Below are 56048 nucleotides of genomic sequence, written 5' to 3' on the forward strand. Positions count from 1 at the left end.
CTCTCAAAGGCAGCAAGGCCCCTGGAGGCCGCGCCCAAAAATTGACGCGGGGTGGAGCAGCCCGGTAGCTCGTCAGGCTCATAACCTGAAGGTCGTAGGTTCAAATCCTACCCCCGCAACCAAAATTACTAAGCAATATCAAAGATCCAGCAGAAAGCCCCGAGCCTCACGGCCGGGGCTTTCTTGCGTTCGGGGACAAAATGGGGACAGTTGGCCCCAAGCCCCCACACCTCACGCCCACGATTCTCAACATGCAAGCATGCTGGATGGCGAGCATGCGAGCATGCTGGCCAGCTAGCGTGCCGTGGCGCGATAATGATCCCACATCGCGCAGAAGAGCTCACTGAGCTCCATATCCTGTTCAGCCGCATGCGCCCGGAAGGCCCGTCGGACCTCTGGCGCGAGCTTGACCTGGAGGGGGACCTTCTCCGCCCCGTTCGGCTTGTGAAGATTTCCCGTTGGTTCGGGCTTTGCTGGGGGAGCAGGGAGCGCGGACCGCCGCGTCGGCTTTTCGAGCTTCACCTTCATCGTCACGCAACCTCCCGCCGCGAAACGAGCGCCGTGAGTCTGTCTGCAATGTCCTGGGCGACCGCCTCAGCTTTCTCGTTGAGCGTTCTATGGGCACTTTCCGACGCCGCGAGACCAGCATTCATGGCGCGCTGATAGCCGATCCTGTCCGGGAGTTCGTGCTGCGCAACGTCGTACCCCGCCTGTGCGAGGAACCGTCGCGCATCTTCCATCGACGCGACACTCTCGCCGACACGCGCAAGGACGAAAACCAGCTTGTCGGCGGCGACACCCTTGCGCACCAGTTCATGGGCGAGCACGACCGCGGGGCGCAGATCATCCAGCGAGAGTCCGGTCGGGATGACGACCAGGTCGCATACGCGTGCGATATCCAGCGTGGTGGCGGTGGCATGTGGCGCTCCATCGATGACCACCAGGTCGAAGCGCTCCGCATCGGCCAGCGCAGGCTCCAGTCGTCCAAAGCTCTCGACGCGGATCAGGGGCGCAACGCCGTTCTTCTGCCGAATCCGCCCCCATTCGACGCACGTGCCCTGAGACACGTCCAGGTCGGCAATCTTCACATCCCAACCCTGCTGCGCAAATTCCCGTGCGACAAGCCGCGTCAAAGTGCTCTTGCCGACACCACCTTTCTGAGAAACGACCCCAATGATATGTGCCACAAATCAACCTCCCATATGGCATGCCAGCATGCGAACATGCTGGCATGCTCGCTAATCGACGGGGAATAATTCCACCTGCTCTGCTTGACCGACGATATGGGTCAGCCGTTTTCGAAAACCTTTGTTTTCGGCTTTTCCGATCAATGCCCGCGCCGTGATCGCGTGATAGTTCTTGAATTCTTCGCTTGCCTTCCATGTCTCATGCGGGTTGAGGATGTAGACGTTTGCCGTGCCCATCTTGGCTATTGCCAATGCGCCCTGTTCCGAGAGGTATTTGACCTTCTTGTAGATCGTCTTGCGATGCAGGCCGAGCTCTTCCTCTAGAATGGCCATGCTGCAAGCCAGAACATTGTCGTGCCCTGCGTTCTCGACCAGGAACACCCAGACACGCGCAGCTGTAGGGTCACCCTCCAGCAATCCCTTGATCCGGTTCCATCCCGGTTTGTAGACTTTGGTAAAATGCGGCTTCTTCTCAGAAGAATCGGATTTCGTTGTATAATCGACAGCCAGTTCCATGGGTTTTGCCCCAATTTTTATTGTTCGGAGATACGTTAACCTATCATGTCCTAAATTGGGAAATAAAAATTCCCAACGTGGAAATAAATTTCCGTTCCGGTAATCCAAACGCCACATATATGTGGCCTCTAGGGAGCCACATATATGTGGCCTCTAGGAGGCCACATTACATCCGCGGATTTCCTCGATTTTTTGCTTCTCTCTTCTTAGTCTTACATATGCACTGGACTTATCCACAGGCTTGAGCCGCGAGCAGCAGCCCCGATACTGCAAGCGACGCGGCGAGGAGTGCCTGTGGGTAAGTCCCGACCTCTTTTGAACGGTGACGCTTTCGCTGACCATTCCTTTGCCGGTCAAACACACGCCTCTGCGCTCCCACCACCTTCGTGCGGTCTTGCGCGGGTCCCCGTCCAAAAGAGGTTTGGAAGGCGGCATGGCTGCCCCGCACTGAAGAAAACCATCTGACCCGCCTACCGCCTGTGATGCCGCATAAGGGGTTTTGAAGGGGGTGTGGCGCGCTAGGAGCCTCCACAGTTCATTCGTCGAAGCCGGGAGGGGTAGGTGGGCGCTTCTGGCTCTCCGATGAACCAGAAGGCGGCTCAGGAGGTTTGGGGGGCATGACATCGGGCTTGGGCTCCGCCTCGGACAACGTGTCGCCCTTGCGTGCCCGCATCCGCGCCTGAAGCGCGGCAAGCTCTGCCTGATATTCGGGATCGTCCTTCAGGTCGGCGTCGTCCTCGTCCGGCTCGAACTCCGGCGTCAGGACGGGGCGCGGGGCGCGATGCACCCTGTCGCCAAGCTCACTCTTCTTCTGCGCCACCCACTCCTTCAGCTTCTCGTTGGCGTAGTAGGGCGGGTACAGGTTGGCCCGAATCGACAGCCCGTCCTGAAAGATCACACAGTCGTCGCGAAACTCAGGTCCCATCAGCTGCTGGGGCGAGGCCACCCAATCCTCACCGCCCCAGATGTCTTTCCGCCTTCCTAGGCGTTCGGCGACGTGTTCCGCCGTGCGGGTGTCATTCGGGCGGAAGAAGATCTGGCCACGGCAGTTGGCGATGAGGCTCCGCCACTTCGGGTACACCTCTTCGAGCTGTGCCAGGTCCTGCGCGAAAAGCCAGAGCCGGACGCGGTAGCTCCGCGTGATCGCCACCGCGTCCTCGATGATCCGCATGTAGCCCAACTGCGGCATCTCGTCGAAGACGAACATCATCGGCCAGTCGAGATATTCGGCTGGCAGGCTGTCATCCTCGGCATTGGCCGCGTCAATCATCTTGCGCACCCGGATCGCTTCGCTCAGGTGCTGGCCCAGCATCACCCGCAGCACGCTGCGCATGGCCGCCATCTTCTCGGGCGGCACGATCAGATAGACCGTGGCCGCGCTGCCGCGCGTCACCCCGCCATCCTCGCGCTGGTGCCAGCCCGGCGCGCGGCCGGTCTTTGCGGCGAAGGTGACGCTGATGTTGTCGCGGACGAGGATGTCCTCGACCGTCCAGCCCGGCGTCGTGGAGGAGGTGACATTGGCCACGTCGTCTGACCGCCAGATGGCGAGCTGCGTGCGCAGCGTCGTTGAGATCGAGGCGCGTAGCGCCTCCGACTGCGTCTCCAGGATATTGCCCAGCTCCTTCAGGCGCTCGTCGTCCGACCCTTGCAGGTCCTCGACCATCGCCTCGAAATCCGCCTTGCTCGGCGTCAGCAGGCGGCAGACCGCGCGCATGTTGCGCTGGCCTTCCGGCCGCGTGCGGATGACATAGAAGATCAGCCCCGTTAGCAGGTCGCGCGCGGCCTCGTCCCAGAACGGCTCCTTGCCTTGGGGAATGACCAGCAGTTCGGCCACAAGCCGTGCCTCGTCCCAGCCCGTCACCCGGTCGAGCGGGTTGTAGCAGTCGGAATCGGCCGCGCCGGGCGCCCATTTGAATACCTGCCCGTAGAGGCTGCGCCGCCATGCCGTGTGCTCGTAGTTCTCGCCCTTGGGGTCGAGCACCACCGTCGGCCCCTCGAAATCCAGCAGCACCGGCAGGATCAGCCGCTGGCCCTTGCCCGCGCCCGTGGGGGCGACCGTCAGCAGATGCCCTTCGCCCCGGAAATAGAGCGGGAACTCCAGGTCCGGGCGGTCCGGCACCGGCTGCTTGGCGATTTGCAGCGCGTCCATGGGGAAGGTCGCGTTGCTTGAGATGACGATGCCTGCTTCGGCGATCTGATCGAATGTGGCCCAGCGCTGCGCCTGGCCGACGTTGCGCAGCTTCTCGCGAGACTCTGCCGTCAGGAAATGCATGGACTGGCGGAGGATCTTCCGGGCTTCCTCGATATCGCCTTCGTTCAGCTTGTAATGCAGGCTCTCCCGAAACGCCTGGTCGATGGCGGGGTCGGTTACGAGGATCATGTACGCCTCGGCCCATTCCGGCCCGATCCCTTCCAGCCAGCGATCAAACTGGCGCTTGCGCTCAATCTCGCGCGGCGACGGTTCCTTCTCGCCCCCACCCCCGAAAAGCTTCTTCCACACCATCGCCGCTCCCTCGCCGAATGCTCCCCTGACAGTCCACCTGCCTGACGCCAAGCTACCACCGAATCGCCAGTGAATCCGACGGAAATGCTTGGCCGGACGAGGCTTTGAGCTTGGTTCTACGCGGCTTGGCTTTGGGCGGATGACGCGGGGCGGGGTTGCCCGTCCGGCACGGTGCCCGTGTGGGCAGCCAGTCGAAATGCCCCGCGCCCGACAGCGGGATGACGCATTGCCCTTGGGCACGTCGAGAGCGTCCGGTTGGGCTTCTCTCGCCCTTGTCCGATTCCGCGCTCCACGAGCCGTCCTCAGTTGTGGCTGACCTGGCAGGGACGCCGGTCGGCGCAACGGCGGTCGGTCAGTTTCTTCCCCTGCGGCCGAGGCCGCATTCCTCGCGGACGCTGGCGCTCCAACAAACAGCCCGCCCGCCGTCTTCCGGTTCCCTCCAGCCCGTTCGGGTGCGCCGCCCGTCTTGCCCCTGCCTCTCCGGTCGCCATCGGACGGCCGCGATGGGCGCGGTCGCAAAGACAAGGAGAGGAACCATGACCGCACAACGCATCGACGTCTACACCCAGGTCACCAACAACATCATCGCCGCCATCGAGGCGGGCGCGGGCGACTGGCAGATGCCCTGGCACCGCAGCGGCGAGGGCCTGAACCGCCCCGTCAACATCGACACCGCCAAAGCCTATCGCGGCATCAACGTCGTCAGCCTCTGGGCCTCCGCCCAAGCCCGCGGCTTCACCACCGGCACCTGGGGCACCTACCGCCAGTGGCAGGCCAATGGCTGTCAGGTCCGCAAGGGCGAGAAGTCGAGCCTCGTGGTCTTCTACAAGGAGTTCGACGTGGAAGAGCGGAACGACGACACCGGCGAGACCGAGCACGGCAAGCGCCTCATGGCTCGCGCGAGCTGGGTCTTCAACGCGTACCAGGTGGACGGCTACGAGGCGCCCGCGCTTCCCGAGCCCAAGGACCCCATCGCCACCGTGGCAACCGCCGACCGCTTCATCACCGCCACCGGCGCAATCATCCGTCACGGCGGAACCCGCGCCTTCTATCGTCCCTCCGACGACATTATCCAGATGCCCGAGCGCGAGCGCTTCCTCGGCACCGGAACCAGCACGGCGACCGAGAGCTACTACGCCACGCTCTTGCACGAGCTGACTCACTGGACGGGCGACACCCGCCGCTGCGACCGCCAATTCGGCAAGCGCTTCGGCGACGATGCCTACGCCATGGAAGAACTCGTGGCCGAGTTGGGCGCGGCCTTCCTCTGCGCCGACCTGGGCGTGACGCTCACCCCGCGTCCCGACCACGCCGCCTACATCGACAACTGGCTGAAGGTCCTGAAAGCCGACAAGAAGGCCATCTTCGCCGCCGCCAGCGCCGCCGCCAAGGCGACGGACTTCCTGGCTGGGCTGCAAGCCAACGACATCACCGAGGCCGCCGCTTAGGCGGCCTCATTTCACTTGTACTTTTCGCCCTGTTCCTGGCAGTGGGCGCGAAGGCGCTCGATCCACTTGTCGTACCACACCCACGTATTTCGATAATCGCCGTCGCGCCCGTACCCATGCGCCGGATTCTTCGCATCCAGCTCCTTCCAAAGCGCCGTGTGCGCCTGCTGATTGAACTTGGGGAAACCTTCCGCCTGAACCATTTCCCAGACCTGCTTCGCCGTATACCGGCGCTTGTCCACCTCCTTGAGCAGGACGCGATTAATCTCTCGGCCTTCGTCGGAATCTCCCTTCACGAATTCGACGGCGATGTCCGCGCTTGAGGCGCGGTTCCCCGCGATCGGTACGAAGGCGACGCGGTAGCGATAGGCCGGGTCCGCGTATTCTGCTTCGCTCAGTCCGTGTTCGAACGCGTCGATGAAGGTTTCGATATGGCCCGGCAGACTCGTGCCCTTCTTAAGCGCCGCGCGCTGATCCGCGGCGAAGGTGACGAATTGCAGTGCAATGGGGAGCCGCCGCTCCAACCCGTACTGCGACCCGAACAGGCTTTTGATCGCCTCGTTGAAGTTCAGGCAGCACGCCTGCAACTTTGCGCTCACGGCGTCGTCGATCCGGTTCGTAGACCGATGCTCGATCTCATGTCGCAGCTCCAAGACGAAATCGAGGTTTTTTACTGCGCCGCTCGGAATTGGGCAGCGAGCGTGCCGCAGGCACTTCCCCAGCTCCCAATAGCAATCCGCCCCCTGCTTTGTTTTTTTGATTGTCCCGTCGGCGTTTCGATAGCGATAGTCGATCCCTTCGCGCCGAAACCATGCGTGCAGGAGATAGGTCCAGGCGATGATGCTGGTGACGATGAACAGCTCCGCCCGAAAGGTTAAACCCGCACCGTTGAAGGTATGCACGGCAGCGATCATCGCTTCCCGCGCCTTGATCAGCAATTCGTCCCCACGCAAGCTGAGGCCCGTTTCCGTATCGACTTCCGGCCAGTTGATCAGGAACTCATCCAGCTCGTCGGCAGAGGCGGTTTTTATCGCCTTGAACTTCGCACCTGTGCGGATTTCAGCGATGCGCGCATGATTGATCGAGCGCGTCGGGCGGGTGAAGTAAGCAAGGATGTCCTGGTCATTGTATCCGCCGCGACCCAGCATCGCCTTAATCAGGGCGATTTCCCACTTCTCAAGTGTATTCCCTCGTTTTCTCGCCGGCATGGATTTCCTGACGACCACAAGACTTCGTTGCAAGCTGTTCAGCTTGAGAGACTGTATCGGGATTTTCCGGCGGGGAAAGCCTTCCCCTGCCTGCGACCGTCAATGACGTTCTCCGTCACCCCTTCGAGCGGGGAGACCCCCGCAACGCCCCCAGAGCCGCCACACCGGGACCCGCGCTGACGCTGCCCGATGCGGCGGCAGCGGACGGCCCCTTGGGCCGAAGGTGATCCTGTGATCGCGCCTGGGCGCGATACCCTCTGTTTCCAGCTTGTGCCGACTGCACCGGCCAAGCCGACATCGGCCATGTCTCTCACCTTGCGCACATCCCAAGGTCGCCGTCCGGCCTGCCCGCTCCATTCGGGCGGCTGAAGCCGCCCTCCCGCGTTGGCCGGATGCCCCCTGCGGGGCGGCTCCCCCGGGAGCCCGGCGCGGTCGGCGCGACGCCGCCAGCGCAACGGCGGTCCTCATGCTCACTGGTTCTCCTGTCGTCGCTCGCCGCTGGGCAGAGGGTAATGCGCGGGGCGTGGGTGTCCTTCGCAGACCCGAACAACTTGACGGAGGACAAGACGACATGACCCGATTTCCCCAACTCAAACGGCTGGAGCGCGCCGAGACCCATTTGCAGGGTGTCAGCGCCTTGGCCGGTGGCCATGGCGTGGAAGCGCTGTGGTTCGACGAAACCCGCCGCGACGACCCGCGCGCGGTGCCCGACGCGCTCTATGTGAACATGGGCGACAGCTACGCGCCGACCATCGTCTATGACGTGGCCAGCGGCGAATACCTGTTCACCAGCTGGGGAGATGTGGTGGAGGCGGCAGATGCCGCCCGCGAGGCTGAAGCGGCAAGCGCCGCCGAGGCCGAAACGTTGGAGGGCTGACCCATGGCCAGCCTGACCAACATCACACCAGACCATCGCAGCGCCTTCGAGGCGCTGACCAGCGGCGCGTTTTCCAACTTCGCCCTGTTCTCCTGCTTCGCGGACGGCCAGCCCGCCGCCGCCATCTGCGCGGTGACCGAGCAGGCGGGCGAATACCTCATCCGCCCGCTCTTCGTGTCGGTGACCGACACGATGCGCCTGACCGACCATGACGGACGGGAGGCCGCGCAATGATGCCGCTTCTCACGGATTGCCAGCGCGCGCGCATGCTGGCCAATGGCCGCGCCAATGCCGAGCGCATGGCGGATGACGGCAACACCCAGGACTTCTGGCCTGTGGTGAAGCTGTTCTGCCCGTGGGGAGCCGCGACGTGGCTTCTCTCGGAGATCGACCCCGAGGACGAGGATATCGCCTTCGGCCTGTGTGACCTTGGCTTCGGATGCCCTGAACTGGGCAGCGTCCGTCTGTCGGAGCTTGCCGCCATCCGTGGTCCCGCTGGGCTGACCATCGAGCGCGACCTTCACTTTAAGGCCACCAAGAGCCTGACGGCCTACGCCGCCGAGGCGAACGAACACGGGCGCATCAGCGCCTGACAACCCGCGCCCGCGTCATGGCGCGGGCGCTCACCCCATCAAAAGGAACCGAACCCATGACCATCGAAACCATCCCCTTCTCGAAACTCGCCCCGACCGAGGGCGCGAACCCCCGCCGCAGCATGGACGCCGCCGCCATCGAGGGGCTTGCCGCCTCGATCAAGGCCGACGGCCTGTTGCAGAACCTTGTGGTGCGCCGCGACGGGCGGAAGTTCCGCATCGTCTCGGGCGAACGGCGCTGGCGCGCGCTCGCCCTGTTGGTCGAGCGCGGCGACATCGGCAAGGACTATCCCGTGCCCGTCGAGGTGCGCGCCGATCTGACCGAGGCCGACGCTTTGCGTCTGGCCACCGTCGAAAACATCCAGCGCGAGCAGCTTGCTCCGATGGACGAGGCCGAGGCGTTCGCCACCCTGTTGGGCGCGGGTGCCAGCCTTGAGGACGTGGCTGCGAAAGCGGGCGTGTCGGTGCTGACCGTCAAGCGCCGCGTGGCGCTGGCGAGCCTCACCGACGAGGTGAAGGCGCTTGTGCGGGAAGGGGAGATTTCCCTTGCCGCCGCCGAGGCGCTGACGCTGGGCAGTGCCGAGCAGCAACGCGCCGTCATCGAGCGGCTTGAAAGCGGCTATCGCTACGATGCCGACGACATCCGCGACTGGCTGACGGGCGAGAAGCCCGCCCTGTCCTTGGCGATCTTTCCGCTGGAACGCTATGAAGGCACGACCACGTCCGACCTGTTCGCGGACGAGGACGCGACCGTCTTCGACGATGCCGAGCAGTTCCTTCGGCTCCAGACCGAGGCCGTCGAGGCGCTGGCCGCGCATCACCGCGAGGCGGGTGCAGCCTTCGTGGACATCCTGACCGAGAACTACGCCGCTTGGTGGCAGTATCGGGAGGCCGATGCCGAGCGGGGCGAGACGGGCGGGGTGGTGATCCACTTCAAGCCGTCAGGCCGTGTCGAGGTGCGGGAAGGGCTCGCGCGCCGCGAGGTGCGCCCGAGCGTGGCGGAAGAGACCGCCGACCATCCCGCCGCGCCCAAGGAGAAGCCCGAATATACGGGCGCGGTCATCCGCATGGTCGCCGCCCACAAGTCGCTCGCCGTCATGGCAGGGCTTCTGGCCAACCCCCGCAAGGCGCGGGAGGTGGCGGTGGTGACGATGCTTAATGCCTGTGACTGGACGGCGCGGGCGCGTCTCGATGCCCATCCTGCGCTCGCCTACTTCGCGGGCGAGGATGCGCAGCCCGACACCTACGCCAAGGTGGAAGGGGCGGCGCAGGTGGTGATGGAGGCGCTCGACATCGCCGCTACGCTCACCAGCCGCTATCCCGCGCCCGAACGCGGGGCATGGGAGACGCTCTTGCGTCCCCAGAAGGAGCCGCTGGCGCTCTACGAGGCCGTGACCGCCCTCGATGATGCCACGCTCGATGCGCTGCATCTGCTTCTGACCACGCTGACCTTCGGTCAGGGCAACATGGACGCGCTCGATGATGGCGCGAGCCTGTTCAATCGCGTGGCCAGCGATCTCGGGGTGTCGATGCGGGATCATTGGCGCCCCGATGAGGCGTTCATCACCCGCCGCCGCAAGGATCAGCTGGAGGCCATCGCCAAGGAGACGGGCGCGGTGACCCGCCTCGGGGCGCTCAAGGACTACAACAAGACGCAGCTGGCCGCTGCCCTTGCCCGTCACTTCGAGCGCTGCGCCGCCGATGACAAGCTGATCGCCGCCGACCTGAAAGCCCGCGCCAATGCGTGGCTGCCCGAGGCCATGCGCTTCGGCGGGGTCGAGGGGGAGAGCGGCGACATGGCCGAGGCCGAGGAAGTGACCGAGGTCGAGGCCGATGACGCGATTGGCGACGGTTTCCCCACGCCCGCCGTCGCCGAGGATGTGCAGCCCGCCCACGCGGCCTGACCCGTCCAGCGAAGCCCGCCCGCCACGGGCGGGCTTCGTCCTTTCCTCAATTCGCCAATTCTTCATCCGACAGGTGTCCCATGCCCACCATCCTTGGCGCGCTCGCGCTCTTCGTCCTCGCCGCCTACATCGCCCACGTCACGGGCAATCCCGAGAACTTCCTCTGGACGATCGTCGCCGTGCCCTTCGTCCTGCCCGTCACGGCCATCGTGCTCTGGATCATCGGCAAGTTGCTGGCCGCGTTCCGTGGCCCGCCGCCGTCACCCTGACGGTCAGGAGCCATGGCCATGCCGATCATCGTGACCCTCGCGCTCATCATCCTCGCCGCTTTCGTCAGCACCCGAACCGGCAGCGCCGACGCCTTCATCGCGGTGCTGGTCGTCGTCCCGCTGGCAGCCTTGGGGCTGTTCTACGTCCTGCTCATCCTCGGTTGGATTTTCAGAGCGATCCGAAGCGGGTCGAGCCCCCGCTGACTGAAGATCCCGTGCGCCGCATCGAGGACGGTGCGGCCATGCACCGACCCACAGCGCCGCCTCGCTCCCGTCAGGGGGCGGGGCGGTTTCTCATTGCGCAGGGGACGCGATTTGGCCGGAGGCCGAGAGAGGACGGAGGCCGATTGGCCGCGTGTCGGGTGAAGGGGGCCGAGGTCGCCAGCGCGTCTTGCCTCTGTTTGGCGCGGATCAGCCGCCCTTCTGCGTCCTTTCCTCTCATGGCCACATCTGAGCCCGTCGCCCGTCCCCGCAACGGCGCGCGGTCGGTTTCTTCCCCTGACCTGCGGTCATTCCTCGCGAAACAAGAAACAGCCCGCTTGCCGTCTCCCACTGCGTTCCGCCCTGCGGGTGCGGGTCCGTGCTTCGACGGTCTCTCTCATGGGCCATGGAAAGGTCGCGATGGGCGCGACCGCCAGAACCAAACAAAGGAGACTTTCATCATGGCAACCATCGGCACCTTCACCAGGACCGACAGCGGCTTCACCGGCACCATCCAGACCCTCGGCGTCAAGGCCACCAAGGTCGCGATCACCAGCGTCGAGAAAACCGCAGACGCCGCCCCCGACTTCCGCGTCAAGGCGGGCGCTGTCGAGATCGGCGCGGCCTGGCACCGCACCTCCAAGGGCGGCAACGAGTACATCTCGGTCAAGCTGGACGACCCGAGCTTCGCCGCCCCGATCTACGCCAACCTGGTCGAGCAGGACAAAGGCTTCGCCCTCATCTGGAGCCGCTGACCGCAGGCGACGCCGCCCGCCACACGGCGGGCGGCCCTGCCTCCCCCGATAGTTTGACGATTTAATGAATGGACGATTTTGACATGATCACTTTGACCGACATCCATCTGCAACGCCTGCACGCCGAGGCCAAACGCCTCGCCGAAGACGCCGACCGCCGCCTCGCCACCGCCTTGGACAGCGACGATCCCGACGACTGGGATGCGTGGAAAGAAGCTGACGGCATCGCCACGGGCTTCAAGCTCGCCCTTCAGGAGGTCGCCCGCGAGGCGGCCGATCCCGAGCCGACGCCGCCCGCGCCCGCTCTCAGTTACGACGACTGGCGCGATGCCTATCGCCCTGTCCGCAACACCATCCGCAAGGATGCGCCCTTCGACGGGTGCATGTTCGAGACCTTCGGCCCCGAACTCGATGCCGTTCGTGCGGCCGATCCGGCTTGCGTCTGGACGCTCGTCAGCAGCGATGACGACGACGGCCTCTGCCTTCTGTCCGGCTTCCACTTCGTCAACCGCCTTGGCTACCTCATCACCGAGCGCCCATGGAAGGGCGCGGAGTCAGTGGAAATCGCCCTTGATTGAACAGGCCGGGAGACCGCCGTCCGCAACCGGGCGGCGGTCTCCCTTGGGCCTCACGGGAACGCAAACGAGAAGCGCGTATCCGTGGCGTATGGATCGCGGCAGGGGGCGTCGATCACGGCGTCCCGGCAGACGATGCCCGTCACGCTCTCTGCTCCGATCCGCCCATGATAGCTCTGGAACTCCGGCGCGCGGTTGGACGGGTTCTCGCGTATGTCAGTCTCGCGAAACGCAATGGTTTCGCCGTCGATCCGACCCTCGATGGCATAGCGCGACCCGGACGACCATAAGGACTCGCCACTGAACAGATTGTCGTTGGGGTCGAATGTCTCGAAGGTGATCGTGAACTCGCTGACTGTTCGTTTTCCGCAGGGCAATCTTGCACAGCCCCATCTGTCCGGCTCGTCATAGCGCGCCTGAACCGCTGCTCCGGCAGCCAGTGCGTCACGCAGGATCACAATGCCCGCGGCCCGTCTGGCGCGACGCTCTGCGATGACCTCTTCGGGGTAGAAGGCAACCTGCACAAGGCCCTGCGCGCAGTCCGAGAAACCGCCCAGCGCCGTCTCCCTTCCATCCAGCGCCAGCCGATAGACACAATTCAGGACGGCATCGCCACGCTGGATGTCCTCGACATTCTCGAAGATCATCATGCCATTGGTGATGATGCCGTTGATCCGTTGAACCGATGACAGCGTCAGCCAGGTCAGCTGACCTGTAAAGCGATCATTCGCATCAAGGACAACATCGACGACCTCGAAGGGCCAGACCGAGCCGCCCTGGCTCGACTCACCGCGAAACTCGCCTCGCCCGAGAAGATGGCGCAATCGCGCGGAGTCGCGGTCGATGGCGGCCTGCTGAGCTTCACGAGCCGAGCGCTGTCGCGCTTCGGCCTCGGCGATCACTGCGCGATGCTCGTGGCTGTCGCGCAGAACCGTCCGCCCGGAAAAGCTGCTGCGCGGCGCGCCCGAGCCCTCGAAAGGGCTGCCCTGAAAATCAAAGGAATATTCCCATTCCCCGCGATAGAGTCGCGCGGAGGCAAAGCCGAAAAGCTCGACCACATGGCCCTCGGGCAGGACCGGCGCCAGCACGGTGACGTCGTCGATCTGAGACACGAAGCCGAAGGTCGCCTGTTGCAGACGCGCGGTGGCGCGAATGCGCATCCGGATATCGGGATCGACGATGCTGCCGACATTCTGCGTGGCCTGGATGGTCAGGGACTCAACCGACCAGATTGCCGGGATCTCGAAGCTCAGCCCCTCGGCGACCTGCGCCTCGGTGGGTGCCTCTTGCGCCTGACCCTTTATTGGCCCGACAACCACAAGGGCAAGAGCCAACAAAATTCCTGAAATCGTCGCCTTCATCCGTCCTCCTTTCGTGCAAGATCGCGGTTCTGGATCATGGCCTTACCCCGGCACGACACAGGTTCAGCCGCGCCTCCGCATCGAGGCGCATGCCCTCAGCGGCAAGCCGACCGTTCGGAACGGTGTCGAGGCGCTCCGCTTCCCGCACGCGCGCGCGGTATTCGGCATCGCAACTTGGCGCGGCGGGGCGGTCTGAACGACCGGAAGGGGCGCAGACCGCCAGCGCGCGCGTGAGCTCGGCCCGCGAGCCCGCCAGTGCCAGTGAAAAGGCCGGTAAATCCCCGGCAGTGACCCGCAGGCGCTGTCCGGCTTGCAGCGCATCCAGAAAATCCGAATGCCCCGGAAGATCGAGGGGTGTAACGTGCTGGAGATAACCTCCCAAGGTGACCGGGCTCATGGAGAAGGTGGCGTCGATCCGTCCTTCGACCGACAGGTTCACCTGCAGGGGGGCATCGACCAGCCCCGCGTCATCGACAAACAAGAACCATTCCGCGCCCGGGGGCGGGTTGTCTGCCTTGCAGCGCAGACCAAAGCACCGCGCCGCGTCCCCGTCGGCGCTGCATGCGGCGGTTCCCCAGCCAAGCACATCATCGGAGACCGCGAACCAGTCCCCTGCCAATGCTGGGGTTGTACTCCAAATCAGGACGGCAAGTAACACGAGCGATCCACCATTTGATGTCGCGCGCGCCATCTGCGGCCCCTCAGTAGGTGTCGCCGCCCGTCGCGGCGTAATAGGCATCCATCAGGTCATCGTCGCCGATGCGGTCGAAGGCATAAGCTGACCCGTTCCAGCGCCAGATGGCCGGTCCTTGCAGTCCGGCAAAAAGCAGGGTCACCGGCTCGCTCCCATCCTCGATCCAGGCGACATCGATCGCCATAACATCGGCGACGGTCACATATCCGTTGGGGCTGGAATGGAGCACGCGGATGTTGCACTCGCCCTGAGCATTGCAGGTCTTGTCCGTCACCAGCTGGACGATGACCCAAAGGTGGCCGAGCCCGAGCTCTGGCGATCCGAGCAGGACCTTGGCATTAAGGCCGGGGGCAGGCGCTCCGGCCGCGACCGCGCGGATATCCGCATCGGGCAGTGTGCCGACCAGCAATGTCTCGTCGCCTGCGACGAATTCGAAGCTGTGCACGATGAGAGCGTCCGCAGAGGCAGATCCAGTGGTGCCCAGAAGCAGTCCAGCTAGCGCCGCGATCATCGCGGCACTCATTCCCCGTCGTGAATGGCTCATAAGTTCCTCAATTCCGATTCTGTGCTCCCGTAATGGCGTCCGTATAGGCGTCCATCAGTGCTTCATCGCCGAGCTGGTCGAATGCATAGGCTGATCCGTTCCACCGCCAGATTGCCGTTTCTTGGGCTCCCTCTACGGCTTCCGACAGAAAGATCAGAGCGGGTGGTTCGTTGCCGTCATCGATCCACGCGACGTCTGACGCCATCACTTCGGCTACAGTCACATATCCAGCAGGGCCGGAATGAAGGATTCGGATACTGCATCCTTGACTATTACATGTGTTTGTGGTCGCGAGTATCACGACGAGCCATTGATGACCCAAGCCGAACTCCGGCGTGGCCAAAAGAACCTTCGGATATCCTATCCTCTCGTACATTGGCGCTCCGGCCGCGACCGCGCGGATATCCGCATCGGGCAGTTTTCCGATCAGTAAGGACTCGTCGCCTTCAAGGAAATCGAAGCTGCGAACCACCGGCGTCGTCGCATGCGCAAGTGTTGCGACGAGCAAGCCTGCCAGTAAGAGTGCGGAGGAGCCGATCCTACGAAGTCTCATCACGTTTACCGCAGGTAGGCTGGCCAGTATCGGCCAGAGCGGTCGTGCCAGTATCGGTATCCGTTGCCGTCGCGGTAGAACGTGTAACAAGTCCGCACGCCCGAATTGCTGTTGGTCGTGCAGAGCACGCCGTCATTGGCAATCTGATAGGTGCCCCGCGCGCTCATACGGCTATCGTCATACCGATAGGTGCCATCCCGCGAGAACATGAACGTTCCTGTTCCCTGACTCCATGCCCGCCCAACAAAGGTGCTACGCACCTGATCAGCCGTCAGACGGTTGCCGTTATCGGCCGCTGCTGTCTGGCAGGCCATCAGGCCCAGCATGAAAAGCGCGGCGAAGACCGCGCCGCAGCGTGACAAGCTCGGGAACATCATTGTTTACCTCGGTAGCGCGGCTTTGATGCGGTCGAGGATCGTCAGCGACTCCCGCATGGCTCCGGTGTCGTTCTGTTGATGGGCGCGGTCGTGCAAGGCGCGGCCCCTTTCGAGTTGCCGGGTAAGGTCGGCTTTCCTGTCGGCGGGCAACGAGGCGGCGGCCAGCCGGGACGCCACGTCCGGGTATTCCGCCGTACCCCGGCAGGCAAGTGCGCTGGACGCCCCCGCCACGGTGAACATAAGCCCTCCTAAGAGAAGTGCGGCAGGCCGCAGGAAAGGTTTGTGTTGGTTGGTCATGGGTGCCCCCGGCTTCCGTAAAGTTTGTTCATGCGAACAGGCGCACGACTACGACCCGTGCGACGGGTCGCCCGAATATTTTCATAAGGGCTGCTACCGGCTGGTGTCACCGGCAATGTTGGAAGGCATGGAAAAATCGGAAAATGCGCCGAATAGGTGATCCTTCTCAAGAGCTTGATCGGGAGTCCCGGTCTGGCTAGAAAGGAGGGAAAGAGCCGCGTGAGGGGACGGCATGGGGGACAAGTTCGCCAGTTTTGCAGAATGGTGGAAGCTGTTCGATGCTTTGTGCATCGAGCGTGGCCATGTCGATAACGACCGGATTGCCAGCGAATACTGTAACCTGACCAAGAAGAAGGCGGACGGCGCTTACGAAAGCGCGCTGAAAAGCCTGAACAACTGGCGCAGGGGGTTACACACCCCCAGCCGCCGTAACTTCCGCATCCTGACCTTGCTGCTTCAAGTGGAGGACATGGACGATGCGCTGCCTTACTGGCACCGGCTTTATGAAGATGCCCAGCGGCGCAAGCCTTCCACCGAACCGGACAACGGCGACGCGAACGGACACACGGGAACCCCCGAAAGGATAGCACCGCCTCATCCTGTTGCGGCTTCCCGCCGCGTCCGTCATTGGCAGATTGCCGGTATCGTCGCCCTTGTGTTGTTGGCCGCTGGCGGCGGCATGATCGGATTGAGCGGTTGGCAGGTGTCGGAAAGCTCGGCCATCCAAAGGAAGCGGCCCGAACCCGGCCCGCGTGTGATCGACATGACTGACCAGCGCATTTACTGGCGTGAGCTTTCCGAGGTGAGGGTAGGCGAGTCGGTTGTGATCCACGCCAAGCGTGGACGCTGCGGGGAGCAGCCACCATCGTGGGAAGAGGTGTTCGAGTATCTGCCGGAACTCGCCACGGGCATTTGGTCAGATGGAGGGGTAGGCTACCGCGTCAGCCGCTCATGTGGCGGAGCGACACCCGCAAGAGCGGTCGTGTTCACGGCCACGCGCCCCGGAGAACATCGGTTCATGCTTTACGAAGACCCCATCACGATCCGGGTGGAAGAATAGGAGCGCTCTCCACGGACATTGCGGCGAGCCTTTTTCGCCGTCCCATGCTTGGCATGGGAGGCGGGTGCGATCGCGGCTATCATCGGGTAGATTCCCTATTTCCGGCTTCAAGTTGTTTCCGGTCGTCTATCGAGCAGAGGAGCAAGCCAAGCATCAAATTTCGCGCGGCTGTCTCCCAAGACGCCGACCGCCCCGTCCTGAACACGCTCCGCAATGATGCGCCCTTCGGCGGGCTGATGTTCGAGACCTTCGGCCCCGAACTCGATGCCATCGCCGTCGCCGACCCGGCTTGCGTCTGGACGCTCGTAAGCACCGACGACGATGACGGCCTCTGCCTTCTGTCCGGCTTCCACTTCGTCAACCGCCTTGGCTACCTCATCACCGAGCGCCCATGGGAGGGCGACGGTCAGCTCGACATCCGCCTCGACTGACGGCTGCTTCCGCCCCCCGTCGCTTCGGCGGCGGGGGCTTTTCGTGTGTCCGATCGGTGGCTCTTCGGCGGAGGGCGCAGGCATCCAGTCCCGATCCCTTCCGGTCGGTTGCCCGTCCTTTGGAGGTTCCGCATCCCTGGCAGTCGGCGCCTTGCCGTCCATGACCGGCCCGCGCCAGCGGGTCGGTGCCCCGCCCGTGTTGGTCAGGACGGCGGCGGCTCATGCCGCCCGCCCTTTCGGTCGCGTCCGTCAGGACGCGCAACCAACGACCGAAAGGAGATCATCATGGGACTGGATATGTACGCCTTCACCACCGCCGAGCCAATCACGGCCGAGGTGGACTTCACCACCGAGACCGCCACCGAACTCGCCTACTGGCGCAAGCACCCCAACCTGCATGGCTGGATGGAACAGCTTTATCGCGCCAAGGGCGGCTCGGACGCCGACTTCAACTGCGTGAACGTCGCTCTCGACGCCGACGACCTCGATCGGCTGGAGCGTGACATCCGCAATCAGGCGCTGCCACACACCGAGGGATTCTTCTTCGGCACAACTCGCCCCGACGAGATCGACCTCGACCTCGCCTTCATTGAGAAGGCGCGCGCGGCCATCGCCGAAGGGAAGACGGTGTTCTACACATCCTGGTGGTAAGCGCCGCTCGAAACGAGGCCGCCCTCGCCAAGGGTGGCCTCGACCGCGTTTTCCGCCAGTATCCCCTCGACGGACGCGGGGTCGGCTGGCGCGCGTCATGCGGTCAGACGTGGGCGGCTCCCATCGGGCTCCGCTGGCGCGACGCTGCTTCTGACGAGCGGCGGCGGCGAGGCGCGACGTGGCGAACTGGCCCCGGCACAGGCGTCGGTCGGCCGACATGGTCTTATGAAGGCGAAGGTCACCCCGGCGGCTGACATCCTCACGGTCAGCGGGTCGGCGGTCAGGCATGCAGGGCGGGCTTGCCACCTTCCGAGGCACACGACCGATGCGGGCCTTCCAACTGGGCAAACTGGCGTCGGCGGCGTCCGCCGCAACGGCGCTGCCCGACTTTCTTCCCCGGCGCCGCTGGCGCCTTCCTCGCGGTCGCTGCGCTCCAAGAAAGACGGGCCTCGCCGTCTGCCGCTGCGCTTCGCCCTTCGGGTGCGGCTGGCCGCCCTTGCCGACGCCTCACGTTGCCCATGGAAGGCCGCGGTCGCGGCCACAGTAACGGAAGGAGGCAAATCATGAACACCCTGCACACCATCGACACCGACTACGAGCTGACCTGGGACGAGTTCCTGATCACCGTGGAGGACCTGCACCTTATCGAGACCGGCGCCGACCTGGCCGACGACGACTACGCCACGGTGCTCGCCGCCTTCGAGCGCGGCCTCAGCCCGAACGGCTGCGTCATGAGCATCATCGACGCCCGCCGGCCGTTCGACGCGCGCGAGCACTGGTTCCACGCCGCCTGACCGACGGCGGCCCGAGCGAACCCCGTCGGTGCGACCCGGCGGGGTTTTCGCATGCCTGTCCGCCGGCAGTGTTCGGGCGGCCGAGACGACGCTGACGCGCCTCCGTCCGCCCGCTGGCGCTGTGCCGGGTTTCGGCGGCGACATTGTGTTGGTGGCCGTTGGCAGGTGTTGTGGCTTGTGGAAAAGGGCGATTGCGGTTAGTATCGCGTTGTCCATCACTGGCATTAAGTGTCTGACCTGTCAGTCCGAATTCACTCCACCCTGTGGACCGACCCCATAAGCGGGGGAGGGTTTTCGTGTCACAGGGGGGAGGCAAGATGGATGTTGTGTTACAAAAACTCCTGCGTCGAGGATGCCGCCCCGACACCGGCCGCGGCTTCGCCGTCCGGCCTGACGGGAGTTTCTTCCACCCAACAGCGCCCGCATTCGACCCCCTGACGGGGTCTCAAGCGACACTCATCTTGCTCTGCGAGGCGACCGGGACAGGGAGCATCTGAGCCATGGCACGGCCAACCCTCGATCCCCAGCGCAAGCGCTCTGAGACCCTCAACCTTCGGCTCTCTCCGACCGAGATGTACGACCTGCGGCGCCGCGCGGCCGAGGCCGGCGTCACGCTCGCCGACTATGCCCGCGCCACCCTGACAGGGCGGCGGCCGAAGCCGAAGCCGGTCAAGGACCGGGTCATGGCGGCGCTGCTCTACGAGCTGTCGTCCATCGCCACGAACCTCTCCCAGCTTGAGGACGCCACCGGCGAGGCGACTTACGCGCAATGGGCGCGTTATGTCGGCGGCGAGCTGGTCGAGCGGGTGACCGACCGCCACGAGATGACACCCCTCATCGAGGTGCACCTGGAGGCGATCAACGGCGCCGGGCACATGGTCAACGCCATGGCGCGGCGCGCCAACATGGGCAAGCCGCTGGACGCGGCTCAGGTCGAGGAGACCCTCTCCATCCTCCGCCGCGTTCTGGAGCCGATCCACCGGGCGGTAAAGCAGTCGCCTAAGGCGGGCAGCCGAGCGCCCGATCCGGAAGAGGGGCCGGATGCGCTTTAAGGTGCCCGCCCGTCAGCCCGAAAGCTTCCGGGCCTCCGCCCTCTACCTCGCTGGGCGGGTTAAGGGATTGTCCCCCGAACGGGTGGAGTTTGTCGAGCGGCGCAACCTGCACACCGACGATCCGCGCTCGGCGGCGGCCGTCATGGATGCCACCGCCCAGAAGTCGGCGCGATGCCGCCAGCCAGCCTACCATTTCATCGTTACCTTCGACCCCGACGACGCGGCGGCAGGCAAGGTGACGCCGGAGCTGAAGCGCCGCGTGGCGCAGCAGGTCATCGAGCGGATGGGGCTCACCGAGCACCAGCTCCTCGTCTATTCCCACACCGACACCGACCACCCCCACCTGCATTTTCTGGTCAACCGGGTGCACCCGACGAAGCACATCGCCTACGACCGGCATCAGGACGGGCGGCGGCTGACCGGCATCGTGCAGGAACTCGCGCGCGAACACGGGCTCAACATCCTGCGCAACCGCGAGTACGAGCGCCAGCTCGGCCGCGAGGTGTTGGAAGATTTCGGCCCGGCCCCGACCGATGCCGAATACTGGCGCGCCCGGCGCGAGGAACGCGAGGCGCAGCGCCCCTTCGAGAAGGCTGCCGTCACCGACCTGCGCCGCCGTCTGAAGGACGACTTCATCCGCGCCCGCGATTGGGATGACCTGGCCGAACGGCTTGCGGCAAAGGGCATCACCATGGAGCGCAAGGGGCAGGGCCTGGTGCTCACCGACGGCGAGCGCTTCGCCAAGCTCTCCGACATGGGCAAGGGCGTCCGCTTCCATGTCCTGGAGGAGCGTTATGGCGAGAGCTTCGACGACCACATGGCCCGCCGCGCCGCCCGCGTCGCCGAGCGGGAGCGGGGCAAGGAGAATCGCGCCCCCGACACCAGCGGCATGGCCCCGGCCGAACGGCGGACGGTGGAGGGGATGTTCGACGAGGAGCCCGATCGCGGTTCGGCCGAGGCCGCCGTGCGGCGCTTCGACCATGCGGACATGGAGTTCCGCTACTGGAGCCAGATCGAGGCGTCCTACCGCTCGGCCGCCGGCAAGGTGCGCTATGCCGAACGCCAGCAAGCCTTCAACGAGAAGCAGGTGCACCGGGACGAGGCGTGGCTTGGAAAGCGTAGCCGTAGCCTCGACGAGATTCTGGTCAAGGTCTACCGGGACGCCGCCAAGGCCCGCGCGATATGGGATGACCTGGAGGAGAAGTTCGGCATCCGCGACGCCGAGCGGATGATCGAGAAGGACCCGTTCATCCTCGGCGCGGTGCGGGGCATCCGGTTGGGCGACACCCGCACGGCCGACCGGCGGGAGGCGAAGCGCTACTTCCGCTACATCGTCGAGCGCCGCCAGCGCTGGCGCGACGCCAAGAACCGGCTGGAGCATACCCGCGCCGAGATCGAACGGGCGCGGCAGCGGGTGAAGCTCGCCGTGCGCGAATACGAGCTTCTCCAGCATGTCGCAGGCTCACCGCAGATGCTGCGGGAGACCATGCTGGAGAAGATCAAGGCGCGGGCACGCGCGCTGTCGCGGGTGACGGAGAGAGCGATCGAGCGCAGCCGTCTCGCCGACGATCGGCGCGAGCAGTTGCACCGCGCCTGGCGCGTGGCGAAGGAAAAGCGCCTTGAAAGGGAGCGCAAGCGCGAGCGAGGCCGGGCGTTCGGGCTCGACCTCGATCTCTTCGACAAATACTGATCGTTGGTGTTCGCGGCGTTTCGGCGAATGCTTTGAAAACCGATACAGGCGATGTCGATAACAGAGGGGGAGCCGCGTATGCTCAGCAAGAAGAAGCCCGCCGCCGCGAACACGGCAGTTCAGCTCAAGGTTCGGATCGAGGGCATCGAGCCGGAAATCTGGCGCCGCATCATTGTTCCGGCCACGCTGACGTTGCGGGAGCTTCATGCCGTCCTGCAAGGTGCCATCGGCTGGCAGGACTACCACCTGCACATGTTCGAGATCGGCGGAAAGCGGTTCGAGGTGCCGGAGAACGACAAAGTCGGGCCGGAGGACGGTTATGCGGACGAGCGGAAGCAAACGCTGGCGAAAATCCTCACGAAGAAAATGGAGTTTCTCTACGTCTACGATTTCGGCGATGATTGGAGGCATCTGGTCACGGTCGAGGATATCGCCGCTCCCGCCTCTGTGCGCCATTTCTCGCCGCGCTGCATCGCCGGAGAGCGCGCCTGTCCGCCGGAGGACTGCGGCGGCGTCTATCGCTATCCTGAATTTCTGGACGCTCTGGCCGACCCCGATCACCCCGAACATCGGGAGATGGTGGATTGGGCGGGCGGTTTCGAGCCGGAGGTATTCAGCTTGTCGCAGGCAAATGCGCTGATCGGCGCGATCTGCGCGCTGTACGGGGAGCGGGGCTGGGGCTTCCGTCAGCCATAGCCTTCCGAGGAATGACGTAAACCGTTGGCCGCGGCACGCGTTCCGTGATCGATTACTCGTAGGCGAACATCTGCTGGAGCAGGTCGGCGACTTCGCGGCAACGGGGCTCCGGCAGGCGCCCGAGGTGCTTGACAAGGCGCGCCTTGTCCACCGTCCGTATCTGGTCGAGGACGACCTGTCCCTTCTTCCGTTGGAAGGTGACGTCGACGCGGGTCGGGTAGTCCCGCCGCGCGGAGGTCATGGGGGCGATGATGACCGTGCGGATGTGCCGGTTCATCTCGTCCGGCGAGATAACCAGGCAAGGCCGGGTCTTTTGGATCTCCGAGCCCAGCGTCGGGTCGAGGTTCACCAGATACACATCATAGCGTCGGACATCGGCTACCACTCCCATTCCTCCTTGTCCCAGTCATGCTCCATCGTGTCGGGGACGAGCGGGGCGTCGTCCTTGGTCGCGGCCATCCTCGCGAACGCGCCGTCCCAGCCATCTCTGGTGCGGCGGGCGGGCGCCAGCACGACGATGCCGTGCTCGACGCGCATCTCGATCTGGTCGCCGAAGCCGCATTCCTTGATGACCGAGCTGGGAATCCGCACGCCCTTGGAATTGCCGATTGGGATCAGGTTCACTTTCATGGCCAAGTCCTCCTATGTAATCACAATGTAATTACTGCACTTGGGAATGTCAATGGTTTGCCCTGTCCGGCAGCGACGGGGGAAGCCCGTCGCCGGTCCAGAACGGGATAGCGTTCCGGCGATCGTGCCAGCCGATGGCGAAGCCGATCTGTGCCTCCCCGGCGGTGGTCACCACCGTGGCGATGCAGCGCCGGTAATCCCCGATGGCGCCGCGCCGCAGTTCCGTTGCGTCATAGAGGCCGAGAACGGTTTGGCCGCTCTGAGCGTCGAGCGCCTCTCGCACCTGATCGAGCGAACGCGCTTCGTCGCATCGCGGCAACTCCATCGCGTTTCCATGCGCGTCGCGATGAAGGAACGCAGCGAGCGGAATGGCCCAGACCGTGGCGACAAGCAGGCCAAGGAAGGCATACCCGCCGATATCGTGATTGAACGGTTTCATCCTTTCGTCCTTTCGTTATTTCATCATGTCAGCGGAGATGAGCGCACCGGGGTCATCCTCGGCCGCTTCCATCCGCCACGGCGACCAGCGGCCCTTGAAGGCGCGTTCCTCGAAGTAGCGGAGCTTCTGCGCCAGGATCGGCCGGCAGCCCTGCACGAAAAGCAGCTGACAGCTTTCCGGCAGCAGCATGATCTCGGACGGCGCCAGAAGCGGACGGCCGATCTCGCTCTGGTGCTCGCTGTAGGTCGAAGCGAAGGTGAGGAACGGCAGCCGCCCGCTCTTGCCGCCACTGGTGACGGGGATCGTGCGCTTGCCCAGCATGGCGGAGAGGAGCTGCGCCGTGTCGCTGTCCTGCACGTTGAAGGCTTGCCGCACTGCGCAGTTGGCGATCATCGATCGCCATTTGCGGTAGGTGCTCTGGAGCTGGTCGAGGTCCTGGACGAACAGCCACAGATGCGCGCCGTAGCCCGCGAGGTAGCCGATGCCGTCCTCGATCGGGCGCATCGAGCCGAGCGTCGGCAGCTCGTCCAGCAGGAAGAGTACCGGATGCCGAGGCACACGCTTGTTGCGGGTCATGGCCGCCGTGGTCAGCCCGACCATGAGCCGCAGGAACGGCTGGTAGACCGTCGCATATTCCGGCGGGACGATCAGGAAGATCGACATGACGCCGTTCTTCAGGTCTTCGAGCCGGAAGGTCGAATGGTTGGTGATCGTCGCGAGCTGCGGGCTGTCGAACACCGCCGTGCGCGTCTGGGCCGTCGAGACGACGGCCGACCGCTCCTTGGCCTCCTTCTGCGAGAAGCCGTCGGCGATGCGCTGGACAATGGGGTGCTTGCTGTCGCCCATGCAGGCGAGCACAGCGTCGAACTTCTCGCGCGAGCGCATCAGGAGGACGCGGAGTTCGCGCAGGTTGCGCCGGTGGGGCGGCATGTCGAGCGCGATGTGGAGCAGCAGGCCGGTGACCAGCACGCGGGCCTCTTGCTCCCAGTGGTTCGGCTCGTGGCCTTCGGGAGCGACGATCATCTCGGCGATCAGCCGCGCGTCGTCCACATCGTTGACCGTGCCCGCGCGGATGAACTCGACGGCGTTGTAGGAGGCGCTCTCGATGCCGGGATCGAAGGGCGCGAAGGCATGTACCGGCCCGAGCGCACCGCGATGCCGCGCGGTGATGCGGTAGTTCTCGCCCTTGATGTCGGTCACCACCACCGAGCCCGGATGATCGAGCAAGTTGGGGATGACGACGCCGATCCCCTTGCCCGAGCGCGTCGGCGCAAACGTGAGCAAGTGGCCCGGCCGCTCGAAACGGATGAAGCGCCCGCCCTTCTTGCCCAGGATCACGCCGCGCGAGCGCAGCCCGGCGCGGCGGATGTCGCCCGTCGTCGCAAAAGCTGCCGAGCCGTGGGCATCGGACGGCTTGCGCGAGAGACGATAGGCGAAGAAGAGGATCGCCGCGAAGGCGGCGGCTCCCGTCGTGCCCAGTACCACCAGCCGGTCGGCGCCGATGGTCAGATTGTCGATGATGGTCCAGATGAGCGCTGCGATGAGCAGGCAGATTGGCAGCTCGATGAGGACAAGCCTGACGAGACGCCACAGAAGACATAAATGCCCCATGGTGCATTCCCTTGGTAGTTGACTTTGCCAAGGGTTTATGGGGCGGCGAAAAATTACATTGGCTGACGTGTGGTAATTCGTATCGTTTGAGACAATAATGGAAGTGTTGCCGACCCCGTTCGTCGCATTCCCAGTTGACGACTTTGCCAATGAGGGGTCGGCAACGCCTTCCTGATACAGATATTGGCATCGAGGTTTTGCAGGAAAACCTGTCAACCTTCACAGCTTGTATTTTCGGAAGAAATACCTATATAGCGATTTCGTTATTTCTTTATCCGCGCCGCTGTTTCACTAGATCGTATCCCTCCTTCAGCAAATCCAGCATCGAAACGCCGTGCATGGCCGCATAGGCCTTGAACTCGCGGTGGAACTCTGGGCTGACCTTGAAGTTGAGCGGCTTCATTGCACCCGCCTCGGCGCGATCGAGGTTATGCACGACCTGAACCGGGGCGGGCGGCAGGCCCTTGCTCGTCCTCTGGGGCGGCAGAATCTTCGTCATCTCAGGCGGCCTCCCTGTTGCTGCTCGCCTGCATCAGCTCGGCGATCTCCTGGGCGATGGCTTCGGCCCGCTCGTTGAGGGACGGGAAGCGCGTTTCTGTTGGGGCGCGACCTTCGTCGCTGGCGCGACGGAACCCGGTCTTCTCGGGCAGGACGTTGGCCAAAGAACGGTATCCCGCCTGACGCACATAGGCGCTGGCCTCGGCCAATTCGCCCTCGCTGTCGCCGACGCGGCAGAAGGCCACGACGATCTTCTCGGCCGGTATTCCTTTCCGGGTCAGCTCATGCGCCAGCAGGACGGTCGGTTCGAGGTCGTCCAGGGCAAGCCCGGTGGGCAGCACGACGAGCGTGCTGGCTTCGGCGATCTGAAGCGTGCCCATGGTGGCGTGCGGCGGCCCGTCGAGGATCATCAGGTCGTATCCGGCTGCCGCCTTCACGGCCTGGCCGACGGTGCCGAAGCGCTCGACCGCGACCACTGGCTCGACGCTGCGCTGAAGGCGACGCGCCTGCCAACTGAAGCTCGTGCCTTGCTGGATATCGAGGTCCGCGATCTTCACGTTCCAACCCGCAAGGGCGTATTCGCGGGCGATGAGCCGCGCCAGCGTGCTTTTGCCGACGCCACCTTTCTGAGAGACGATTCCAATGAAGAGAGTCATGTTCGATCTTTCTCGTTGTTGTTTTTGTTGAAAGGACGATTTGATGAAATCATGACATATGGAAATCGTTATTTCACGCATTTTTGTCTAAGCGCATAAGTATTGGTAAAATACAATGTTTGGAGGAGTCGCGCATTCGGCCGACCGTCATCGCCTTCCTTGACCAGATACGCCATGTGGAGGACGTGGCGTCCCTCGAAGCTGCCTTCTCGAAGGCGCTCTGGGACCTCGGATTCCGGGAATGGGCCTACCAGGTCATACGCACCGACGCGCTACCGGACGAGAAGCCGCTTATCCTCACGACCTTCTCCGATGCCTGGTACAACCACTACATCGACAACGGCTATCACCGCATCGATCCGGTGATCCAGAATGGACCGTTGCAGGTCGCCCCCTTTACCTGGAGCGCCATGTCATTCGGCATCGAGCCGTCGCCGGAACAACGGCGCCTGTTCGCAGAAGCCGCCGAGTTCGGAGTTGGGGAAGGCGTGGGCATCCCCATCCACGGCGCGCGCGGCGCGTTGGCGATGGCGTCCATGGTTTCTGACCATGGCGCGCCCGGTCTCGACCGATTGATGTCAACCGTTGGGCAGGATGTGCATCTGCTCTCGCTGGCTTTCCACAATCATGCCCGCGAGCTGCTCGCGCTCGGCCGCATGGGGCGCACCACCGTCAGCCTGACGCCGCGCGAGCGGGAATGCCTGCTCTGGAACGCGGCCGGCAAGTCGGCATGGCAGACCGCGCAGATACTCGGGATATCGGAACGCACAGTCTATTTCCACCTTGCCAACGTCCGCGCCAAGATGGGCGTAGCGAACGTCTATCACGCCGTGATGAAAGCGATCATGGAAGGCATGATCTCCCCCTGATAGCGCTTTACTCGCCAGTAACCTGTGGAGGTTGACAGGATGGCAGGCGCGTCTTTCTCTGGCTCAATGCTCCCAAACAAATTGGGAGGAAAGTCATTGCTTCACGTCATTTCAAATGAGAACGCGCACCTGCACTGGGATGCGCTTGCATCCATGCACCAGCTTCGCCGCGCGGTCTTCAGCGAGCGGCTTGGTTGGAGTGTCACCGTCGTCAACGGGTTGGAGCTCGACCAGTTCGACCTGCCAGAGGCGCATTACCTTGTTCACTACGCCCCCGACGGCCGCGTGAACGCCTGTACCCGGCTTCTGCCGACGACAGGACCTTATTTGCTGGCCGACGTGTTCCCGGAGTTGGTCGATGGCGAGATGCCGCGCGCGCACGACATCTGGGAGAGCACCCGCTTCTGTGCCGACCAGGCCACGGCGCCGGGCAACATCGCGGCCGTGCTCATGGCCGGGATGCTGGAGTTCGGCCTGTTCACCGGGCTCCGCGCCTATGTGTCGGTGTCCGACATCCGCATGGAGCCGATCATGCGCCATGCCGGATGGAATCCCGTCCGCCTGGGCGGAACGATGGAGACTGGCACAGATACCGCGGCTGCCGAATGGCTGGAGGTATCGCCCGAATGCCTTTCGCGAGTCCGCCACCGCGCAGGCGCGGCGGGTCCTACCATCGCGAACCTGGACGAGATCGATCAGGGAAGGGTAGCGGCATGACATGTGACACCGAATGGCCGGCCTCGCCGCCACAGGCCGGTGAACTGGGCTCCCGCATCGAAGCCGACAGGTTGGCTTGGTGCATCCGGTATCTGGCCGATGAGGCGCGGCGGAGTGGTTTTGAGGATACGGCCGCCGCGCTGGAGGCTGTGAAGATACCGTAGCGAGAACGGCGCCGTCTACCGAATAACTAATGCTGAACCACATAAATTCGGAGAACAATCAGGATGCAGTCATTATGGCAATCAAAATATCTACATCACACCCTCAGCTTAAGCATGGATTTACATTACCAGAAGTAATACTTATTGTCGCTGTTATGGCGATAATGACGACTATGGCGTTTCCAGACATCGTCTCATTCTTTCGAAGGCAGAGTATCGAGCAAGAACGGCTCGCACTTCGAGAGATACAGAAGGCAATGTATGCTTATGCAAATGATAACCTGGTTCTACCGGATGCCAACAATTGGTACGAGGAGCTTGCGGCCTACACCAATTTATCGCCACAGGGGATACTGAAGGACAGTTGGAATCAAGATAGAGTCTATACCGTCGCCTCACACGCCAAGGTTTATCGAGAAGGCACGGTAGAATTTTTCTACGCTACCGTTGTTTCTGGTGGAGAAGGCCGACAAATAGAAACTGCTGAATGGAATGATTTGGATGGTTACGTCTCATTCCAAGCTGCGGGGGATGACATCGCCATAAGATTTACAGACCAAGAAATGAAACAGAAGCGATACGACGAGACTATCACCCGTATGGAGCGGATTATAGCCGCGCTCGACCGGTACGCCCAAGCGCAATATAACAATGCCGTCTTGTCTAACGAGGTCAACTACGACACCAAGGTCTTCTACCCGCCGTCCAACGTGGATGTTGTGCCCGCCAACGGGTACGGCGCATCCGTGGTGGCGGATACAAACGCCATTGTGGGTGGTACCGTCAACGGAGGGGATGTGGACTCCATGAAAGGCTTGATGCGCCTTCTTGGGCTGCCGGAGGACCACTGCTGTAGTGCGTTATCGCCCGCCTCAGAACCTGAAGCCTTTCATTATGCTGCGAACCCTCAGCGTCAAGAAATTCAATGGTCCGAGAGGGAAGAAGGCGGCCGTCGCATTCGGTACATATCGAGCGTAAGGTGTCTAGGAGGGTCTAACATGCCACCATTTGTGCCACCAAAAATTTCGCTCAGTCGGCTATGCTGATTCCGGAACCAACATATATCGAAGCTCATTTCAAAGCCCTGACTCAGGATTGATAATGAAAAATGGCCCCGCTCTGCGGGGCCATTATCAGTTAAGAATATTCGCAAAATATCGGACGGTTACCGTATTGCCTTCGCCGGCGTATTGGAAGCGACCTTCCTCGGCGCCGGGAACCCCATCGATATCCCTATCAGCACGCTCGGCCTCACCTCTCGGCACACTCTCAAGCTCAAAAACGATGTAGGCTTGGTCAGCAAGCGTGTACTCGTCGCCTTGATATCTGTAATACACTGGTCCACCGCCACCAAACTGGTGCTCGGCGGTCGGGTAAGAAGGCAAGAGGTTTTCAAACCCACTGGCGTAGGGGGGCTCCAGTACCGCTCTGTTTATCAGTGCATTGAATGGGTTGTCGCTGTCATTAGTTGCCTGATGCGGCCAAACACCATGCTTCCCGAAGAACTGACCATTTGCAGTCTCCATCTGCTTTAGGTGGGAAGAGAGTTTCGTGCCACCTGCGCGTGTAAGCAAATCCCACCCCACAGATGCAATAATCATTGTTATTAGAATGGCTATTACTGCTACAATAAGAATTGTTTGATCTATTGTATAGCCAAGGGTCGATTTGGCGCGCTTAAGAAAATAATTCATCGAAAATGCCTCCGAGGTTTTTATAAATTATGGATGTTATAAAGTCAGTTATCAACGGTATTTGCTACGAGGTTTGTGTTGCCCAAAGACTGTCAAAGGTATCACATCATCTATACGCTTCCGCAAAGTGGTGCGGGCTCTTTCAGGTTTTTCACTATGTCGCAAGCGACAAATTGAGTTCAAACGATATTGGCATGCTTCTGGCGCAATTCATTGTGGCCTCTATCATTTCAGGCATACTAACATATGTTCTTTTTTTGAGATTCATTCTTAATGAATTAGAGGACTTGGCCGAGGCATTTCAGCAAAACACAAGTTTTTCTTACATTCCTGTGTTCTCTTGCATCGGCTTTCTTATGTCATCGCCAGCTCTGTCATGCTTGACGATGATGATAGTCATACGATTCTTGAATTTCTAGTCTAGATCAATTTGAAGGTCCAAGAGGTTTGGTCGAATAGGGAGATCATCGAGACTTGCATGTCGAAATGGGATCGATGCAAATTCGACCGTTTTCGCAACACTTCCGAAGTCGATGATGATATTTTGTAATTCTGTTGCGAATACATGTTGCCAAATTGTGGGAGTAAACCTGGCGTTTGATCTACGGCTATGCCCGCGTCTCGAAAGCTGAAGGCCAGGACACGGCCGCACAGGTTGCTGTGCTGAAGGCGGCGGGAGCCGAGACAATTTTCGAGGACGCTGCGTCCGGAGGGCGCTTTGACCGCCCAGCTCTTCAGAAACTGCTGGATACCGTCGGACAGGGCGACATTGTCATCGTCTGGAAACTCGACCGTCTCTCCCGTTCCCTCATGGACCTTCTCCGCATCATGGATCGGCTCGAAAAGGCCGGTGCCGGGTTCCGTTCGCTCACTGAGGCCATCGACACCACGACGCCGGCAGGCCGCATGATGATGCAGATGCTCGGCAGCGTGGCGGAGTTCGAGCGGGAGATGATCCGCGAGCGTACCCGCGCGGGATTGGCCCATGCGAAGGCGCAGGGACAGCGGCTCGGCCGCCGCCGCTCCATCAACAGGGATCAGCGCCGCAAGGCGATCCGTTGGATCGCTGAGGGGCAAACGCAGGCGGAGATCGCGAGGACGTTCGGCGTTCACCGTTCGACGATATCGCGGCTTCTCGCATCCGGCCTCGATAACAAAGATTGACAATCCCTGTGGCTCGACCGATCCTGATCCGGTCAGGGGAGGGCCTTGCATGAACGTGTCGCTCACGCCACAGCTCGAAGAGTTCGTCCGACGCAAGGTGGAGTCCGGTCTCTACAACAACGCCAGCGAAGTCATTCGCGAGGGGTTGCGCCTGATGATCGAGCGCGACGCGGCAAAGGAGCGGAACAAGGCCGACGATGCTTCTCCGCGGGAAACGAATACCGAGGGGCGGGAATGACCGATCTGAATTTCAAGGGTAAGGAATTTGTCTACAACCACCATCTGGCCGTGCCCTTCCGCCCGCTCGTGCCGCACGCGGACAAGGGTATCGGACCGGTTTCGTTCGACGGCAACCTGATCATCCATGGCGACAATCTGCACGCCCTGAAGGCGCTGCTGCCGCTCTACGCGGGCAAGGTGGACTGCATCTTCATCGACCCTCCTTACAATACCGGCAACGAGGGCTGGGCCTACAACGATAACGTCAACGGCCCGATGATCAGGGAGTGGCTGGAAGCCAATCCTATCGGCATTGAAGACGGTCTGCGCCATGACAAATGGTGCGCCATGATGTGGCCGCGGCTGCGCTTGCTCTTCGAGCTTCTCGCAGAAAATGGCAGCTTGTGGATCACATTGGATGACAATGAAGCGCAACGTGCGAAGTTGATGCTCGACGAAATTTTTGGAGAGGCCGGGTTTGACGCCAACATAATCTGGCAAAAGAAATATACTGTAGCTGCTGATCATACGGGTATCGCCCCGATGCATGATCACTTGTTGGTTTACTCAAAATCTGAGTGGGTTCGTAACAAGCTGGAGCGAACCGAAGGCAAAGATGCCGCATACCGGTTTGAGGACGAGAAAGGTGTCTTTCGGGTAAGTGACTATACCTGCAACAAGAATGCCGATGAGCGTCCGAACCTTTACTATCCAATTACGAATCCAAGCACGGGCGAGGAATGTTGGCCCAACCGAACGCGCGTATGGGGTTATGGTCCGGAAGCGCATGCTGAAAACGAAGCGAATGGGCTCGTATGGTGGGGAGCCGATGGCAAATCCAGCACGCCAGCGTTCAAGCGCTACCGTCATCTTTTGAAAGATGGCGGCAAAATTGTGCCTGGCACGCTATGGGATTGGGAATTTGCCGGTCATACCGACCTTGCGAGAAAAGAGCTCCTCCAGATTCTTCCAGACATAGAATCGCGTGACGCAACAATCACGCCCAAGCCGACCAGCCTGATTGGCCGCGTCTTAGAAGTTGCGACGCACGAAAACTCTTTGATCCTCGATAGCTTCGCCGGTTCCGCATCCACAGCTCATGCGACATTGGCTGCCAATGAACGCGACAGTGGCAATCGCCGCTTCATTCTTGTGGAAATGGAAGACTATGCCGACCGTCTGACGGCAGAGCGCGTCCGGCGCGTCATCAACGGCTATGACTTCAAGGGCACGCAAAAGACAGAACTTCTGCGAGAGCGGCTGAACTGGCGTGTGCTCAGCAACAATGCCGAGCTGGTGCGTAAGGTCGAAGCTATCGAGAATCTGCACGGCCACGAATACGACCGGATCAAGAAGGAAGTGAAGGACGGCGAGCTGATCGTCACCGGTGAGAAAACCGTGACCGAGCGTGCCGAGGGCCTCGGCGGCACCTTCACCTATTGCACCCTTGGCGACCCCGTGGAGCTGGACAAGGTTCTGAGCGGCGAGACGCTGCCGCCCTACGCCGGACTTGGCGCGGCGCTGTTCCATATGGCGACCAACCAGGCGCTCGACCCCGTCGCCGTGCGCGAGGAAGACTTCTACCTTGGGGCGACCGAAGGCCAGCATGTCTGGCTGATCTACAAGCCCGATCTGGAATGGCTGAAGTCGCCGGAGGCCGCGCTGACCCTGTCGCGCGCCAAGGCGTTTGCCGCCACCGACGCGGACAAGCGGCACCTGGTCTTCGCCCCGGCCCGCTATGTCAGCCAGAAGATGCTGGCCGAGCAGAACATCCCTGTGGAGTTCGTGCCGCTGCCCTTCGCCCTCTACCGAATCGACCGGAGCTGAGCGCCATGTTCCGCCAGCTCGACTATCAGGACCGTGTGCTGAACACGCTCGACGCCTATCTCGACCTTCTGAAGGCGAAGAAGAAAGAGGCGGACGAGGTCGCAGAGCTTGCGGCGCTGAAGCCGCACCTGAAGCTTCCGATCCCAGACTTCGCCAAGGAGGCGTGGGAGGCGCTCAAGGCCGACGGCAAGTTGCCCGCCTCGCGCGCCGCCATCCCGTTCTCCGAACGGCTGGACGGATGCAATCGGCCGGTGCCCAATGTTGTCCTGAAAGTGCCGACCGGCGGCGGCAAGACCTGGCTTGCCGTGACCGGCGTGTCGCGGATCATGGGCCGCTATCTCGACCGCAATACCGGCTTCGTTCTGTGGATCGTGCCGAACGAAGCGATCTACACCCAGACCCTCAAGCGGCTGAAGGACCGCCAGCACCCTTACCGGCAGGCACTCGACCGCGCCGCCGCTGGCCGGGTGCGGATCTTGGAGAAGACGGACCGCCTCGATGCCCGCGACGTGGAAACGAACCTCTGCGTCATGCTCCTGATGCTCCAATCCTCGAACCGCGAGAACCAGGACTCGCTGAAGATGTTCCAGGACCGGGGCGACGTGCACGGTTTCTTCCCGGCCGAAGGCGAGCAGCAGGCCCACAAGGCTGCGCTCGACCGCACGCCGAACCTGTCCGCCTATACCGGCATGTTCCCGATGGTGAAGGACTCGCTCGGGAATGCGCTGCGGATCATCCGGCCTGTCGTCGTGCTGGACGAAGGGCACCGCGCGATTTCCGACCTCGCCTTCCGCACGCTCTACGGCTTCAACCCGTGCTTCGTGCTGGAGCTGACGGCGACGCCGCAGGACGTGCAGCCCAAGGGCGGAAAGACTCCCAAGCCGGGCCGCTATGCCAACGTCCTTGTCGAGGTGACGGGGCGCGAGCTGGATCGCGAGGGAATGATCAAGATGCCCCTCAACCTCGATCCGAGGCAGGGAAACGACTGGAAGGCGACGCTCAACGCGGCGCTCGCCAAGCTCAACGCGCTGGACGCAGATGCGCGCAAGCTCCGGTCGGAGACCAACCGCTACATCCGCCCGATCATGCTGATCCAGGTCGAGCGCACCGGCGCGGATCAGCGCGAAAGCGGCCATATCCATGCCGAGGACGTGAAGGACTGGCTTCTGACGGCTGGCTTCGACGCAGCCGAGATCGCCATCAAGACGGCGCAGCAGAACGACCTGAACGACCCCGAGAACCAGGACCTTCTGGCACCCACCAACCGGGTGCGCGTCATCATCACCAAGCAGGCGCTTCAGGAAGGCTGGGATTGCCCCTTCGCCTATGTGCTCTGCGGCCTTGCCGCGAGCACCAACCTGAAGGCCATGACCCAGCTCGTCGGTCGCATCCTGCGTCAGCCTCACGCCATGAAGACCGGAATCGAGACGCTCGACGAATGCCACGTCATCACCCATCACGCCGCCACCGCCGATGTAGTGGGCGCCATCAAGGAAGGGCTGGAGCAGGACGGGCTTGGCGACCTGGTCCTTCAGGTTGCGCAGGGCGAGGGCAATGGTAGTGGCAAGGTGAGCCGGAAGATCGACCGCCGCCCGGCCTTCGCCAAGACGGACATCTATCTGCCCAAGGTCATGATCGTGGAGGAAGGCGCAGCGCGGGAGCTGGACTACGAGACGGACGTCCTGTCCGCCATCGACTGGCGCGGCTTTGATCCCAAGGCCATCGTGGCGCGCATTCCCGAGAACGCGCAGGCAGCTGAAAGCCAGCTTCAGCGCATCCGGCTTGCCGATGACGGCGACGAGTTGTTCGTCGGGGAGACCGTCGCGGAGAATTCCGAAACTCTCGCCTTCGACCCTGCCCATGCGGTGCGCATGGTGTCCGACATCGTGCCAAACCCCTTCGTCGGCCGCGAGATAGTTGGTCGGCTCCTGGACGGGCTGCGGGCGCGGGGCTTCGACGACGGGAAGATGGGCACGCTGGCAAGCCTGATCGTCGAAGAGCTGCGCAAGGGACTCGATGCCGCGCGCCATGCCCGCGCCGAAGCGCTCTTCAAAGCCGAAGTTGCCGCCGGGCGCATCCAGTTCCGCCTTCGTCTCGATGGACGGAATTGGCGGATGCCGTTCAGCGTGGAGACCACCGAGCCGGAGAACGCCCGCCAGCTTCTCAGCAAGACAGGCGGGCCGCTGGAGAAGAGCCTGTTTGCCCCCGTGTACGAGGCCGAGTTAAACACCGATGAACGCGACGTGGCCGTCTATCTCGACGGCGAAAGGGCGCTGGCGTGGTGGCACCGGAACGTCGCCCGGACCCAATACGGCATTCAGGGGTGGCGGAAGGCCAAAATCTACCCGGACTTCATCTTCGCTGTTAAGGGCGAGGGAAGCGCCAAGCGCATCACCGTGCTCGAAACCAAGGGCGACCAGCTCGACAATCTCGACACGGCCTACAAGCGGGAAGTCCTGACTTTTCTCTCGGACAACTTCGAATGGGATGACTACGTCCCGGCCGGCGAGCTGGAGCTTGTGAAGAACGACGGCGAGACGGTCGAGGGCACGCTGATCCTGATGAGCGAGTGGAAGGCCAAGCTGCCCGCAAATCTGAAGGTGAACGATGGCTGATCCCTTCACCATCCGCATTTTTGTGCCCGACGGCGATCCGGAAGGCGTTCGCCTGATCGACCGCATGAACTGGACCGGGTTGGGCCTTGTCTTCCCGCGCGCCAAGTGGCTGGAGGTTCGCCAGCGGCAGGAGCTGCAACGTACCGGCATCTACATCCTCGTCGGTTACAGCACCCAGGACGACGATCTTCCCACCCTTTACATCGGTCAGGCCGACGGCGTGCGCGGGCGGATCGAGTCCCACTACACCGGCAAGGACTTCTGGGATTGGGGGGCGGTGTTCGTATCCAACAGCGGCGGGCTCAATCGCGCCCATGTTACCTGGCTGGAATACGCGCTGGTCAAGCGGGCCAACGAGGCGAAGCGCTGCCATCTCGACAATGGCAACTCTCCGCAGGAACCGGCCCTGAGCGAAGCCGAGAAAGCCGATACACGTGCCTTCCTGAAGGAAATTCTTCAAATTCTCCCGCTCGTGGGGCTCCGGGCCTTCGAGATACCGAAGGCCGTCGCGGTGCCGCAGGCCGTTGACCCGACCGTCGTGCCGCAGCCCAAGAGCGCGAAGCCCGACACCATCATCGTGCCCGCACAGAAGGAGGGCTTCGAGAAGGTCTTCCTTGGCGAGGATTGTTGGTACGCCGTCCGCATCTCGGGCGGGATGCTCGACAAGATCAAATACATCGCAGGCTACCAGACGCAGCCAGTCTCGGCCATCACCCACTACGCGCCGGTTTCCCGGATCGAACCCTATGGTGAAGGCGGCAAGTACAAGCTGGTATTCTCCGAACCGGCAAAGGCTATCGGCCCGATCCCTTACGCCGACGCTCCGCAGGGGGCGATGCAGGGGCCGCGGTACACCACTTTTGCCAAGCTGCAAACAGCGAAGAAGCTGACTGACTTGGTTCAGAGGGCTGACCAATGACCACACAGGAGTACAACGTCGAAGTCAAAGACGACTTCATCGAGCGGCAAGCCAAGGCTCAGCCGATCCAAGCGTTGTCGGAACTTTTGTGGAACTCGCTCGACGCGGATGCAACCGAAGTATCCGTTGAGCTTGAGTATGACGCTCTCGGTGGCCTGTCCAAGATTTACGTCCGCGACAACGGCCATGGCCTGCCGCGCGATGAAGCGCCCGACCTGTTCCGGAGCCTTGGCGGCTCATGGAAGCGAACCGCCATGCAAACCAAAAAACTCAAGCGTATGCTTCATGGACAGGAGGGGCGAGGGCGCTTCAAGTCATTCGCGCTCGCCCAGACCGTTGATTGGACGGTGGTATATGACAAGGCTGGAACACCAAAGAGATTCGAAATCACCATACTCGAACGAGAAATCTCGCGCGTCCGCATATCGGACGAGACGGATATGCCCGGCGCAAAATCCGGCGTGATCGTCACTCTGTCGGAGTTAAAGCGCCAGTTCACGTCGCTCAAGCCCGAGAATGCCATCCAAGACCTCGCGGAAGTCTTCGCCATATACCTTAAGGACTACCGCGATGTCGCCATCGAGTACTGTGGCGAAAAAATAGATCCGGCCTTGGCGATCCGCGAGCAATGGACATTCGAGCTAGCACCTTACGTCGATGAGAATGGGGTCGAGCATCCAGTTTCCCTCGAAATTATCGAATGGCGTCGGGCGACACGGCGCGCGCTTTATCTCTGCAACGCCAAAGGCTTTCCTCTGTCGCAAGTCGATAGCCGATTCCACGTCGGTGATTTTCACTTCTCTGCTTACCTCAAATCCACGGCCATCGAAGAGCTGCATCAGAACGGACAACTCGACTTGGCCGAAATGCTGCCAACGCTACAAATCAGCGTCGATGAGGCGAAGCGCAAGATCAAGGAGTTGTTCCGCGAACGCGCAGCCGCCCGGGCGAAAGTCGTGGTTGATGAATGGAAAGAGAAGAATCTTTACCCGTTTGAGGGCGAACCGGCATCGCACCTTGAACAAGCCGAGCGCAGCATCTTCGACATTGTGGCGGTGACCGTGCAGGAAGCTTCTCCCGACTTTGGCGATGCCTCTCCGAAGCAGACGGCTCTTCATCTTCGCCTACTTCGCAACGCCATCGAAAAGAGTCCTGCTGAGCTTCAGCGCATTCTCGACGAAGTCCTGAAGCTCCCTAAGCGTAAGCAAAAAGAATTAGCGGAACTGCTTGATGAAACCGATCTGTCCGGTGTCATCAGCGCTGCAAAGTTGGTCGCAGACAGGCTCAAGTTTATTGACGCTCTTCGGTTCATCCTTTTCGACTACGATGCCAAGAAGAAGCTGAAGGAGCGGTCGCAGCTCCACAAAATCCTTGAGCAGAATACCTGGGTGTTCGGCGAGGAGTATCATCTCTGGGCAAGCGACAAGGAGCTCACAAACGTCCTCAAGGCGCACAAGGCGAAACTAGACCCCGACATCGTCATCGACGAACCTGTCAGTGTAATCGGAAAAAGCCGGGGAATCGTTGACCTCATGCTCTCTCGCTCACAGCGGCGGCACCGCGCGAACGATATTGAGCACCTGGTTATTGAGCTGAAAGCCCCAAAGGTCGTCCTGAGCGCGAAAGACATGAACCAGATCGAGGGTTACGCCCTTGCCGTCGAGAAAGACGCGCGATTCAATGGCGTCCAAGGCTTGAAATGGCACTTCTGGCTTGTGTCGGACGAATACAACGAGGAGGTGGCTGCGCGCATTGAGGGCGGGCCTGATCCTCAGCGTCGCCTGATTTCAAGGCGCGCCCGCGTCTCCGTTGGCATTAAGACTTGGTCCGAGATCATCGAGGAGAACCTTGCGCGACTGCAATTCATCAAAGACGCGCTCGAACACCGGGTCGATGATGGGCAAGCGCTTGCTTATCTCCAAGAGAAGCATCGGGAATTGCTCGAAGGAGTGATCATCGAGGAAGCTGAAGAGAGCAGCGACAACGCTGCCTGAAAGAAACCCCGCCTTCCGGCGGGGTTTCAGTCGTCGATCAAGGCCGTGTCAGGCCGCGGGCTTCAACGGCTTGGGAGCCAGACGCTGGCCCTCCAGCCACTTGTTGAATTCGGCGCGGTCGATATAGACCCGGCCACCGATCTTCAGCAGCGCGGGCTTCAATCCATTCGTCTCCGCATGGAATATCCACCAGCGCAGCGTGGCTTCCGTGATGAACGGCGCTTCCGCCGCTACCTGCTTCACGGTCGCCAGGTCCCTGTAGTCAACCATGGGTTACCTCATGGTTCGGGGCCTATAAAGGAGCAGGAACCTTCCTTATGACCGAACTTCCGCCCCGGTTCAATTCCTTCGCAGGTCGCGTGCCGTCCGCCGCGCCCTCGAAGATGTCCTCGCCGAGGCTCTCCACGAGCCCTTTGACGTGGCTTTCGGACAGGTGCGCGTAGCGGCGCACCATCTGAAGCGTGCGGTGACCAAGCACCTCCGCAATCTCCACCAGGCTCGCGCCCTTCATGGCCAGATAGCTTGCCGTCGAGTGCCGCAGGTCATGGAAGCGGAAATCCACCAGCCCCGCCTTGTCGCGGGCGTTTTCCCAGGCGGTGCGGATGTCGATGGGCAGCACCCCATCCGCGCGCGGGAACAGCCAACGCGTCTTTGGCGCATGGGGCAGGGCGGCATAAAGGGCTTCGGCCTTCGCCACCTGTCCGGTCAGCAGGTCGCGCAGATGGCGGGCGAGAGGAGCGGCCCGCGTGTCCCCGTTCTTCGTGTCCCGAAAGATCGCCGAGCCACGCTGGAGGTCTACATCGGCCAGCGTCAGGCCGAGGATTTCGCTCTTCCGCGCGCCGGTCGAAAGCGCGAACACCACGATGTTGAACAGCTGATCGTTGTCGCTCGCCTTGCAGGCGTCGAGCAGGACGGCGCGTTCCGCGTCGCTCAGAAACCGCGTGCGCTCATCCCGAATGTTGGTGATCGGCGTCACCCCCTCCATGGGGTTCTGGGTCGCCCAGCCCCACGCCTTGGCGTGCTTCATCAGCAGCGCCAGCGTGTCCCGGTAGTGCTTGATCGTCTTGCGGCTCTTCGGCTTACCAGCCGGTTCGCCTTCATCGCTCTTGCGCCGCGTGTCCCCGGCAGCGGCCAGCTTCTCAAGCTCCGCTTCGATCAGATCGGCCGTGATGTAGGTCAGCCCATAGGCGCCGAGCGCCTTCTCCCAATGGGCGAGATAGGTCACCGCCGCCCGTTGCGTGCTTTCCGCCCGGTGCGGCAGCACCCGCTTCTTGTAGCGCTCGATCACGTCGGCCAGCGTCTTGCCCTTCGCGGCAGGGACGACGTTCTGGACTTCGCCGCGCCGGATGGCCGCTTCCGTCTGTTGCGCCCACAACTTCGCGTCCGTCAGGCGCTTGAAGGTCTTCTGCTTCTCGGGGAGCCCGCGCACCCGCACGCGGACGCGATAATAGGTATCGCCGTTGTCGCTGCGGACACGCTTTTCGATGGTGGGCATGGCGGGGCCTCGGGGACGCGCGGGGACAAATTGGGGACACATGCTCCCATCAGCATGCCCCATTCGCCAATGATTTTCAACAGGCGACTGGCCCTAAATCCCTGTAAATGCTACTGTTCGGCGTTGGTGCTTGTTGAGGTCTATAGCCCTGCATGGGGCTCATAACCTGAAGGTCGCAGGTTCAAATCCTGCCCCCGCAACCACTGATAACGACAAACCCGTAGCATCCGCTGCGGGTTTTGTTGTTTTGGCAGTGTTTCCAATGGCTTGCTGCTCTGTCCAGTTGAGAATCGTGCCAAGTTCGCCGTGCAGTGTCGCGTAAATCTCGCCGCGTTCAGGCCCCGGCGTGAGCAAAATCTTCTCGATCAGGCCACGCAATGTCTCCGCCGCTTCTTGCCGCTCTTCCTTGCGGTTGAGCGCTTCGGTCAGGGCAGAAACCTTCTTTGCATAGATCGCCGAGGCGCTCGGCAGAATGTCCGGTGTGTCCTCTGGCGCATCGGCCAGCAGGGTGTTCAGTTCGGTCTTGCGCGCCTCCAGCGTGTCCATCTCGGCCTTCATGCTCTCATGGAACATGCCAGCCTTGATCGCCTCGATGATCCCGCGGATCTGCTTCTCGATCTTTACCAGTTCCGCTTTCCAGGCATCGCTGCTGGAGCGGCGTTCCCGGTTCAGCCGATTGGCTTCCTCGGCATAGGCCCGCATCGCTTCCTCGACGATCTCAGGTGCCATCATGCGGTCCTTCAGGCCGGAGAGCACGCGGGCCTCAAGATCCTCACGCGGGATCGTGCGGCTGTTTGAACACGCGCCCTTGCTGATGTGGTTCGAGCAGGCAAACCGATCAGCGCCGCGAAGCGAGTAGGGGCCTCCGCAGCAGCCACAGAATACCAGGCCGGACAGAAGGGACTTCGGCCGACGGGTGCCGTTCAGGCGGTTCTTTTTGTGGTGCTTGCGCACGGCGTCGGTGACGTTGGCATACTTCTCGGCGATCTTGCCCTGCCGGACACGAACGGACTGCCATAGTTCGTCATCGACAATACGCAGCTCCGGCACATCCTTGATGATCCATTCCGATTCCGGGTTCAGGCGTGAGACGCGCTTTCCGGTCGATGGATCTTTGATGTAACGAAGCCGGTTCCAGATCAGACGACCGATATAAAGTTCATTATTCACCAGCCCCGTGCCGCGCTTCACATGGCCCCGGATGGTAGTGTCGCTCCAGAGCTTGCCTGCCGGACCGGGGACACCTTCCTCGTTCAGGGTACGAGCAATCGTGCGCGGCCCGATCCCCGATGCGAACTCCCGGAATATTCGGCGCACAACATTTGCCTCGGCTTCGTTGATCTCCCGGTCCCCGCGAATGGGATCGCCGCGCGCATCGAGCTGCTTGACGACATTGTAGCCAAAGCAGAGGCCGCCGCCTGACTTGCCGTCCTCGACGCGGCCACGGATGCCGCGATGCGTCTTTGCCGCGAGGTCTTTGAGGAACAACGCGTTCATTGTGCCCTTGAGGCCGACATGCAACTCACTGATCTCGCCCTCCGACAGCGTGACAATCGGAACGCCTGCGAATTTGAGGTGCTTGTAGAATGTGGCGACGTCAGCCTGGTCGCGACTGATGCGATCCAGTGCCTCAGCCAGCACGATGTCGAACTGTCCGGCCTGCGCATCCTGAAGGAGTGCCTGAATGCCGGGGCGCAGGATCATGCTCGCTCCTGAGATGCCAGCATCCTTGTAGGTTCCGACGATCTTCCACTTCTCGCGTTTCGCCTGTTCGCGGCAGATGCGCAACTGATCCTCGATCGACGCCTCGCGCTGATTGTCAGAAGAATATCGGGCATAGAGCGCAACGCGGGTCATATCGGCAGTCCTTTCAAGCTCCGTGTCAGGGGAGGGGGAAGTGTCTTAATCGCGTTCAGGTTCGGAGATGGCTTTTATGGCCTTGCCCATGCGCTGCGCTGCTGACAGCAACTCGTCATATTGGGCTGCCGACATCAGCACAAACTCGCGCCGGCCATGTCGCGTGATCTCTACCGGCTCACGGTGAGACTCGTTCAGATACTGTCCGAACTTGCGCTGGAATTCGAGGGAGGTTGTGGTTGGCATCGCAGACTCCGGGAGAATAGGTCTGCTGATATAATACGTGTTATACGTATAATAGCAAGGGAATTTGCAAGTCAGCTACGCAGGTGGCGTTAAGCTTTACGCTCGGCTGCCAGCTTGCGTTCAAATTGCTCGCGGGCGATCTGGCGACCAATCAGGCGAGCCAGCGACATCAAGGCAGCATCATTGCGCGCAGGATCGTGCCGGTCCGTTTCCGGTCCGGTCGAGGGTGTAACCTCGATATTGATCCTGTTCCGCTTGACCGCCATCGTCTCCAAAATCCCATGCTCGGAAAGGGGCTGGGGCATTGGAACCGCGGAATGACCTTCCACGGAAGGTCTTGAGCAGCCGTGTGCGGTGAATAGGATGCCGTGGCGTAGAAAACGGAGGGTCAGCTTGAGGGTGATTTCTTTTGCCTCGAAGCGAATGCTTCTGGAAAGAGTGCCAGAGCAATACGCCCCGTCAAGCTTTCTGGGTCGTCCTGCTTCTCGTTGAGTGCAACCTCCAGTTTTCTCTGGACGCTTTTTGTTTCCAGAATTTCTTTCCTCTCCGCAAGCTCGGAAAATCGACGGACGAGGCGAGCAAATCGATACCGCCGCTCTACGTTGAGAAATGTGTTTAATACCTCCACGAGATTCTTCTGACGAGACCCTACCGGGTGGCCATCAAGCAGGGAGAGTAAGCAATTGATCAAGGAGTCGATATCGGCTTCCTCGAGTGTGCGGTCGTCAACATCGATGAGAGAAAGTTTGTCAGCCAGTTCAGCAAGAAGTGTCCCTCGTTCGGGCCTCGGAGTACCATGCTCACCAGTTGCCGCACGCCAACGAGCTAGGAAATCCTCGTGCCAATGAGGTTTCGGTGCTACGGCAAAAGCACGGCCGCTCGAAAGCCAATTCAGTTCATGAAGACCGACGAGCTTGGATTGCCACAAATTTTCCCGGACCCAGAAAGCACGAAGAATGACCTCGTTTCGTTGCCGTGAGAGCTGAACGGTCTGGTTATCCATCGAGAACAGGTTCTTATTGTGCGAATAGAAAATATCCTCAAATGAACTTAGAAGTCGTCCATTCGCCGCCGGCGGCTCAAAATTCCACGTCAGCCATAGGAGTCGATACGCCTCGCTGTCATAGAAATCTTCGCGCTGGATGATGATCGGTATCTGGGTTGTCGCGAGCTGAACTTCGACGACAACCGGCACTCCATCGTAGACTGCGCGCACATCCGGACGCCGACGGCCCCCTTCGGTGATGAGATATTCATCGATGACCACGCTTTCCGGCTTAGTCCGGCGATCCGCAGTGAGGAGTTCACCGACGATGTTCTTGATCTTCGCATGCAGCGGACTCTCTTGAGCGCCATCAAATTGCCGCCCGCTGACTGCGTCCACGCCGGATGGCATGCCGGTCCACCATGAGCAGTCTTCAGGAGCGCCCGGATGATGCTTCCAGTAAGGCTGTCCGGTTCGACCTTCACGTGGAGCATAGACCGCGTGCCCGCATAAGCCGCAAACGTAGCGCGGCCGACGATCTAGTCGGGCTCTGGTCGCAAGCCGCCTGACAACCTGATATTCGTCCTTGGACATACCCATCAACGCATCGCTTGAAATCGTAAGCATCGTCTCAAGGTCGATAGCTCTTTTGAGCGTTCTCTTAAATTGCTTCCCTGCCATCCCGACAAACCATCCCCATCGACCGTATTCTAACTATTCCTTCCTGGTGCAAGCTGACGAAGCCCCGAAACCTATCCTTGATTGCTTGTCGCTGCGCCTGAGCAAATCTGTGCCCGATCGGCTTTACGCAGTAAAAGGCGGTCGCTTATAGACCGGGCGGCCGCGACTGGGACGTCCCGTAAACCGTCGGACGGCTATCAACGATATCCTTGTCGGCTCCAACCATCGTTGGCCGAATCCACATTAACCTGCTTTCTGCCAACGCCTTCCCAAACCGTTGATTTCGCCAGTGTCCCCGGCGCCAGTGACCAACGACCGTCCCGCCGAGCGTTGTTCGCTTTTCAAACGACGTTCGATAGCCGCAGAAATTGATCCAGCGACAGCCGTCCTGGTGTGCTCGCGCTTCTGCCATTTTTCGAGCTTTGCCTTTGGCCCGCCTCACCTTTTCATGGATCCGCGGGTCGCTTAGTCGTTTTTCCTGGTCGCGTTCGGGATAATTCAAATAGCAGACGAGGTTGAACACTAGCCGCGTGACCTGCTCCAGAACCGTCGGGTCGGAAATCACGTTGCGAAGATCATCAGGATGCCCGTCGTCTTCGCGAAAGGTGTCCATTGGGATCCCCGATCGGCGACCGCGTTCTATGCCATCTGTAACCGTATTGCGGTGCGAGACGAAATCGTAGTGCGCACGGAGTGTTGGCTGCTCCAAAAGATCGGTCAATGATAGCGACACCGGAGCATGATCACGTCGACGGAATGTAAAATCCACTGTGAACATCAGGTATGAGCGCCACTCGCCCGAACCGCGGATATCCACCTTTGCTGCGATTTCATCCATCACCGCATCGGGATCTAGCAGGTATCGGTCATAAAGCTGTTGGGCAGCCGCGTTATCGGCCAATAGCTTCGCAATGTAACTGTCAAAGCTTGTAAAACTTCCGGAGTTGCCTTTGCGGAGGCTCTCCAGAGCGCCTGGGATTCGTTCGAGATCCGACCATTGCTTTCTCTGTTCAGCGATCAGTTCGTTCGGAGGACGGGGCCTCAGCCGGAGAGAGTCAACCAGGCACATTTCAGCCGTTACGTAGAACCCATCGACTACCCAGTCGCGATTGTAGTCAGGCAAAAAATGTCCCGGCGCAAGAGCGACATAGAATGTGTCGTATGGCATCCGCAGGTTCTGCACGGGCAACTCATTTACGTCCGTATCGGCCAGCATAGCCAACAAGTCGGGCGCAAACTCGAATATTTGTTGACCATCGTGGCGCCAGTTTCTGAGCACGGAGCGCCAATTCTCCTCGCGCAAGATAACTTCCCAGGCGGTTTTCTCTGGCACGCTTTGGGGGAAATCGGCGAGGAAGGCGTCTTCGTGAGGCGCCACCACCTGTCGGTAATAGTTTTCTCGCTCGGCGTCGGTACCGTCCGGCCTATTGCTATTGACTGCCCAGTAAGCATCGAACCGAGGCTGTAAACCGCGCAATTCGGTTTCATGACGCCAAGCGTGCAACTGAGAAAGCCTCACGGCTGGATTCGTCAAAAGTGCCCCCCCAATAGATTTAGCTCACTGCCGGCTCGCGCTCGCACTCAACAACAAATGCTCATCTTGATCGTAAATCAAGACGATGCATCGCCTAAACTCTGCTAGAAAAACGATCGTATGCAGTAACACGAACAGTTCTTATATCTGCTTCGTATCGATATATTTCACGTAGAAGGTAGGATATTTCTGCATCCTTTTCAGCGTCAGCAACATCGAAATACCAAGACCGGGGCTTGCCGTTCCCCTCACCGTTCCAACGATACCCCCGCGTCTTCAGGAGATCCTTGAATTCGAACGGCGAGTTTTCGGCCCAGATCCGCCAGGTTGGCAAACGCGCACGATCCAGCAGCCTGACAAGGGCCGGAACGTGCGTCCTCGGCAGTTCTCGCGCGAGGATTTCAATGGCGGCCAGGCAGTCATTCGCAGCGCGATGCCGATCGTAAAAGAAACCTAGGGCCATCGCGAGGTAGGAGAGCTTGGTGCCTTCGAACCCCTCAGCCGCCCAGTCGATCTCCGACATAGAACAGGCCCATGGTTTGGTTGAAAACACCGGACTGAAGCGTTCAAGAAAACGCCGATCAAACGCGGCATTATGAGCAATCACCACAGCAGCCGGAGCAGCAAAAGCTGCAACCTCTTCCGGATCAATCGACTTGCCGGCCACCATGGCATCAGAAATACCGGTCAACGTCGTGATTTCCGGCGAAATCGGCTTCGTCGGCTCGCGGAGACGGTCAAAGGGCTCTTGGACCTCCACGATCATCCCGTCCAGCGCATACCTAAAAGGCACCATCGCCAGTTCGATAATCTCGTCCAGATCGGGATCCAGGCCTGTTGTCTCGACGTCGACCATCAAGCCCAAGCGTGTTTCCGTGGCGTCGTATCCTTCCACCGGCTCTCGCGGTCGAAGGCGCCGCAGTACCCGATAGTCTGAACTGACCTCCAGCGCCGCTGCCAGCTCTTCCAGATTTGGGGCATCGATCATCAGTCGAATTCGCCCCCTGGATCGACATTCCGGGCAGGAGGCACCGAGATTCGGATCTGAGCCGCACGCCCCTCTTCGTGGAACCAGAGTTCCCCAATCCTCGCGTCATCGCTTTTCGGAAGCGGTTTTGCCTCCCGCACCTTGAAGGTGGTCGGGAGGTTCACCGATGTTCCGAAAACGAGCGCGTGCTGCTTCGGCAATGACGGCAAACGCTTCAGGACAGCATCGGAAATGAATGGGGTCATCTGTCGGATCTGCGAAAGGTCATCCGGGTTCTGAATTCTATGGATCACAAAATTCGAGCATTGCGAGAGAACAGTTTTGGAAAGTTCGCTTGGTCTCTGCGACGCTACCAGCAGGAAAAGTCCATATTTTCGTCCCTCCTTGGCGATACGCTCGTAGATTTTGCTGGCGTCAATCGCAAATTTTGAGGGAGTCTCAGAGATGTAGCGATGAGCCTCCTCAAGCAAGAGGTGAACGGGAAAGCGGTTCCTTGGCTCGGCTTGCCGAAGCAGACGGAATGCCATGCGCGCAAGGACCGACGAGACCAGTTCGACCACCTCGTCTTCGACGGAGTTCATATCCACGATGATGATCTGATGGCATTTTTTCCAATGCTCGCCATTGTTTGACAGCCCAAGTAGCTGTTCGAGGAAAGCCTCCATAGTCGGGGCCGCTTCGCCCGGCTTGATGTCATAACGCATGAACGCGTATTCGGGCCTATCGCGAAGTGACTTGAACCGGGTAAACATCTGCGAGCAGTAATCACGGATTTGCCTATTGCCGTGCGCCTCTTCATAGAGAATGGCAAAATCCAGACATTCCTCAAGATCATCGAACGTGAACGGCGTCCGTTTGTAGGACGGCAGATCAACATCCTCCCGAAGTTTTTTGCGAACCTCATCTAGAAATGGAGCCAGGTTCCCATCTCTGAAATTTCCGTACTGGTAATTTGCCCCGTATTTCTTGAGAAGATTTGTGTTCAGGTCTTTCGTTGGATACTTCTGGAACAACGATACGACACGTTGAAACTTTGCGACGGGAGAGTCCCCATCGGCACCCCTAAAGCATTCAATGACACAGGTGGCGATAAAGTGTTCCTTGATTTCCAACGCTTTCGGAGTGTTTTCACGAAACAGCCCTGTCAGTCCCAAAGCTGTACGAAGAACCGGAATTTGCGTTCGCTCGCTGGCTTGCAGAAGCAACTCCCATTCCGATTGTTCCAAGAACCAGTGCGGGAGGCGGAATTTTCCGTCGGCTGCGGTCCCATCCAGCACAACATGGGCGACGCCAATGCCGTTCTCTTTGGCGAGCGGCATCAACGCATTGGCGTATTCTCCGTTTACATCGAATACTAGGAACGTGGCCCCTCGGGCGTGGAACTCGTCCGCCTTGTCGAATAATGACTGGAGCACCGATGCTACGGTGCAGGACTTGCCGCTCCCGGTGTTCCCGAGCACAGCAGTATGGCCGCCGAAAAAGTCATCGATCCGGACTTTGACGTCATAGCCCTCGAATACCACAGAGCGGCCGATCGACATGGCGCGAAAGCGCGTCGCATCTTCGGGCACTGGCGCGGCGCCGTTGAGACCCGGAGCGGGTTCGCTCGGCTTGTCGGTCTCGAAAACGCGATCAAGCTCCGCATCGAGAGCATAGAGGGCATCTGTGTAGAGCGACGGGAAGACGGAGACGCCGAAGCGGAACTTTGCGCTGCGGTCCTGCGGCAGCATCCCGACCGGCACGACGTCGAGATATTTCGCAGACGCTGCCTTGTCCAACTCCCCCTCGCTGCGTCCGGTGCTGGCGATGTCCCGCTCTCGCAGGCCGACGACCTCGACCACGACATATTCCGTCTGAACCGGAATCATCAGGAACGATCCGAGGCGGGCGACGTAGTGAACATCGTCGAACCCGACGATAGTGAAATTGTCCGTGCCAGCGTGCATCTCTACGACGAAGCGATCGGCCGCGACGGAGACCACCTTGCCGATGGCGCGTTTGCGGTCGTCGCGGCTCATTCGCTGTCTCCATCGGCGGGCGGTGTCTCAGCTTTCTTAGAGGACATCGCCTCCAGCACCTTTTGGATTGCATCGTCAATGCGCTCGCTCGGCCGCTGGGGCATAAACTCTTCAATGATCGTATCGAAATAATGCGCCTTGCGGCCGGCCTCTGGGCCGCTGCCACCGATGATCCAGATGCGGGGATCGTTCAGGGCGCGGAGCTTGGCCACCTCGCCCTCCAGCGTCGGATCGACAAAAATTATCAGGCGAAACGTCGGTATGGTGAGCGCCTGGTAGATGATATTGTTGATATGCTCGTCACCGAAGGCATATCCCATGGTGAAGAGAACGCTTTGCTCCCTCACGATCCGCGACTGGAACTCGCGGAACAGGTCGGCATAGGGCGATCCGAGGCTGGAGTTTTGCTTCGCGGGGGTGGGATAGATCATCACCTTCCCCGGTTCCTGCCCTTTCGAGACAGCCGTTTCGCGGATCGGAAACAGGCCGTGATCGTCTTCGGTCCAGCTAATCGACCCATGGATCTTGCAGAGATAGACGAAACCATCCACCGCAGACCACTTTCGGTTGGTCAGATCGAGCTGCTCGGCAAGCGCGTAACGGAAGGTCGCCGGATTGAAGCGGCGCTCGACCACGCCGGAGAAGCCGTTGGCATAAGGCAGGCCGAGCCGGTCCATCGCCGTCTCGTTGAAAAGGTCATAGTTGGTGGTGAAAATCCACGGACGCGGTAGCGAGCGATCACGCAGGACCAGCTTTCTGAAGAATGTTTCGTAGAGTGTCCCAACGGTGCTGTCGCCATTGGCAAACGCTCCGTTCGTGCATTTGCCCCAAAGGAAAGCCTGTACCTTCTGGATGATCGAATTGACGACCTTCAAGTTTTCCTTTGCCTTGGGAAGCTTGCTTCGTGAGAGCGTGAACCGCAGGCTGAACAGCAGTTCCATCAACCGTTCAAGGTTGCGGGCATATTCCTTGTCGCCAATATCGATCCCGAACTCATCAATGAGAACCTTCCGCTCGGCGGCGGTCGGGAACCCTGCCTCGTCGGCGGTCCGCGCCTTCGTGAATTCCTTGGCGAGCGGCGCCATGGTCGGGATGCCAACCTCCTGCCATTCCTCGTCTCCGAAAAAGTCAGTTCCCTTGGCGTAGTATGACGAGCATCCTGCGCCGAGCAGGAACGCGACATTCTTTGCATTCAGCGATTCCGACAGCGCTTTTCTGACGACATCGGCGCCGGCCGGCCATTCAAGCTCGCCAGCATCAGCCTCGATTCCCCGCAGAAAATTAAATTTCAGTTTTTCAGGTTCTTCTCCATCGGAATCCGCCACGAACACCCCCTCATTTGAACAATGCTTCAATATCCGCCATAGGCCGGAACAACTTCATCGGCTGATCTGGAAACGGCAAAAAACTCTCGCGCTCATAGAAGCGCTTTGCGCCTCCGTCCTTGGCGTCCACGATCACCGCAAAGGACGCGATCTCGCTGCGCACGGCCCGATAGAGCGCGTCCGCAAGAAGAAAACGGCCGTATCCTCTTCCCTGATGGCGTTGATCGACCGCGAGGCGACCCAGCAAGGTCGCCGGGATTAAAGGATACCGCGGCAGTTTGCGGACGACGGTCCCCGGCAGTTCCGGAAGCCGCACCGCTGTCGATGAAAGCGTGTAATATCCGGCAAGGCTTCCGTCCTTCAGCACGAGGACAAATGGTGCCGCCATCTTCTTTCTGGCGTCCTGCCCGGCCTGCGTCTGGAAATATCGGTCGAGCGGCTCTACGCCGCTTTCGAATCCCGATCGGTTATGTTGCGGGCCGAGAATCTCGACCCGCAGGATGTCGTCTGCTACTCCCACTCGTCAGACGCCTGTTCTCTCGCGATAACGGCGAACGGTGTCTTGCAGTCGTTCGTTGACCGGCTGTGGTTCGACCAGAGCCTGGACGAACGCCTGGCCGTCCCGTACCGAAAGCTCCAGATTCTGATGTTCCTCGATGGCGCGCCGCGCCGCATCTTGCACGCTTGTCAAAACAAAATCCGTCACCGTCCGTCCTTGTAGCGCAGCGGCATGTTCGATCAGACGTTTCTGGTCAGCGGTCACACGCGTCTCAAGACGTTCCCCACGGACGCGTCCAGATATGGACCTTTTTGCTGTCTTGGCCATTTTTCATCTCCAACTTTGGAGGGAATGTACGGCCATTGGCCGGAAAAATCAAGATTCACTGACAAGCTGCGTGAGCCATGATTGGAATAGCCAGGACGCTCAAAATCGGCAGTGTCATGAACTTGGGCGGCTTTGCTGATACTCGGCGGGGGAAAGCCTTCCCCCTGGCCGGCACTGGCGTTGCCGACGCACCCCCATCAGCGGGGAGACCCCCAGGCTGTGCAAAAACGCCGCCGAACCCGCTCGCAGCTACACCAGCGCGTTCAGAACGGCCTTTGCTGTGTCCTCGGGATATTCTTCGTAGAACGACAACTTGCCCCGTGGCAGGACCGTGGGGGCAACATTCTCCAGGCCGGCGAGAGCAATCATCTCAGCCTTGGACTTACGGGGCGTGCTTTCCGCGTAGAGCACAGAGATCTTGCCCGGAATGCTGCTCGCGGTGCCAAGCCAGGAGTCTCCGGTCGGGAACGGATCGAGTTCCCCTGAAACGAAACGGAAGGACGCATACCGCGCTCCCGACGCTTCGGTAACGGTTCGCTTTGCCGCCATTCTCTCGCCGGTCAGCCAGTCGGGATCAGCATAGACGTGGCCACGCGCCATCATGCCAATGACCGGCCCGTTGACGTTGAGCCGATAGAAGGCTGTGCCTGCCACGGGCAGGTCTACGCCCTTCGCAAGCGCACCGAACAGCCCCATGCGCTTTCCGGCCATCGTAGGCAGAGGCCCACGCCATGTCGGGGACAGCAGCACGAGGCGGCCCGTGCTATCGGGATCGACCGCAGCCTGCGCCAGCGCGTAGCCGGTAGCATGTCCCGCCGCCACCGTGACCGCGGGACGGATGATGTCTTCCAGCACGAAGCGCAGGAAATCCCGATAGAGGTCTGGTCGCCAATCCACCTTCGGACGCGGAAGCTTTCCGAAGCCGGGCCAGTCGATCGCAGCCGTGGAGTACTGCTCGGCCAGCCTTTCCTGCAATGGACGCATCTCTTCGCGCGTGGAGATCGAGCTCAGCGCGGGCAGCAGTAACATAGCCGGACCTGTACCGGCGCGCGTCAGCCCGATTTTGACCGGCTTGCCGTCGGCGACCCATTCGATCCGGTCTTCGATCCATTCCATGGCTTCACCAATCCAGCTTCATATAGTATAGTCCCCCATACCATATGAAGTTGAGGTTAGCCATCGCCATGTCTCACACAATCCGTGACAAAGAGAAGCTGATCGCCCGGGTTCGGCGCCTGAAGGGACAGATCGAGGGGATCGAGCGCGCGCTCGAGTCCGAGAAACCATGCGGCGAAATCCTGCGCCAGCTCGCTTCCGCGCGGGGTGCCATGAGCGGGCTGACCGCCGAAGTGATGGAGGACCACCTACGCGAGCATGTGCTTCACGCCGAAACCGAGGCTGACCGCCGGCGGGGCGGCGAAGAAATGATCGAAGTCATCCGAACCTACATGAAGTAAGCCGGTGCGCCGGCGGGAGCCACGTCACATGTCCGCAGTCGACATCTCTACGTATACCCACGATCACAATTTCCTCGGGCGAGATCACCGACGGAACGAATACAGGGTCTGGCTGGTCATCGCCCTGACCGCGTCGATGATGGTCGTCGAGATCATCGCGGGTACAGTCTATGGCTCGATGGCGCTGGTGGCGGATGGCTGGCACATGTCCACCCATGCCGGCGCGATGCTGATTACCGCGCTGACCTACCTCTACGCGCGCCGCTACGCCGATGATCGCCGCTTCACCTTCGGCACCGGCAAGCTCGGCGATCTTGGTGGTTTTGCCAGCGCCGTCGTCCTTGCCCTGATCGCGCTGCTGATCGGCTGGGAGAGCCTTATGCGGCTGGCCAATCCGGTCGAGATCAGCTTCGGGCAGGCGATCGCCGTCGCCGTGGTGGGACTGGTGGTCAATCTTGTCTGCGCCTGGCTGCTTCGCGACGATCATTCCCATCATCACCATGGGCACCATCATGCACACGACCACGATCATGACCACGGCCACCATGAGCATGCACGCGACAACAACCTCCGCGCCGCCTATCTGCATGTGCTGGCGGATGCGCTAACCTCGATCCTGGCCATCGTGGCATTGCTGGCCGGACGCAGCTATGGCTGGCTTTGGGCCGATCCGCTCATGGGCGTCGTCGGCGCGCTTGTGATTGCGCGCTGGTCCTGGGGGTTGATCCGCGATTCCGGAGGTGTCCTGCTGGACCGGATTCCCGATGACGAGAATCTGCCGGGAGAAATCCGTGAGGCACTGGAAACCGACACCGACCGGATCGCAGACCTGCATGTCTGGCAGGTCGGACCGGGACACCATGCCGCAATCATCTCGGTGGTGTCGAGCGCGCCCCGCGAGCCTTCGGACTACAAGTCCCGCCTCGCGGAAATACACGAACTCTCCCACATCACCGTCGAGGTCGAACGGGTGATTGTCACTGCCTAGATCCGGAATGGATTAAACGAGACCCGCCGGAGGAAATTTGATGACCCGCTTCATCGAAGGTTACGACCGCCATCAACCCAGTCTGCTTCCTCCTTGCGTTGATGACTATGTTGCCCCCGAGGCGCTCGTCCGGGTCGTTGACGCATTCGTCGAGACTCTCGATCTTGCGGCGCTCGGCTTCGGTCGCACAGTCTCGGCGACGACCGGACGCCCGGGTTTCCACCCCGGTGACATGCTGCGCCTCTATGTCTGGGGCTATCTCAACCAGCTCCGCTCATCGCGCCAACTGGAACGTGCCTGCAAGCGTGATCTTGAGGCGATCTGGCTGATGCGGCGCATGTCGCCCGACTACCGGACGATCGCCGCATTCCGGCATGACAACCCGGAAGCCATAGTCGGCGCAGGTGTCGCCTTCATCCGCTTCTGTCGAGAAGCCGGGCTGATCGCGGGCACCAAGGTCGCGCTGGATGGCACAAAAATGCGGGCGGTGGCCAGTGCCAAGAACATTGCCGGGGCCGAACGCCTTGCCAGAGACATTGCGCATACCGAAGCGGAGATCACCTACTATCTCGACCGTCTCAATATCGCCGATGAGCATATGGCCCAAGGGATCGCGGACCAGACTGTTCATCGTGATGCCTTTGCTCAGGCGATCGGTTCGCTGGAGCGCCGGAAGGCGAGACTTGAGCGGCGGCAATCCGAGCTTGGCGACCACGACACGGATGTCGTCGTCTTCGGAGAACCGGACGCAAGACCGATGGGTTATGGCCGCGCACCGAAGTTCCCCGCATACAATTTGCAGAGTGTCGTCGATGTCGAAAGTGGCTTGATCGTTCATCAAGATGTCGCCAACGAGGCCAACGACAGCCAGTTGCTTCATCCGATGGCGATGGCCACGAAGGAGGTTCTCGATGTCGATGAACTGGACGTTCTGGCCGATGGGGGATACTCGAACGCTCAGGAAGTTGCCCGTTGCGAACAGGATGGCGTTCGCGTCGCCGCCCCGATTAAACGGGGCGCCATGGGCGCAGAATACTTCCGGCCCATACAGTTCGTTCATGACGAAGGGACAGACACCATACGCTGCCCGGCCGGAGCTATCATGCACCCGAAGGGCAAGCACACCCGCAACCGCGCCATTCGATACCGGACACCGGCCTGCCAGACGTGCCAGATCAAAGGACAATGCACGCCTGGATACCAGCGCACGATCCACCGGCTTGTGGACCAGGGTGCGCTCGACCGTATGGAACGGCGAATCCACGAGAATCCTGATCTGATGACGGTTCGTCGCTGTACCGTCGAGCACCCCTTTGGGACGATCAAAAGAATGACCGGCGGGGGGCGCTTCCTGACTCGAGGACTGAGGCGAGTGAAGGCGGAAGCAGCGCTCTCGGTTCTCGCCTTTAACCTTATCCGTGCCTCAAACGCCTTCGGAGTACGAACGCTGATGGCACGGGACTGATTGGCGACTTCGCGCTCGTACAATCTGCTGATCTGCCGCCAGTGGCATTCGCGTTTTTGCACAGCCTGCCCCGCAACGCCCCTTAGAGTGAGAGTGTGGACGGGTTTTCCGTGACGGGTTGAGGGCTGGAAGAGAGGCTTCTGGCGCCCGTCGCGGAGATCACCCCGATGGCCAGACACGATCGCAGCCCCGCTGATGGTGGCGCGCGCAGCAACCTTTACGACGACATCACCAACAAGATCATCGCCGAGCTGGAGCAAGGCCGGCTCCCCTGGGTCCAGCCCTGGGGCGCATCACCCGATACAGCCCCGCTGGGCCTGCCGAGAAATGCCTCAACCGGCCGGTCTTATTCCGGTATCAATATTCTCATCCTCTGGGGCGCTGTCATCCAGCATGGTTTCCCCGGTCAGGCGTGGCTGACTTTCCGCCAGGCCCTATCGCTTGGCGGTAATGTCAGGAAGGGCGAACGTGGTACCACCGTCGTTTATGCCGACCGTTTCACCCCCAAGGACGAAAAGCGCCGTGCCCGCGAGACGGGTGAGGATGCACACACCATTCCGTTCCTGAAGCGGTTCACCGTCTTCAACGCCGCGCAATGCGATGGCCTGCCCGATGACATCACGGCAGTCGCGCCGCCACCGCCGCCCGGCCTGATCGAACCTCGGGTTGAGGCGCTGATCCGGGCCACCGGCATCGACTTCCGTATCGGTGGCAATCGCGCCTTCTATATGCCGTCCCTCGACTATGTGCAGGTGCCGCCTCCGCAAGCCTATTTCGAGCCGATCAACTGGCACCGGACGGCCCTGCACGAGCTGGGTCATGCCAGCGGACATCACAGCCGTCTCAACCGCGACCTGACCGGCTCGTTCGGCTCGAAGAAATACGCATTCGAGGAAATGATTGCCGAACAGACCGCGGCCTTCAGCTGCGCCGCGCTCGGGATCGTGCCGACCGTTCGCCATGCCGATTACATCGGATCGTGGCTGGAGGTCATGCGAGAGGATTCCCGCGCCATTGTCCGCGCAGCCTCGCAGGCCAGCAAGGCGGCGGACTGGCTGCTGTCGTATCTGCCTGCTGAGGACACCGTGGAGCCGGATGCCAGCGTAACCGACCGGAGGGCTGCGGCATGATCCTCCTGACCGGCACACAGCGCGACCGTCTGCTGGCGAATGGTCGCCAGCGCGATCAGGATCACAGCCCGGTCGTGAAGTTCTTCAACCCCCTCGGTGAAGGCGTCTGGCTCGCCACCGAACTGGATGAGGATTGCGACATCATGTTCGGCCTGGCCGATCTCGGCTATCCCGAACTGGGCTGGTGGAGCCTGAGCGAGATGCAATCAGTTCGGCTGCCCTTCGGCATGGGCATCGAGCGCGATCTGCTCTTCACCGGGGATTTCCCGATCTCGGTCTGGGCCGAGGCCGCTCGTGAGACCGGCAGCATCCGCGCCGCCGAGCGTCTGCTCTACCGCGTCGGCGCGAGCTTTTCCCGTAAATCCGCCGATACACAAAACCGGAGTGCCTGATTTCCGGGTTTCAGGTTCTGCGGCTGGCGTCGCTCTCTTCAGAGGAAGAGGGCGGCGCTTCGCTTCGTGACGGGCTGATAGCCGGAGAGAGAGGCTCACCGGCGTCCGTCATGGAGTAACTGACATGGCCACTGCCGTTCAGAAGATCACGCTGTCGTCCTCGCGCGACATTCCCTTCAACAAGCTGGTGCTCAGCCAGTCCAATGTCCGGCGCGTCAAGGCCGGGATCTCGGTCGAGGAGCTGGCCGAGTCCATCGCCCGTCGCGGCCTGATCCAGTCCCTGCATGTCCGCCCGGTCGTGGATGCCGAGGGTAAGGAAACCGGTATGTTCGAGGTGCCCGCCGGCGGTCGCCGTTTCCGCGCGCTGGAACTGCTGGTCAAGCAGAAGCGCCTCGCCAAGGTCGCGCCG

Annotated in this window: 61 protein-coding genes and 1 tRNA gene (1 of these 62 running past the window's edge); 32 read left to right on the plus strand and 30 right to left on the minus strand. The window is 61.3% G+C overall.

Translation table 11 applies throughout. From position 1 onward, the window contains the following. The first annotated feature begins 45 nt into the window (after nt 1–45). Nucleotides 46–122 (plus strand) — tRNA-Met (locus GGR16_RS00005). 408 nt (nt 123–530) lie between these two features. On the opposite strand, the gene GGR16_RS00010 is transcribed toward GGR16_RS00005, so the two are convergent. The 3 genes from GGR16_RS00010 to GGR16_RS00020 form a co-directional block, all read right to left on the minus strand. Further along, complete coding sequence (locus GGR16_RS00010; protein WP_183315313.1) at nt 531–1187, minus strand: nucleotide-binding protein; 657 nt, start codon at nt 1185–1187, stop codon at nt 531–533. Between the two features lie 51 nt (nt 1188–1238). After that, complete coding sequence (locus GGR16_RS00015) at nt 1239–1703, minus strand: replication/maintenance protein RepL (RefSeq protein ID WP_183315314.1); 465 nt, start codon at nt 1701–1703, stop codon at nt 1239–1241. A gap of 535 nt (nt 1704–2238) precedes the next feature. Further along, nucleotides 2239–4206, minus strand: coding sequence for a type IV secretory system conjugative DNA transfer family protein (locus tag GGR16_RS00020; protein ID WP_183315315.1), 1968 nt, complete (start codon nt 4204–4206; stop codon nt 2239–2241). Nucleotides 4207–4742: 536 nt separating this feature from the next. Between GGR16_RS00020 and GGR16_RS00025 the strand changes: the two genes are divergently transcribed. Next, complete coding sequence (locus tag GGR16_RS00025; RefSeq protein ID WP_210289385.1) at nt 4743–5654, plus strand: ArdC family protein; 912 nt, start codon at nt 4743–4745, stop codon at nt 5652–5654. Nucleotides 5655–5665: 11 nt separating this feature from the next. On the opposite strand, the gene GGR16_RS00030 is transcribed toward GGR16_RS00025, so the two are convergent. Continuing rightward, entirely contained in the window at nt 5666–6862 is a 1197-nt protein-coding gene (locus GGR16_RS00030) for a DUF3644 domain-containing protein (protein WP_183315317.1), read from the minus strand. A 571-nt stretch (nt 6863–7433) separates the two neighbouring features. On the opposite strand from GGR16_RS00030, the gene GGR16_RS00035 reads away from it, so the two are divergent. From GGR16_RS00035 to GGR16_RS00070, 8 genes are all read left to right on the plus strand, one after another. Next, nucleotides 7434–7739 carry a hypothetical protein gene (locus GGR16_RS00035; protein ID WP_183315318.1) on the plus strand — a complete coding sequence of 102 codons (306 nt, stop codon included), beginning with the start codon at nt 7434–7436 and terminating at the stop codon, nt 7737–7739. 3 nt (nt 7740–7742) lie between these two features. After that, complete coding sequence (locus GGR16_RS00040; RefSeq protein ID WP_183315319.1) at nt 7743–7973, plus strand: hypothetical protein; 231 nt, start codon at nt 7743–7745, stop codon at nt 7971–7973. Further along, nucleotides 7970–8332, plus strand: a complete 363-nt coding sequence (locus tag GGR16_RS00045; protein ID WP_183315320.1) for a DUF2958 domain-containing protein — start codon at nt 7970–7972, stop codon at nt 8330–8332. The genes GGR16_RS00040 and GGR16_RS00045 overlap by 4 nt, the downstream gene beginning before the upstream one ends. Nucleotides 8333–8388: 56 nt before the next feature. Beyond that, a complete protein-coding gene (locus GGR16_RS00050) occupies nt 8389–10236 on the plus strand; it encodes a ParB/RepB/Spo0J family partition protein (protein ID WP_183315321.1) in 1848 nt (615 codons plus the stop codon). An 80-nt stretch (nt 10237–10316) separates the two neighbouring features. After that, a complete protein-coding gene (locus tag GGR16_RS00055) occupies nt 10317–10505 on the plus strand; it encodes a hypothetical protein (protein WP_183315322.1) in 189 nt (62 codons plus the stop codon). A gap of 18 nt (nt 10506–10523) precedes the next feature. Continuing rightward, on the plus strand, nt 10524–10709 hold the full coding sequence (locus GGR16_RS00060; protein WP_145979711.1) for a hypothetical protein: 186 nt from the start codon (nt 10524–10526) through the stop codon (nt 10707–10709). A 458-nt stretch (nt 10710–11167) separates the two neighbouring features. Beyond that, the gene (locus GGR16_RS00065; protein WP_071923239.1) at nt 11168–11461 is read left to right on the plus strand and encodes a DUF736 domain-containing protein; all 294 of its coding nucleotides are present in this window, start codon (nt 11168–11170) and stop codon (nt 11459–11461) included. A gap of 68 nt (nt 11462–11529) precedes the next feature. Beyond that, the gene (locus GGR16_RS00070; RefSeq protein ID WP_071923240.1) at nt 11530–12039 is read left to right on the plus strand and encodes a hypothetical protein; all 510 of its coding nucleotides are present in this window, start codon (nt 11530–11532) and stop codon (nt 12037–12039) included. A gap of 50 nt (nt 12040–12089) precedes the next feature. Here the strand turns inward: GGR16_RS00070 and GGR16_RS00075 are convergent, their stop codons facing one another. From GGR16_RS00075 to GGR16_RS00100, 6 genes are read right to left on the minus strand one after another with little or no spacing between them, the layout of a single operon-like run. Then, on the minus strand, nt 12090–13397 hold the full coding sequence (locus GGR16_RS00075) for a hypothetical protein (RefSeq protein WP_145979712.1): 1308 nt from the start codon (nt 13395–13397) through the stop codon (nt 12090–12092). A 34-nt stretch (nt 13398–13431) separates the two neighbouring features. Further along, nucleotides 13432–14088: a hypothetical protein gene (locus GGR16_RS00080; RefSeq protein ID WP_145979713.1), complete on the minus strand. Its 657-nt coding sequence runs from the start codon at nt 14086–14088 to the stop codon at nt 13432–13434. A 10-nt stretch (nt 14089–14098) separates the two neighbouring features. Further along, a complete protein-coding gene (locus GGR16_RS00085; protein WP_145979714.1) occupies nt 14099–14614 on the minus strand; it encodes a hypothetical protein in 516 nt (171 codons plus the stop codon). A 28-nt stretch (nt 14615–14642) separates the two neighbouring features. Continuing rightward, complete coding sequence (locus GGR16_RS00090) at nt 14643–15188, minus strand: hypothetical protein (RefSeq protein ID WP_145979715.1); 546 nt, start codon at nt 15186–15188, stop codon at nt 14643–14645. Nucleotides 15189–15193: 5 nt separating this feature from the next. Further along, nucleotides 15194–15565 carry a DUF995 domain-containing protein gene (locus GGR16_RS00095; protein ID WP_071923244.1) on the minus strand — a complete coding sequence of 124 codons (372 nt, stop codon included), beginning with the start codon at nt 15563–15565 and terminating at the stop codon, nt 15194–15196. Nucleotides 15566–15568: 3 nt separating this feature from the next. After that, on the minus strand, nt 15569–15805 hold the full coding sequence (locus GGR16_RS00100; RefSeq protein ID WP_071923245.1) for a hypothetical protein: 237 nt from the start codon (nt 15803–15805) through the stop codon (nt 15569–15571). 289 nt (nt 15806–16094) lie between these two features. Between GGR16_RS00100 and GGR16_RS00105 the strand changes: the two genes are divergently transcribed. From GGR16_RS00105 to GGR16_RS00135, 7 genes are all read left to right on the plus strand, one after another. Continuing rightward, complete coding sequence (locus GGR16_RS00105) at nt 16095–16922, plus strand: hypothetical protein (protein WP_071923246.1); 828 nt, start codon at nt 16095–16097, stop codon at nt 16920–16922. Nucleotides 16923–17158: 236 nt separating this feature from the next. Further along, nucleotides 17159–17353 (plus strand): hypothetical protein, encoded by a 195-nt coding sequence (locus GGR16_RS00110; RefSeq protein WP_210289386.1) that lies wholly within the window; start codon nt 17159–17161, stop codon nt 17351–17353. A 285-nt stretch (nt 17354–17638) separates the two neighbouring features. Further along, a complete protein-coding gene (locus GGR16_RS00115; RefSeq protein WP_183315323.1) occupies nt 17639–18004 on the plus strand; it encodes a phosphoglycerate kinase in 366 nt (121 codons plus the stop codon). Between the two features lie 563 nt (nt 18005–18567). Then, nucleotides 18568–18798, plus strand: coding sequence for a hypothetical protein (locus GGR16_RS00120; RefSeq protein ID WP_071923249.1), 231 nt, complete (start codon nt 18568–18570; stop codon nt 18796–18798). A gap of 500 nt (nt 18799–19298) precedes the next feature. Continuing rightward, the gene (locus tag GGR16_RS00125) at nt 19299–19850 is read left to right on the plus strand and encodes a plasmid mobilization protein (protein ID WP_210289387.1); all 552 of its coding nucleotides are present in this window, start codon (nt 19299–19301) and stop codon (nt 19848–19850) included. 67 nt (nt 19851–19917) lie between these two features. Then, entirely contained in the window at nt 19918–21540 is a 1623-nt protein-coding gene (locus GGR16_RS00130) for a relaxase/mobilization nuclease domain-containing protein (protein ID WP_210289388.1), read from the plus strand. 78 nt (nt 21541–21618) lie between these two features. After that, nucleotides 21619–22236, plus strand: a complete 618-nt coding sequence (locus GGR16_RS00135) for a plasmid pRiA4b ORF-3 family protein (RefSeq protein ID WP_183315325.1) — start codon at nt 21619–21621, stop codon at nt 22234–22236. A gap of 52 nt (nt 22237–22288) precedes the next feature. Here the strand turns inward: GGR16_RS00135 and GGR16_RS00140 are convergent, their stop codons facing one another. The 6 genes from GGR16_RS00140 to GGR16_RS00165 form a co-directional block, all read right to left on the minus strand. Next, nucleotides 22289–22621, minus strand: coding sequence for a type II toxin-antitoxin system PemK/MazF family toxin (locus GGR16_RS00140; protein ID WP_343059466.1), 333 nt, complete (start codon nt 22619–22621; stop codon nt 22289–22291). After that, the gene (locus GGR16_RS00145) at nt 22615–22866 is read right to left on the minus strand and encodes an AbrB/MazE/SpoVT family DNA-binding domain-containing protein (RefSeq protein WP_183315327.1); all 252 of its coding nucleotides are present in this window, start codon (nt 22864–22866) and stop codon (nt 22615–22617) included. Before GGR16_RS00145 ends, GGR16_RS00140 begins: the two co-directional genes overlap by 7 nt. A 49-nt stretch (nt 22867–22915) precedes the next feature. Further along, nucleotides 22916–23305 carry a hypothetical protein gene (locus GGR16_RS00150; RefSeq protein WP_183315328.1) on the minus strand — a complete coding sequence of 130 codons (390 nt, stop codon included), beginning with the start codon at nt 23303–23305 and terminating at the stop codon, nt 22916–22918. Nucleotides 23306–23320: 15 nt separating this feature from the next. Continuing rightward, complete coding sequence (locus tag GGR16_RS00155; RefSeq protein WP_183315329.1) at nt 23321–24916, minus strand: type IV secretory system conjugative DNA transfer family protein; 1596 nt, start codon at nt 24914–24916, stop codon at nt 23321–23323. Between the two features lie 271 nt (nt 24917–25187). Continuing rightward, nucleotides 25188–25415: a type II toxin-antitoxin system HicB family antitoxin gene (locus GGR16_RS00160; RefSeq protein WP_183315330.1), complete on the minus strand. Its 228-nt coding sequence runs from the start codon at nt 25413–25415 to the stop codon at nt 25188–25190. 1 nt (nt 25416) lies between these two features. After that, complete coding sequence (locus GGR16_RS00165; RefSeq protein WP_183315331.1) at nt 25417–26070, minus strand: ParA family protein; 654 nt, start codon at nt 26068–26070, stop codon at nt 25417–25419. 119 nt (nt 26071–26189) lie between these two features. Between GGR16_RS00165 and GGR16_RS00170 the strand changes: the two genes are divergently transcribed. From GGR16_RS00170 to GGR16_RS00180, 3 genes are all read left to right on the plus strand, one after another. Beyond that, complete coding sequence (locus tag GGR16_RS00170; RefSeq protein WP_210289389.1) at nt 26190–26939, plus strand: helix-turn-helix transcriptional regulator; 750 nt, start codon at nt 26190–26192, stop codon at nt 26937–26939. Nucleotides 26940–27035: 96 nt separating this feature from the next. Beyond that, the gene (locus tag GGR16_RS00175) at nt 27036–27656 is read left to right on the plus strand and encodes an acyl-homoserine-lactone synthase (protein ID WP_210289390.1); all 621 of its coding nucleotides are present in this window, start codon (nt 27036–27038) and stop codon (nt 27654–27656) included. A 193-nt stretch (nt 27657–27849) separates the two neighbouring features. Continuing rightward, nucleotides 27850–28866, plus strand: a complete 1017-nt coding sequence (locus tag GGR16_RS00180; protein WP_183315332.1) for a type II secretion system protein — start codon at nt 27850–27852, stop codon at nt 28864–28866. Between the two features lie 87 nt (nt 28867–28953). Here GGR16_RS00180 and GGR16_RS00185 read toward each other — a convergent pair whose 3' ends face one another. Then, a complete protein-coding gene (locus GGR16_RS00185; RefSeq protein ID WP_183315333.1) occupies nt 28954–29514 on the minus strand; it encodes a hypothetical protein in 561 nt (186 codons plus the stop codon). Between the two features lie 597 nt (nt 29515–30111). Here GGR16_RS00185 and GGR16_RS00190 point away from each other — a divergent pair. The 6 genes from GGR16_RS00190 to GGR16_RS00215 are packed head-to-tail and all read left to right on the plus strand — an operon-like array spanning nt 30112 to nt 38252. Beyond that, complete coding sequence (locus GGR16_RS00190; RefSeq protein ID WP_183315334.1) at nt 30112–30678, plus strand: recombinase family protein; 567 nt, start codon at nt 30112–30114, stop codon at nt 30676–30678. Between the two features lie 49 nt (nt 30679–30727). Next, entirely contained in the window at nt 30728–30916 is a 189-nt protein-coding gene (locus tag GGR16_RS00195; RefSeq protein WP_183315335.1) for a type II toxin-antitoxin system ParD family antitoxin, read from the plus strand. Beyond that, nucleotides 30913–32724, plus strand: a complete 1812-nt coding sequence (locus tag GGR16_RS00200; RefSeq protein ID WP_183315336.1) for a site-specific DNA-methyltransferase — start codon at nt 30913–30915, stop codon at nt 32722–32724. Before GGR16_RS00195 ends, GGR16_RS00200 begins: the two co-directional genes overlap by 4 nt. A gap of 5 nt (nt 32725–32729) precedes the next feature. After that, nucleotides 32730–35339, plus strand: a complete 2610-nt coding sequence (locus GGR16_RS00205; RefSeq protein ID WP_183315337.1) for a DEAD/DEAH box helicase — start codon at nt 32730–32732, stop codon at nt 35337–35339. Next, nucleotides 35332–36258 (plus strand): GIY-YIG nuclease family protein, encoded by a 927-nt coding sequence (locus GGR16_RS00210; RefSeq protein WP_183315338.1) that lies wholly within the window; start codon nt 35332–35334, stop codon nt 36256–36258. The genes GGR16_RS00205 and GGR16_RS00210 overlap by 8 nt, the downstream gene beginning before the upstream one ends. Beyond that, on the plus strand, nt 36255–38252 hold the full coding sequence (locus GGR16_RS00215) for an ATP-binding protein (protein WP_183315339.1): 1998 nt from the start codon (nt 36255–36257) through the stop codon (nt 38250–38252). The genes GGR16_RS00210 and GGR16_RS00215 overlap by 4 nt, the downstream gene beginning before the upstream one ends. A gap of 48 nt (nt 38253–38300) precedes the next feature. On the opposite strand, the gene GGR16_RS00220 is transcribed toward GGR16_RS00215, so the two are convergent. The 13 genes from GGR16_RS00220 to GGR16_RS00280 form a co-directional block, all read right to left on the minus strand. Continuing rightward, entirely contained in the window at nt 38301–38522 is a 222-nt protein-coding gene (locus GGR16_RS00220) for a helix-turn-helix domain-containing protein (protein ID WP_071923379.1), read from the minus strand. A 22-nt stretch (nt 38523–38544) separates the two neighbouring features. Then, entirely contained in the window at nt 38545–39747 is a 1203-nt protein-coding gene (locus GGR16_RS00225; protein ID WP_210289391.1) for a tyrosine-type recombinase/integrase, read from the minus strand. A gap of 159 nt (nt 39748–39906) precedes the next feature. Beyond that, nucleotides 39907–41604, minus strand: coding sequence for a recombinase family protein (locus tag GGR16_RS00230; RefSeq protein WP_183315340.1), 1698 nt, complete (start codon nt 41602–41604; stop codon nt 39907–39909). 45 nt (nt 41605–41649) lie between these two features. Further along, complete coding sequence (locus GGR16_RS00235) at nt 41650–41850, minus strand: type II toxin-antitoxin system prevent-host-death family antitoxin (protein ID WP_183315341.1); 201 nt, start codon at nt 41848–41850, stop codon at nt 41650–41652. A gap of 89 nt (nt 41851–41939) precedes the next feature. Beyond that, nucleotides 41940–42116, minus strand: a complete 177-nt coding sequence (locus GGR16_RS00240) for a hypothetical protein (RefSeq protein WP_210289392.1) — start codon at nt 42114–42116, stop codon at nt 41940–41942. A gap of 122 nt (nt 42117–42238) precedes the next feature. Then, nucleotides 42239–43516, minus strand: a complete 1278-nt coding sequence (locus GGR16_RS00245) for a DUF6035 family protein (RefSeq protein ID WP_183315342.1) — start codon at nt 43514–43516, stop codon at nt 42239–42241. A gap of 145 nt (nt 43517–43661) precedes the next feature. Further along, nucleotides 43662–45035, minus strand: a complete 1374-nt coding sequence (locus GGR16_RS00250) for an AcrVA2 family anti-CRISPR protein (protein ID WP_183315343.1) — start codon at nt 45033–45035, stop codon at nt 43662–43664. Nucleotides 45036–45144: 109 nt separating this feature from the next. Beyond that, complete coding sequence (locus GGR16_RS00255; RefSeq protein WP_183315344.1) at nt 45145–46038, minus strand: 3'-5' exonuclease; 894 nt, start codon at nt 46036–46038, stop codon at nt 45145–45147. Continuing rightward, nucleotides 46038–48056, minus strand: a complete 2019-nt coding sequence (locus GGR16_RS00260; RefSeq protein ID WP_183315345.1) for an ATP-binding protein — start codon at nt 48054–48056, stop codon at nt 46038–46040. The genes GGR16_RS00255 and GGR16_RS00260 overlap by 1 nt, the downstream gene beginning before the upstream one ends. Then, complete coding sequence (locus GGR16_RS00265; protein WP_183315346.1) at nt 48053–49381, minus strand: SIR2 family protein; 1329 nt, start codon at nt 49379–49381, stop codon at nt 48053–48055. The genes GGR16_RS00260 and GGR16_RS00265 overlap by 4 nt, the downstream gene beginning before the upstream one ends. A gap of 10 nt (nt 49382–49391) precedes the next feature. After that, nucleotides 49392–49901 (minus strand): GNAT family N-acetyltransferase, encoded by a 510-nt coding sequence (locus GGR16_RS00270; RefSeq protein ID WP_183315347.1) that lies wholly within the window; start codon nt 49899–49901, stop codon nt 49392–49394. Between the two features lie 3 nt (nt 49902–49904). Beyond that, entirely contained in the window at nt 49905–50207 is a 303-nt protein-coding gene (locus GGR16_RS00275; RefSeq protein WP_183315348.1) for a type II toxin-antitoxin system TacA family antitoxin, read from the minus strand. Between the two features lie 249 nt (nt 50208–50456). After that, nucleotides 50457–51323, minus strand: coding sequence for an alpha/beta hydrolase (locus GGR16_RS00280; RefSeq protein WP_183315349.1), 867 nt, complete (start codon nt 51321–51323; stop codon nt 50457–50459). A 68-nt stretch (nt 51324–51391) separates the two neighbouring features. On the opposite strand from GGR16_RS00280, the gene GGR16_RS00285 reads away from it, so the two are divergent. From GGR16_RS00285 to GGR16_RS00310, 6 genes are all read left to right on the plus strand, one after another. Then, the gene (locus tag GGR16_RS00285; protein ID WP_183315350.1) at nt 51392–51664 is read left to right on the plus strand and encodes a metal/formaldehyde-sensitive transcriptional repressor; all 273 of its coding nucleotides are present in this window, start codon (nt 51392–51394) and stop codon (nt 51662–51664) included. A gap of 28 nt (nt 51665–51692) precedes the next feature. Further along, nucleotides 51693–52652, plus strand: a complete 960-nt coding sequence (gene dmeF, locus GGR16_RS00290; protein WP_183315351.1) for a CDF family Co(II)/Ni(II) efflux transporter DmeF — start codon at nt 51693–51695, stop codon at nt 52650–52652. A 40-nt stretch (nt 52653–52692) separates the two neighbouring features. After that, entirely contained in the window at nt 52693–54117 is a 1425-nt protein-coding gene (locus tag GGR16_RS00295; protein WP_183315352.1) for an IS1182 family transposase, read from the plus strand. A gap of 167 nt (nt 54118–54284) precedes the next feature. Further along, nucleotides 54285–55247, plus strand: coding sequence for an ArdC family protein (locus GGR16_RS00300; protein WP_183315353.1), 963 nt, complete (start codon nt 54285–54287; stop codon nt 55245–55247). After that, a complete protein-coding gene (locus GGR16_RS00305) occupies nt 55244–55639 on the plus strand; it encodes a DUF2958 domain-containing protein (protein ID WP_183315354.1) in 396 nt (131 codons plus the stop codon). Before GGR16_RS00300 ends, GGR16_RS00305 begins: the two co-directional genes overlap by 4 nt. Before the next feature lie 124 nt (nt 55640–55763). After that, nucleotides 55764–56048, plus strand: the 5' portion of a protein-coding gene (locus GGR16_RS00310) for a ParB/RepB/Spo0J family partition protein (protein WP_183315355.1). Its footprint extends 1854 nt past the window's final position; 285 of the gene's 2139 nt are visible here — the first part of the coding sequence; it begins with the start codon at nt 55764–55766; its stop codon lies beyond the right edge, outside the window.

The sequence above is a fragment of the Chelatococcus caeni genome, assembly GCF_014196925.1.
Classification (GTDB): Bacteria; Pseudomonadota; Alphaproteobacteria; order Rhizobiales; family Beijerinckiaceae; genus Chelatococcus_A; species Chelatococcus_A caeni.

Bases quoted from the DNA above. Each gene is read 5' to 3' on its own strand.
- GGR16_RS00275 (WP_183315348.1), bottom strand. From the start codon at position 50,207: ATGGCCAAGACAGCAAAAAGGTCCATATCTGGACGCGTCCGTGGGGAA.
- GGR16_RS00080 (WP_145979713.1), bottom strand. From the start codon at position 14,088: ATGGCGCGCGCGACATCAAATGGTGGATCGCTCGTGTTACTTGCCGTC.
- GGR16_RS00115 (WP_183315323.1), top strand. From the start codon at position 17,639: ATGGGACTGGATATGTACGCCTTCACCACCGCCGAGCCAATCACGGCC.
- GGR16_RS00100 (WP_071923245.1), bottom strand. From the start codon at position 15,805: ATGTTCACCGTGGCGGGGGCGTCCAGCGCACTTGCCTGCCGGGGTACG.
- GGR16_RS00110 (WP_210289386.1), top strand. From the start codon at position 17,159: ATGTTCGAGACCTTCGGCCCCGAACTCGATGCCATCGCCGTCGCCGAC.
- GGR16_RS00065 (WP_071923239.1), top strand. From the start codon at position 11,168: ATGGCAACCATCGGCACCTTCACCAGGACCGACAGCGGCTTCACCGGC.
- GGR16_RS00220 (WP_071923379.1), bottom strand. From the start codon at position 38,522: ATGGTTGACTACAGGGACCTGGCGACCGTGAAGCAGGTAGCGGCGGAA.
- GGR16_RS00285 (WP_183315350.1), top strand. From the start codon at position 51,392: ATGTCTCACACAATCCGTGACAAAGAGAAGCTGATCGCCCGGGTTCGG.
- GGR16_RS00020 (WP_183315315.1), bottom strand. From the start codon at position 4,206: ATGGTGTGGAAGAAGCTTTTCGGGGGTGGGGGCGAGAAGGAACCGTCG.
- GGR16_RS00145 (WP_183315327.1), bottom strand. From the start codon at position 22,866: ATGAAAGTGAACCTGATCCCAATCGGCAATTCCAAGGGCGTGCGGATT.
- GGR16_RS00045 (WP_183315320.1), top strand. From the start codon at position 7,970: ATGATGCCGCTTCTCACGGATTGCCAGCGCGCGCGCATGCTGGCCAAT.
- GGR16_RS00075 (WP_145979712.1), bottom strand. From the start codon at position 13,397: ATGAAGGCGACGATTTCAGGAATTTTGTTGGCTCTTGCCCTTGTGGTT.
- GGR16_RS00050 (WP_183315321.1), top strand. From the start codon at position 8,389: ATGACCATCGAAACCATCCCCTTCTCGAAACTCGCCCCGACCGAGGGC.
- GGR16_RS00240 (WP_210289392.1), bottom strand. From the start codon at position 42,116: ATGGCGGTCAAGCGGAACAGGATCAATATCGAGGTTACACCCTCGACC.
- GGR16_RS00025 (WP_210289385.1), top strand. From the start codon at position 4,743: ATGACCGCACAACGCATCGACGTCTACACCCAGGTCACCAACAACATC.
- GGR16_RS00235 (WP_183315341.1), bottom strand. From the start codon at position 41,850: ATGCCAACCACAACCTCCCTCGAATTCCAGCGCAAGTTCGGACAGTAT.
- GGR16_RS00255 (WP_183315344.1), bottom strand. From the start codon at position 46,038: ATGATCGATGCCCCAAATCTGGAAGAGCTGGCAGCGGCGCTGGAGGTC.
- GGR16_RS00015 (WP_183315314.1), bottom strand. From the start codon at position 1,703: ATGGAACTGGCTGTCGATTATACAACGAAATCCGATTCTTCTGAGAAG.
- GGR16_RS00055 (WP_183315322.1), top strand. From the start codon at position 10,317: ATGCCCACCATCCTTGGCGCGCTCGCGCTCTTCGTCCTCGCCGCCTAC.
- GGR16_RS00095 (WP_071923244.1), bottom strand. From the start codon at position 15,565: ATGATGTTCCCGAGCTTGTCACGCTGCGGCGCGGTCTTCGCCGCGCTT.
- GGR16_RS00215 (WP_183315339.1), top strand. From the start codon at position 36,255: ATGACCACACAGGAGTACAACGTCGAAGTCAAAGACGACTTCATCGAG.
- GGR16_RS00305 (WP_183315354.1), top strand. From the start codon at position 55,244: ATGATCCTCCTGACCGGCACACAGCGCGACCGTCTGCTGGCGAATGGT.
- GGR16_RS00280 (WP_183315349.1), bottom strand. From the start codon at position 51,323: ATGGAATGGATCGAAGACCGGATCGAATGGGTCGCCGACGGCAAGCCG.
- GGR16_RS00040 (WP_183315319.1), top strand. From the start codon at position 7,743: ATGGCCAGCCTGACCAACATCACACCAGACCATCGCAGCGCCTTCGAG.
- GGR16_RS00105 (WP_071923246.1), top strand. From the start codon at position 16,095: ATGGGGGACAAGTTCGCCAGTTTTGCAGAATGGTGGAAGCTGTTCGAT.
- GGR16_RS00205 (WP_183315337.1), top strand. From the start codon at position 32,730: ATGTTCCGCCAGCTCGACTATCAGGACCGTGTGCTGAACACGCTCGAC.
- GGR16_RS00030 (WP_183315317.1), bottom strand. From the start codon at position 6,862: ATGCCGGCGAGAAAACGAGGGAATACACTTGAGAAGTGGGAAATCGCC.
- GGR16_RS00200 (WP_183315336.1), top strand. From the start codon at position 30,913: ATGACCGATCTGAATTTCAAGGGTAAGGAATTTGTCTACAACCACCAT.
- GGR16_RS00090 (WP_145979715.1), bottom strand. From the start codon at position 15,188: ATGAGACTTCGTAGGATCGGCTCCTCCGCACTCTTACTGGCAGGCTTG.
- GGR16_RS00165 (WP_183315331.1), bottom strand. From the start codon at position 26,070: ATGACTCTCTTCATTGGAATCGTCTCTCAGAAAGGTGGCGTCGGCAAA.
- dmeF (WP_183315351.1), top strand. From the start codon at position 51,693: ATGTCCGCAGTCGACATCTCTACGTATACCCACGATCACAATTTCCTC.
- GGR16_RS00125 (WP_210289387.1), top strand. From the start codon at position 19,299: ATGGCACGGCCAACCCTCGATCCCCAGCGCAAGCGCTCTGAGACCCTC.
- GGR16_RS00120 (WP_071923249.1), top strand. From the start codon at position 18,568: ATGAACACCCTGCACACCATCGACACCGACTACGAGCTGACCTGGGAC.
- GGR16_RS00085 (WP_145979714.1), bottom strand. From the start codon at position 14,614: ATGAGTGCCGCGATGATCGCGGCGCTAGCTGGACTGCTTCTGGGCACC.
- GGR16_RS00210 (WP_183315338.1), top strand. From the start codon at position 35,332: ATGGCTGATCCCTTCACCATCCGCATTTTTGTGCCCGACGGCGATCCG.
- GGR16_RS00150 (WP_183315328.1), bottom strand. From the start codon at position 23,305: ATGAAACCGTTCAATCACGATATCGGCGGGTATGCCTTCCTTGGCCTG.
- GGR16_RS00070 (WP_071923240.1), top strand. From the start codon at position 11,530: ATGGACGATTTTGACATGATCACTTTGACCGACATCCATCTGCAACGC.
- GGR16_RS00060 (WP_145979711.1), top strand. From the start codon at position 10,524: ATGCCGATCATCGTGACCCTCGCGCTCATCATCCTCGCCGCTTTCGTC.
- GGR16_RS00260 (WP_183315345.1), bottom strand. From the start codon at position 48,056: ATGAGCCGCGACGACCGCAAACGCGCCATCGGCAAGGTGGTCTCCGTC.
- GGR16_RS00035 (WP_183315318.1), top strand. From the start codon at position 7,434: ATGACCCGATTTCCCCAACTCAAACGGCTGGAGCGCGCCGAGACCCAT.
- GGR16_RS00185 (WP_183315333.1), bottom strand. From the start codon at position 29,514: ATGAATTATTTTCTTAAGCGCGCCAAATCGACCCTTGGCTATACAATA.
- GGR16_RS00245 (WP_183315342.1), bottom strand. From the start codon at position 43,516: ATGGCAGGGAAGCAATTTAAGAGAACGCTCAAAAGAGCTATCGACCTT.
- GGR16_RS00225 (WP_210289391.1), bottom strand. From the start codon at position 39,747: ATGCCCACCATCGAAAAGCGTGTCCGCAGCGACAACGGCGATACCTAT.
- GGR16_RS00180 (WP_183315332.1), top strand. From the start codon at position 27,850: ATGCTGAACCACATAAATTCGGAGAACAATCAGGATGCAGTCATTATG.
- GGR16_RS00195 (WP_183315335.1), top strand. From the start codon at position 30,728: ATGAACGTGTCGCTCACGCCACAGCTCGAAGAGTTCGTCCGACGCAAG.
- GGR16_RS00160 (WP_183315330.1), bottom strand. From the start codon at position 25,415: ATGACGAAGATTCTGCCGCCCCAGAGGACGAGCAAGGGCCTGCCGCCC.
- GGR16_RS00295 (WP_183315352.1), top strand. From the start codon at position 52,693: ATGACCCGCTTCATCGAAGGTTACGACCGCCATCAACCCAGTCTGCTT.
- GGR16_RS00300 (WP_183315353.1), top strand. From the start codon at position 54,285: ATGGCCAGACACGATCGCAGCCCCGCTGATGGTGGCGCGCGCAGCAAC.
- GGR16_RS00135 (WP_183315325.1), top strand. From the start codon at position 21,619: ATGCTCAGCAAGAAGAAGCCCGCCGCCGCGAACACGGCAGTTCAGCTC.
- GGR16_RS00155 (WP_183315329.1), bottom strand. From the start codon at position 24,916: ATGGGGCATTTATGTCTTCTGTGGCGTCTCGTCAGGCTTGTCCTCATC.
- GGR16_RS00230 (WP_183315340.1), bottom strand. From the start codon at position 41,604: ATGACCCGCGTTGCGCTCTATGCCCGATATTCTTCTGACAATCAGCGC.